General features: G+C 41.3%; 50 protein-coding genes, 1 rRNA gene and 2 pseudogenes. 7 read left to right on the top strand and 46 right to left on the bottom strand.

The genetic code is table 11. From position 1 onward, the window contains the following. The 29 genes from AYJ08_RS18935 to rpsU all read right to left on the bottom strand — a co-directional run. Positions 1-174, bottom strand: a 16S ribosomal RNA gene (locus AYJ08_RS18935); the annotation flags it as partial. Between the two features lie 698 nt (positions 175-872). Further along, entirely contained in the window at positions 873-1,706 is an 834-nt protein-coding gene (locus AYJ08_RS18930) for an alpha/beta hydrolase family protein (protein ID WP_064019005.1), read from the bottom strand. Positions 1,707-1,895: 189 nt separating this feature from the next. After that, positions 1,896-3,455, bottom strand: coding sequence for a S41 family peptidase (locus AYJ08_RS18925; RefSeq protein ID WP_064019004.1), 1,560 nt, complete (start codon positions 3,453-3,455; stop codon positions 1,896-1,898). Beyond that, a complete protein-coding gene (locus AYJ08_RS18920) occupies positions 3,445-5,508 on the bottom strand; it encodes an S-layer homology domain-containing protein (RefSeq protein ID WP_064019003.1) in 2,064 nt (687 codons plus the stop codon). The genes AYJ08_RS18925 and AYJ08_RS18920 overlap by 11 nt, the downstream gene beginning before the upstream one ends. Then, positions 5,480-5,983 carry a C4-type zinc ribbon domain-containing protein gene (locus AYJ08_RS18915; RefSeq protein WP_231929172.1) on the bottom strand — a complete coding sequence of 168 codons (504 nt, stop codon included), beginning with the start codon at positions 5,981-5,983 and terminating at the stop codon, positions 5,480-5,482. The genes AYJ08_RS18920 and AYJ08_RS18915 overlap by 29 nt, the downstream gene beginning before the upstream one ends. 29 nt (positions 5,984-6,012) lie before the next feature. Further along, positions 6,013-7,128 (bottom strand): Nif3-like dinuclear metal center hexameric protein, encoded by a 1,116-nt coding sequence (locus tag AYJ08_RS18910; RefSeq protein ID WP_064019001.1) that lies wholly within the window; start codon positions 7,126-7,128, stop codon positions 6,013-6,015. Then, a complete protein-coding gene (locus AYJ08_RS18905) occupies positions 7,095-7,835 on the bottom strand; it encodes a tRNA (adenine(22)-N(1))-methyltransferase (protein WP_064019000.1) in 741 nt (246 codons plus the stop codon). Before AYJ08_RS18905 ends, AYJ08_RS18910 begins: the two co-directional genes overlap by 34 nt. Before the next feature lie 260 nt (positions 7,836-8,095). Beyond that, positions 8,096-9,235, bottom strand: a complete 1,140-nt coding sequence (locus AYJ08_RS18900) for an acyl-CoA dehydrogenase family protein (RefSeq protein ID WP_031414099.1) — start codon at positions 9,233-9,235, stop codon at positions 8,096-8,098. Positions 9,236-9,449: 214 nt separating this feature from the next. Continuing rightward, positions 9,450-10,388, bottom strand: coding sequence for an MraY family glycosyltransferase (locus AYJ08_RS18895; RefSeq protein WP_064018999.1), 939 nt, complete (start codon positions 10,386-10,388; stop codon positions 9,450-9,452). Between the two features lie 144 nt (positions 10,389-10,532). Further along, a complete protein-coding gene (gene rpoD, locus AYJ08_RS18890) occupies positions 10,533-11,657 on the bottom strand; it encodes an RNA polymerase sigma factor RpoD (RefSeq protein WP_064018998.1) in 1,125 nt (374 codons plus the stop codon). Between the two features lie 36 nt (positions 11,658-11,693). Then, positions 11,694-13,538 carry a DNA primase gene (dnaG, locus tag AYJ08_RS18885; RefSeq protein WP_064018997.1) on the bottom strand — a complete coding sequence of 615 codons (1,845 nt, stop codon included), beginning with the start codon at positions 13,536-13,538 and terminating at the stop codon, positions 11,694-11,696. A gap of 90 nt (positions 13,539-13,628) precedes the next feature. Continuing rightward, positions 13,629-14,450: a pyruvate, water dikinase regulatory protein gene (locus AYJ08_RS18880; protein WP_156037982.1), complete on the bottom strand. Its 822-nt coding sequence runs from the start codon at positions 14,448-14,450 to the stop codon at positions 13,629-13,631. Between the two features lie 18 nt (positions 14,451-14,468). After that, entirely contained in the window at positions 14,469-15,101 is a 633-nt protein-coding gene (gene ccpN / locus AYJ08_RS18875) for a transcriptional regulator CcpN (protein ID WP_003338182.1), read from the bottom strand. A 218-nt stretch (positions 15,102-15,319) separates the two neighbouring features. Beyond that, entirely contained in the window at positions 15,320-16,093 is a 774-nt protein-coding gene (gene recO, locus AYJ08_RS18870) for a DNA repair protein RecO (protein WP_064018996.1), read from the bottom strand. Further along, on the bottom strand, positions 16,084-16,242 hold the full coding sequence (locus tag AYJ08_RS23150; RefSeq protein WP_081873168.1) for a YqzL family protein: 159 nt from the start codon (positions 16,240-16,242) through the stop codon (positions 16,084-16,086). The genes recO and AYJ08_RS23150 overlap by 10 nt, the downstream gene beginning before the upstream one ends. Before the next feature lie 108 nt (positions 16,243-16,350). Then, positions 16,351-17,268: a GTPase Era gene (gene era, locus AYJ08_RS18865; RefSeq protein ID WP_064018995.1), complete on the bottom strand. Its 918-nt coding sequence runs from the start codon at positions 17,266-17,268 to the stop codon at positions 16,351-16,353. Next, entirely contained in the window at positions 17,261-17,659 is a 399-nt protein-coding gene (locus AYJ08_RS18860; protein ID WP_003338187.1) for a cytidine deaminase, read from the bottom strand. Before AYJ08_RS18860 ends, era begins: the two co-directional genes overlap by 8 nt. A gap of 121 nt (positions 17,660-17,780) precedes the next feature. Further along, positions 17,781-18,155: a diacylglycerol kinase family protein gene (locus AYJ08_RS18855; RefSeq protein WP_003338189.1), complete on the bottom strand. Its 375-nt coding sequence runs from the start codon at positions 18,153-18,155 to the stop codon at positions 17,781-17,783. 11 nt (positions 18,156-18,166) lie between these two features. Beyond that, positions 18,167-18,646 carry an rRNA maturation RNase YbeY gene (gene ybeY / locus AYJ08_RS18850; RefSeq protein ID WP_003338190.1) on the bottom strand — a complete coding sequence of 160 codons (480 nt, stop codon included), beginning with the start codon at positions 18,644-18,646 and terminating at the stop codon, positions 18,167-18,169. Between the two features lie 73 nt (positions 18,647-18,719). Next, a complete protein-coding gene (locus AYJ08_RS18845) occupies positions 18,720-19,685 on the bottom strand; it encodes a PhoH family protein (protein ID WP_064018994.1) in 966 nt (321 codons plus the stop codon). Between the two features lie 30 nt (positions 19,686-19,715). Next, a complete protein-coding gene (gene yqfD / locus AYJ08_RS18840; protein ID WP_064018993.1) occupies positions 19,716-20,927 on the bottom strand; it encodes a sporulation protein YqfD in 1,212 nt (403 codons plus the stop codon). Between the two features lie 20 nt (positions 20,928-20,947). Continuing rightward, positions 20,948-21,232: a sporulation protein YqfC gene (gene yqfC / locus AYJ08_RS18835; RefSeq protein ID WP_003338194.1), complete on the bottom strand. Its 285-nt coding sequence runs from the start codon at positions 21,230-21,232 to the stop codon at positions 20,948-20,950. Positions 21,233-21,553: 321 nt separating this feature from the next. After that, on the bottom strand, positions 21,554-21,796 hold the full coding sequence (locus tag AYJ08_RS18830) for a CDGSH iron-sulfur domain-containing protein (protein WP_064018992.1): 243 nt from the start codon (positions 21,794-21,796) through the stop codon (positions 21,554-21,556). Positions 21,797-22,165: 369 nt separating this feature from the next. Next, positions 22,166-22,828, bottom strand: a complete 663-nt coding sequence (locus AYJ08_RS18825) for a spermine/spermidine synthase domain-containing protein (RefSeq protein WP_064018991.1) — start codon at positions 22,826-22,828, stop codon at positions 22,166-22,168. 312 nt (positions 22,829-23,140) lie between these two features. Beyond that, on the bottom strand, positions 23,141-23,785 hold the full coding sequence (locus tag AYJ08_RS18820) for a hypothetical protein (protein WP_064018990.1): 645 nt from the start codon (positions 23,783-23,785) through the stop codon (positions 23,141-23,143). An 11-nt stretch (positions 23,786-23,796) separates the two neighbouring features. Further along, positions 23,797-24,792 (bottom strand): flotillin-like protein FloA, encoded by a 996-nt coding sequence (floA, locus tag AYJ08_RS18815; RefSeq protein ID WP_003338198.1) that lies wholly within the window; start codon positions 24,790-24,792, stop codon positions 23,797-23,799. Positions 24,793-24,798: 6 nt separating this feature from the next. Further along, on the bottom strand, positions 24,799-26,148 hold the full coding sequence (locus AYJ08_RS18810; RefSeq protein WP_064018989.1) for an NfeD family protein: 1,350 nt from the start codon (positions 26,146-26,148) through the stop codon (positions 24,799-24,801). Between the two features lie 203 nt (positions 26,149-26,351). Then, positions 26,352-26,798 (bottom strand): GatB/YqeY domain-containing protein, encoded by a 447-nt coding sequence (locus AYJ08_RS18805; protein ID WP_064018988.1) that lies wholly within the window; start codon positions 26,796-26,798, stop codon positions 26,352-26,354. An 18-nt stretch (positions 26,799-26,816) separates the two neighbouring features. Continuing rightward, entirely contained in the window at positions 26,817-26,990 is a 174-nt protein-coding gene (rpsU, locus tag AYJ08_RS18800; RefSeq protein WP_003338202.1) for a 30S ribosomal protein S21, read from the bottom strand. 380 nt (positions 26,991-27,370) lie between these two features. Between rpsU and AYJ08_RS18795 the strand changes: the two genes are divergently transcribed. Then, positions 27,371-28,747, top strand: coding sequence for a UDP-N-acetylmuramoyl-tripeptide--D-alanyl-D-alanine ligase (locus tag AYJ08_RS18795; RefSeq protein WP_064018987.1), 1,377 nt, complete (start codon positions 27,371-27,373; stop codon positions 28,745-28,747). 704 nt (positions 28,748-29,451) lie between these two features. Next, a complete protein-coding gene (locus AYJ08_RS18790; RefSeq protein WP_064018986.1) occupies positions 29,452-30,108 on the top strand; it encodes a coiled-coil domain-containing protein in 657 nt (218 codons plus the stop codon). An 86-nt stretch (positions 30,109-30,194) separates the two neighbouring features. Here the strand turns inward: AYJ08_RS18790 and AYJ08_RS18785 are convergent, their stop codons facing one another. Further along, a complete protein-coding gene (locus AYJ08_RS18785) occupies positions 30,195-31,337 on the bottom strand; it encodes a D-alanine--D-alanine ligase (protein WP_064018985.1) in 1,143 nt (380 codons plus the stop codon). 648 nt (positions 31,338-31,985) lie between these two features. On the opposite strand from AYJ08_RS18785, the gene AYJ08_RS18780 reads away from it, so the two are divergent. Beyond that, entirely contained in the window at positions 31,986-32,588 is a 603-nt protein-coding gene (locus AYJ08_RS18780; RefSeq protein ID WP_064018984.1) for a dienelactone hydrolase family protein, read from the top strand. Between the two features lie 218 nt (positions 32,589-32,806). On the opposite strand, the gene AYJ08_RS18775 is transcribed toward AYJ08_RS18780, so the two are convergent. Further along, positions 32,807-34,165, bottom strand: coding sequence for a class I SAM-dependent rRNA methyltransferase (locus tag AYJ08_RS18775; RefSeq protein WP_064018983.1), 1,359 nt, complete (start codon positions 34,163-34,165; stop codon positions 32,807-32,809). An 86-nt stretch (positions 34,166-34,251) separates the two neighbouring features. Between AYJ08_RS18775 and AYJ08_RS18770 the strand changes: the two genes are divergently transcribed. Further along, entirely contained in the window at positions 34,252-35,184 is a 933-nt protein-coding gene (locus tag AYJ08_RS18770; protein ID WP_197490755.1) for a Na/Pi cotransporter family protein, read from the top strand. Positions 35,185-35,288: 104 nt separating this feature from the next. Here the strand turns inward: AYJ08_RS18770 and AYJ08_RS18765 are convergent. The 14 genes and pseudogenes from AYJ08_RS18765 to AYJ08_RS18700 form a co-directional block, all read right to left on the bottom strand. Continuing rightward, positions 35,289-35,757, bottom strand: a pseudogene (locus AYJ08_RS18765) (GNAT family N-acetyltransferase). 119 nt (positions 35,758-35,876) lie between these two features. Then, complete coding sequence (locus AYJ08_RS18760) at positions 35,877-36,548, bottom strand: LrgB family protein (RefSeq protein ID WP_064018981.1); 672 nt, start codon at positions 36,546-36,548, stop codon at positions 35,877-35,879. A 5-nt stretch (positions 36,549-36,553) separates the two neighbouring features. Further along, positions 36,554-36,934, bottom strand: coding sequence for a CidA/LrgA family protein (locus AYJ08_RS18755; protein WP_003338212.1), 381 nt, complete (start codon positions 36,932-36,934; stop codon positions 36,554-36,556). A gap of 275 nt (positions 36,935-37,209) precedes the next feature. After that, positions 37,210-37,641 carry an NUDIX hydrolase gene (locus AYJ08_RS18750; RefSeq protein ID WP_022585442.1) on the bottom strand — a complete coding sequence of 144 codons (432 nt, stop codon included), beginning with the start codon at positions 37,639-37,641 and terminating at the stop codon, positions 37,210-37,212. Further along, positions 37,638-38,999: a tRNA (N(6)-L-threonylcarbamoyladenosine(37)-C(2))-methylthiotransferase MtaB gene (gene mtaB / locus AYJ08_RS18745; RefSeq protein ID WP_064018980.1), complete on the bottom strand. Its 1,362-nt coding sequence runs from the start codon at positions 38,997-38,999 to the stop codon at positions 37,638-37,640. Before mtaB ends, AYJ08_RS18750 begins: the two co-directional genes overlap by 4 nt. Before the next feature lie 30 nt (positions 39,000-39,029). Next, positions 39,030-39,761: a 16S rRNA (uracil(1498)-N(3))-methyltransferase gene (locus AYJ08_RS18740; RefSeq protein ID WP_064018979.1), complete on the bottom strand. Its 732-nt coding sequence runs from the start codon at positions 39,759-39,761 to the stop codon at positions 39,030-39,032. 21 nt (positions 39,762-39,782) lie between these two features. Continuing rightward, the gene (gene prmA, locus AYJ08_RS18735; RefSeq protein ID WP_064018978.1) at positions 39,783-40,721 is read right to left on the bottom strand and encodes a 50S ribosomal protein L11 methyltransferase; all 939 of its coding nucleotides are present in this window, start codon (positions 40,719-40,721) and stop codon (positions 39,783-39,785) included. A gap of 44 nt (positions 40,722-40,765) precedes the next feature. Then, positions 40,766-41,887 carry a molecular chaperone DnaJ gene (gene dnaJ / locus AYJ08_RS18730; protein WP_064018977.1) on the bottom strand — a complete coding sequence of 374 codons (1,122 nt, stop codon included), beginning with the start codon at positions 41,885-41,887 and terminating at the stop codon, positions 40,766-40,768. 150 nt (positions 41,888-42,037) lie between these two features. After that, positions 42,038-43,879: a molecular chaperone DnaK gene (gene dnaK / locus AYJ08_RS18725; RefSeq protein ID WP_064018976.1), complete on the bottom strand. Its 1,842-nt coding sequence runs from the start codon at positions 43,877-43,879 to the stop codon at positions 42,038-42,040. A gap of 62 nt (positions 43,880-43,941) precedes the next feature. Next, positions 43,942-44,508: a nucleotide exchange factor GrpE gene (gene grpE / locus AYJ08_RS18720; RefSeq protein ID WP_064018975.1), complete on the bottom strand. Its 567-nt coding sequence runs from the start codon at positions 44,506-44,508 to the stop codon at positions 43,942-43,944. Positions 44,509-44,584: 76 nt separating this feature from the next. After that, positions 44,585-45,643 (bottom strand): heat-inducible transcriptional repressor HrcA, encoded by a 1,059-nt coding sequence (gene hrcA, locus AYJ08_RS18715; RefSeq protein WP_064018974.1) that lies wholly within the window; start codon positions 45,641-45,643, stop codon positions 44,585-44,587. A 275-nt stretch (positions 45,644-45,918) separates the two neighbouring features. Next, positions 45,919-47,064: a radical SAM family heme chaperone HemW gene (gene hemW, locus AYJ08_RS18710; RefSeq protein WP_064018973.1), complete on the bottom strand. Its 1,146-nt coding sequence runs from the start codon at positions 47,062-47,064 to the stop codon at positions 45,919-45,921. Between the two features lie 1,046 nt (positions 47,065-48,110). Then, a complete protein-coding gene (locus AYJ08_RS18705; protein WP_064019007.1) occupies positions 48,111-48,332 on the bottom strand; it encodes a DUF7667 family protein in 222 nt (73 codons plus the stop codon). A 92-nt stretch (positions 48,333-48,424) separates the two neighbouring features. Next, positions 48,425-48,622, bottom strand: coding sequence for a helix-turn-helix transcriptional regulator (locus tag AYJ08_RS18700; protein ID WP_082891031.1), 198 nt, complete (start codon positions 48,620-48,622; stop codon positions 48,425-48,427). Between the two features lie 246 nt (positions 48,623-48,868). Between AYJ08_RS18700 and AYJ08_RS18695 the strand changes: the two genes are divergently transcribed. Next, entirely contained in the window at positions 48,869-49,276 is a 408-nt protein-coding gene (locus AYJ08_RS18695) for a helix-turn-helix domain-containing protein (protein ID WP_064018972.1), read from the top strand. Between the two features lie 112 nt (positions 49,277-49,388). On the opposite strand, the pseudogene AYJ08_RS18690 reads toward AYJ08_RS18695, so the two are convergent. Next, positions 49,389-49,727, bottom strand: a pseudogene (locus tag AYJ08_RS18690) (YolD-like family protein). A 58-nt stretch (positions 49,728-49,785) separates the two neighbouring features. On the opposite strand from AYJ08_RS18690, the gene AYJ08_RS24605 reads away from it, so the two are divergent. Both AYJ08_RS24605 and AYJ08_RS18685 read left to right on the top strand, forming a co-directional pair. Next, a complete protein-coding gene (locus AYJ08_RS24605) occupies positions 49,786-50,163 on the top strand; it encodes a hypothetical protein (RefSeq protein WP_231929170.1) in 378 nt (125 codons plus the stop codon). Continuing rightward, positions 50,160-50,729, top strand: a complete 570-nt coding sequence (locus AYJ08_RS18685) for a hypothetical protein (RefSeq protein WP_231929168.1) — start codon at positions 50,160-50,162, stop codon at positions 50,727-50,729. The genes AYJ08_RS24605 and AYJ08_RS18685 overlap by 4 nt, the downstream gene beginning before the upstream one ends. Positions 50,730-51,091 lie beyond the last annotated feature (362 nt).

Below are 51,091 nucleotides of genomic sequence, written 5' to 3'. Positions count from 1 at the left end.
CAAAACCCTATCCGGTATTAGCATAAGTTTCCCTATGTTATCCCAGTCTTGCAGGCAGGTTGCCTACGTGTTACTCACCCGTCCGCCGCTAGGGTCCGAAAACCCTCGCTCGACTTGCATGTATTAGGCACGCCGCCAGCGTTCGTCCTGAGCCAGGATCAAACTCTCCATTAAAGTAGTTCTTGATCAAAGCTTCAGCGAACCTGTCGGTTCATTGATTTAAATATCGTACGTTAGATTCTATCTGGTTTTCAAGGAACAAAGTTTGTAATCATGCCACTCAATCTTTCAAGTAGCGGCAACGTTTAATAATGTACCACATAAAAAAAGTAAATGCAATACTTTTTTTAAATTTAACTAAAAAAATAGCAATTCTACTTATAGAAGCTAGAAAATGCTCATACCTTCACGTCGGATCAAACATTGGGGTATTGTTTATTATAGATATAGGGCATCTGTACCCCATCTATATGCTAAAAAACTCAAACTCGTTCCTGTTACCTTCCAAAATAAATCTTCAAGTTTTCCACAATTTCAACACTAATCCACATTCATATAAAATAGAAATAAGTTTAATGAGAATAAAAAATACCGCCTTCTAAGTCACCTTCTCAAAAAAGAAGCTATCGAGAACTCATCAGTCCCAAAATGCTTCACTTAATTATTTGCAATTTTCTCATTAATTTTATTTACTTTTTAAAAATCACTTAGAATTTTCACTAAAGTTTGCCCGAAACATTTTTCCTCGCAACCAACAAAGAAAAGCCCCTTTTTCAAAACGGGACTTTTTCCTCTATCTAAAAATATTAAGAAGAATGGAATGTGACAGCAGGGAGAAAACGCAGAAGCATAGCATCGATAAAAATTCTTTTCTATATGGAATAGCCTAGGGTGCGAGTAATGGCTCCCCCCGATTGTTTATAATATCGTTCACCAGAAAGCCATTCACGTGTACTACTAATTAACATCGTTCGACTGCAACCGTCAGAAAAAGTATGATCTGCTTCTAAAATAATCTCTTTGTCACTTTTACCTGTAGAACGTGAACGAAAGGCATAATAATAGTGAAAGCAATACTCGACTGGAATGTCAATATCTGCTGTGCCATGGGCAATAAAAACATCTCCCGTATATTTCTGTAGCTCTTTAAGAGGCACATAAGAATGCAGCGACTCAAAGAATGCAAGTGTCAATCCATAGCCCATGTAATCCACAGATGTATGCTGCCATGCTCTTTGATAGGTATCTACTCCAACAATCCGAACAATATCTTTATAAGGGTGAGCAACTGGAGACCATAGCATAAGCTTACGAATATTAGGTTCGCTTATAGCTGTATACAAAGCAACCGGACCACCTAAACTATGACCTAACAAAGAAATTCGTTGTGAATCAATTTCCGGAAAATGTGCTGCTTCTTGTAGAACATGCCTAGTTTGGGCAACTAATTGATCAAAACCTGAACGGCCATATTCGCCTGTACTTTCTCCACATCCCACATAATCAAAGCATAACACTGCATAGCCATCTTTAATCAATTGAGTAGCAGTTTCAACAAACAATCGATTGACACCAATACGCGAACCGATAAAACCATGACAAATGACAATCAGAGGAAATGTTTCTGCTTGATTTTCGAGTTCAGGTACATATAAGGTAGCCGCCAATGTTTCATCCTGCCATTTGATTTCAACATGTCTCTTCACGTGTCACACATCTCCTTTTTCCTCTCACCACTCTTACTCGCTTATCAAAAAGGAAAATTCGCTTTTTCCTTTGCCACTCAGCCTATCTAGATTGTTAGTTTAAGTTTAATTCACACTATTCCGACCTGTCAAGTATGAATTAGTCAATAAAATTGCCCGAAACTTTTCACTGTTTCGGGCATGTGGCTATTATTTCTGCTCACTGATAAAAATATATTCATCATTTTCTTTTTTCCAAGTAAGAGTAACAGTAGGATTGGTAACTGAGACTATAGGACGATACTCCGATGAAACAGCCGTTTTTTCCCGAAGCATACTTTGCATAAAGGTGCTACGGATATGTAAGCTATTCCCTATCTTTTTGAGTAAAGGAGAAGTTGTATAGAAACTGACTCCATTTACCACTACCTCGAAACCACTTTTTTGCCTTACCTCAATGCGTTTTTCTCCCAGCTCATATAACGCTCCCACCACTTGACTAATATCGTCTTCGATAACAATATCAGGTTCAAGGCCAACCTTGTTGACTTTACGATGAGCCGGTGTCTTGTATTCTTGCAATGTCACTTTTAATGCATCACCATCAACGAGAGGTAGGACTGTTTGAGCAATTCCTTTACCAAAAGTCTTGGTTCCAATCAATTTGGCTATTTTATGATCTTGTAGCGCTCCAGATAGCATTTCTGAAGCTGATGCTGTTTGTCCGTTTACTAACACCGTAACAGGATAAGGAGCTAGTCTGCCATTGCGCACCCAACTTTCCACTTCAACATCGTTGCGATTAGTCGTATACATCAATAAGCCATTTTCCATAAATAAACTGGCAATATCCTTCGCTGCACTAAGATATCCTCCACTGTTATCACGTAAATCAATGATCAAGCCTGTCAATTTCTTTTGATTTTCTAATTTATCTAATTGCTCTTTAAACTGATCACCTGCATCGCTTCCAAACGTATCCAGCTTAACATACCCTATCGCTGTGGATTTGGAGCCGAAAAGTTGACTTGTTGCTTCTGGTATAACCAGAGGTGAGCGCTTGATAGTGTAATCCTTCTTTTTTGCGGTCCCCGATTTAGAAAAAGTAAGAGTTGCACTCGTACCCTCTTCACCTTGCAGGATCCTATTCAACTCTTCTATACCCTGTACGGTTATTTTACTTCCATTCACTGCTTCCAGCTTGTCACCTGAATGAATTCCTGCCTTAGCTGCTGGAGAATTTTCAACTACCTTGCGAACAATAAAACCGTTATCAGTTTTGCGAAACGTAATGCCAAAGCCCACAAAGTTATTATTCACACTGTTCTGGAACTTATCCAATTCCGTTTCAGTAAATAAAGTCGTGTAAGGATCATTTACTTGGGCCAGCATTCCTTCAATCCCGTAGTAGCTTACAGTATACCAATCCAGCTTTTGCTGGGCTTGCCATTGCGTTATACGATCCACCATCTCGGTAACGGTATCATCCTTCTCGTCCACGACAACTTCAGCATGTTTCTCAGCTTTTATATATTGTTGAACACCTTGCAAGGCTCCTTGCACAAGTTTTTTTTCACTTGGTTTATCAAGGTGGTTTTCTTGCAAAATATAATACACCTGTTGTAGCTCCAGAAGCGGCATGTTGCTCGTACTGTTTATATCAAAAGATGAAGCTTGATTCAAGGACTGTGACATAGAAGCCATAGCCCCCGAGCCAGGCAACAAGAGCATGAGTGCAAGAGCCAGAATCCCCGTTTTTCTAAGTTTCATGTATAACAACAGCTCCTTTTGTCACCTCTTTTGGAATATCCAGACGCAAGCTCTCGGGAAATTCATATTCTTCATCGCCATCCAGCTTGAGGTATTCCCCATTATCATAGACCTCCGTAATTTTCCAAGATTGGCGTAATAATTGCTTCGTTTCAGAATCCAAATAGTACTTCACAACAAACGTAGGAGCATATAAAAGCTTTTTTTCTTGTAAATCAAGCGTTTCAGCATAGCGCTGAAGTTCATTTGGTTCATAAAATTCGGTAATAACCTCATATGCTCCGAAGCTTTGCTTTAAGTACCTAGCATGAAGCTTATTTAAACGGCTTAAAACAGGAAGATCAGTCACATACTCATGTAGATACGCTTTTTTCCCAATTAGGTTGCCAGTCTCTTTTTTGGTCCAGATACCCTTTTCATTATCCCAATCGTACTTGACTTGATTACGACGATCTGTATATCTTTCCATTTTATTTAAAACGGCTTGATCCGCTTTTTGGTAAATACCTTTTGTATGCGTGATCCCTCTTTGAGCATCCATCTCTTCAGTAGTTTTAAGCACCGTACCACCGTAATTCATTTCCGTCTTGACAATAATCCTTTGAGCTTCGTCTAGCTTGTTATAAGCATCGCTTAATAGAGTGGCATAAAGATTTTGTCTAGTGGAGGACAACAGATCTAATTCGTGAGCCGCTTGTTCATATAAAGCTTGAAGCTCACGATCTTGATCTGCTACTTTAATAGCACGTTTTAACAAATTTTCCGCATCAGAAATCCGATTTTCTTTCACCAAATAGTACAAGCCATTTTGTACGGCCAGCTTGATATCCGGTCTTTCCTCATAACGTTTACTTGCATTTCCATATTGATCTAAATGAATTTCAATAGCTGCCAAATATAGACCAAATACTTTCCATTCCTCTGAATTCTTAACCAGTTTTGATTCATAACGAAGTAATTTTTGATGCAATTCTTCAAATTCTTTACCTTGATTAGTCCGTAGCATTTGTAAGCCAACATCATAGATATTAGCAGTAAGAAGGCCTAGAATTTTTGGATCATGCTCCACTGTTTCTAAATAAGCGTCTAATGCAAGGAGGGCTTCTTGTGCATTATCTGCGGGTTCCTTATAGTAGTTCCAGCTTTTGTAGTAATGAACTCCCACCTGGTTAGGAAAATCAGATGGCAGCTCCTCCAGCTCCTTAAAGGTTTCCTCTTCTTCAAGATAATTTTTGATTGAATCCACGATATCTATGAATTTTTGCTCCGTTTCCGTTGGAGCATCATACGTCGCAAATAAAGGATACATCTCCTTCTGAACAGGTACAAGCGGGTACAGAGAACGCGTTTCATCAGCTAAAGGCAAGAGCATCTGGGATTGAATTGAAGCGCTCACCTTTTCCATCAAAATAGCAGCTTCTGCACGTGTTAATCTGCTTGAACCTCTTTTTTGCAATTCTAATTCCCATTCAGATTGCTTCGTGGCAAAGGATAGCACGGACAGCACTTTAGCTGCCTCTGCATTTGTAATAGGCTGGTTCGGATAAAATTTATCCCCTGGAAAAATCTTATGTAGAGTCCTAGCTCCTGCAATCCGATCGTGATAGACAAATACCCGCAGGATACCAGGATACATCCACGTCATGTAGTGAACATCCTTATAGGGTAAATACGGCTCGTCCATTCCTTGCCCCCGACCGAATTCATCATTGTCTTCCAGCAAGGTCAAGGGAAACAATTTATTTTGGTTTAGTTGCAAAAAACGGCTGGTCAATAAAAAGAACTCTGCCCGTGTCATAGCCTTATCAGGGAAAAATTGCTTAATCGCTTTCGATGAATCACTAAACAAACCTTCCTCATAGCCTTTCACAATAGCCTCTTTAGCGGGATGATTAGAAATATCAATGAAAGGCAATGGAGCCAAAAGATCATTCCCTATTTCTTCAGCTTGCACAGGTTCTAAAAAAACACAGGTAGCCATTGCAATAGCTACAGTAGCAGGAATTACTTTCCCCCATCTCCTACTACACAAGAATTCTTTCACACTCGTCACAATATACCAGCCCCTTCCCTCTCCGCCATTTATCAAAGTTGCTTGTTGACAATGGCATAAAACACCCCATACAAGACTTTTTTTTTACTTCAACCACTGGATTTTTTTTTGTTTCCAGCAGTCGGTCATATTCTTTTAGCCATTCTGGGTTTAATTTTGCTTGACGTTCTTCTGCTTCCAAACGAGAGAGCTGCAGGAATTGTTCTAAAGAGAAACGTTTTTCAATCAGCTCATTTCCGTTACGTTCCCACTCTTTTTTAAGCATCCAGAGCTCTTGCTCCTGTAGCATTCGTTCAATTTGTTGATCAGGGGTGTCAGTAGGCATGCCTTCTATTTGACTTTCAATAGCCCTGATGTGTTTCATTTGTTCCCTTTCTTGCTCTTTTACACCAGCCAATTCACGCTCGGCTCGCTTTATTTTTCCAAGTAATAGGTGCCATTCATAGAAATCACGAATCGAGGACAAGTTGCCCACTCCCTTAGTTATCCCGTAGCCCTTTTGCCTTAGAGGTATTGAAACGGGTCTGTATGAACCTCCGAGGCAATTACTTCGGTTTTATATTTCTGTTCCTGTAGCTTTTCTCGTATAAAACTAGCTAATCTTGGCTTCATGATCTTTTCGATGTTATGACCAGCATCAATTATTGATAGTCCTTCCACGAAAGCGTCCTGCGCTTCATGATAGCCGACATCTCCAGTTACCATTACATCTGCACCACGAAAAGCAGCTTTTAACAAATAAGAACCGCCGCTACCTCCCAGAACTGCCACCTTTTTAACGATGCGATCCTTAGGACCGACTATGCGAACTCCTTCTAAACCTAGCTTACTTTTGACAAATTGGGCATACTCCTCTAGCGTCATAGGTTCGGCCAGTTTCCCAATTCTCCCAAGCCCAAGCGTAAATGGTGGTAGGTCAAGAGGATAGATATCATATGCTACCTCATCGTAGGGGTGCGCCGCTTTCATAGCCTTAATCACAGAAGCTTGTTGACTGCTTTTTATAACCGTTTCAATTCGAACCTCATCTACATGCTCCACTTTTCCCTGTTCCCCAATGAAAGGAGTCGTGCCTTCAAGTGGTAAAAAAGTACCTGTCCCCTCAATCTGGAAGCTACAGTGACTGTATTGTCCAATATGACCAGCCCCTGCATTCACCATAGCCTGGAACACTTGTTCACGATGCGATTTGGGTACAAAGGTTACTAGCTTTTTCAGCTCATCCTGATAAGTTACATCTAGAATTTCGGTTTGTTGTAATTCCAGTTCTTCTGCAAGCCAATCATTCAAGCCTCCATTTGCGACATCTAGATTCGTATGCATGCTGTAGACAGCGATATCGTGAGCCAGCAACTTTGCTAACAAGCGGCCAGCCGGCAAATCAGTGCGCAAATGCTTTAAGGGGCGAAATATCACCGGATGGTGAGCAATTATAAGCGAAACCCCTTTTTGAATCGCCTCATCAACCACCTCTTCATTTACATCCAACGCTGTCATTACCTTCTGTACAGGCTTTTGCAGTGTGCCGACTTGCAATCCGATCTTATCCCATTCCATCGCTAGGGATTTTGGTGCTAGTCTCTCCACTAATTGTATGATGGTTTGTCCGTTTGCAAGCATGTCAAAACTCCTTTAATCCAAATAATTTTATCCTCGATTTCCGACAGTTTTTCCTGTGTTTCTGCACGAGTAGATGCCATCATGCGCTCTTTAATTTTTTCCCACTTTTCTAATTCAGACTTCCATTTTGTGAGCAAAATCGGTGATTGTTGCTGCAATAAAAAAGGCCCGATTTCCATTAGCTCTGCTTGACTCCATTTATCTGATTGATATGGCTTATCTGGATTGCCTGGTTCAGCTACAAGCACTTCGTAAATAATGCCATCTTCCTCTACAATATCTTCAGCTACTAATTGATAACCATGGTCATATAGCCATTTACGCAGTATATCTTCTCCAACATTTGGTTGAAGGATCAAACGCTGTACTTTTCCTAATTTATCAAGGCCGGCTTCCAAAATAGAAGCGATTAATTGTCCACCCATTCCGGCAATGCAAATGACCTCTGCCTCATTTGGAGCTAACACAGCTAAGCCATCTCCTTTGCGAACAGAAGCTCTATCTTTTGCTGTTAACGTCGCAATTTGACGAAGTGCTGCTTGATATGGTCCCTCATTTAATTCCCCTGCTATTACAAAGCGAGCCTGATTATTGACTAATAAATAGGAAGCCAGCAGGGCGTGGTCCGATCCAATATCAGCTACAAGCGCATCTTTGGGGCAATATGCTGCAATTGTTTGTAATCGTTTAGAAATAGTTAATGTCATGTTCCTATTACCTCCAGTTCATCCATTTTACCTCATCTTGCCAAAAAAACACATGAAGAAACTGGATGAGTAATATGGTAATTTTTAGCCCGATATCAGGAAGCAATTCCTAAATCAAATACGTAACCAGATATTAACAAATAACCTTTAAAAAGACTAGTATGACACAAGAATACTATTCCCAGATTGCTGTTTTTGCACCTAGATTTCCCATAATAAAAATCCCTCCATAATAAAAGCCGGAGAGATCTTTATATGTCTTATTTACTGATTTCACGTGCAATTACCATACGCAGAATTTCTGAAGTACCTTCACCGATTTCTAGTAGACGTGCATCTCGGAAATAACGTTCCACCTGATAATCCTTCATATAGCCGTATCCTCCGTGAATCTGAATAGCCTGATGAGTCGCAGACATTGCGATCTCCGAAGCATACAGCTTAGCCATCGCCGCCTCTTGGGTGAATTTGCGTCCTTGATCTTTAAGCCACGCTGCTTTGTAAACCAAAGTACGAGCTAATTCGATCTGGGTTGCCATATCCGCCAACTTCTGCTGAATCATTTGGAAATGCGACAAGCTAGAACCAAAGGCTTTCCTTTCTTTGGCATACTGTAAGGCGCGATTAAAAGCTGCCTGGGCTATTCCAACTGACATGGCACCAATACCAATGCGACCACCATCCAATGTGATTAAAAATTGTTTGAAGCCCTCTCCCTCTTTGCCTAAAATTGCCTCCTGGGGGACTACAACGTCTTCTAAGACTAACTCTGTAGTATTCGAAGCATGCAATCCTAGTTTTTCATAGCGATCCACTACCTTAAATCCCGGGGCATCTGTCGGGACTAAAAGAGCTGTGATTCCTTTCGTACCCTTCGTTTTATCGGTTACAGCAGTTAAAGCAAGAAACTTAGCATAGGAAGCATTCGTGATAAAGCATTTAGAACCGTTAATAACATATTGTCCATTCTGTAATACTGCCTGCGTTTTGGTACCACCTGCATCAGAGCCTGCCTGCGGTTCTGTTAACCCAAATGCTCCTATACTCTCCCCACTACAGATTTTTGTTAAATAGGCTTCTTTTTGTTGCTTTGTTCCAAATAAATGCAAGGGGGCTCCGCCTAAGGATATATGGGCTGAATACGTAATGCCTGTAGAAGCACAAGCACGACTAAGCTCCTCCGTGACTATAGCAAAGCTAATCGTATCCGCCCCAGCTCCACCAAACTCTTCAGGAAATGGCAGTCCCATCAATTCCAATTCCCCTAGTTGTTTCATAATCTCAATCGGAAACCGCTTTTCTTTATCGCGTTGCTCCGCCCCTGGTGCGACTACTTCATCCGCAAATTCCCGAATCATTTTCTGCAACATCTGCTGTTCTGATGTAAGATCAAAATGCATGTCAATCTCCCCTTTCTGTGCTAAATCATGTTCAAATCGCCACAGCATGTAAATAATCCACCTTGACTGACCGAGCGTTTGTTCAGAATTTACTTATTATTATATACAATTCAAAAGATATTTGGATAGTCTCCATAACAAAATAAAGAGACTCCGTGTTGACGAAGCCTCCATCCTTTGTAAAGCAAGTAATGATTCATTTGTACGTGACTATCTATCTTCGAAGCCATTCAAGCCAGTAGCGACGAGTAATGGTTAGCAATAATCCACTCAGTAAAACCTTAATACCCAATATAATTTGCATCATCTCACGTGACGCTTCAGGAACCCATAATGAACTAATCTCTGGACCAAAAAAGTACAGTAACCCACTTGCCACAAGTGTATAAGCAAGCTGCTGATGACGAGCATGGAACAAATACCCCAATCCAATCATCAGGAAAGATAAAGGTACCCAATACAATTCTATATTTGTCCAACTAAAAAATTCCCCCATGCGTGTCAGCATGGCTGTTCCATATAAAATACCTATGCCTATTAGTCCAGCTACTATAAACAGCGAATAACGAAATAATAAACCATGTAAAAAAGAATACCCGGCAACTAAAAGAAGCCACCATAAATATGTAACTTGACTTATTTTCCATTTTTCTCCAAAATAATAGAGACTAGCTATAGCGATGAGGATCGTAATAAGTAAGAAAAAATAGGATAATAACGGTATTTTTCGCTTAAATACAAAAGCTAGGATATATGCAAGTATCCAACTGAACACCAAAATGCTCATTTGCATTGGAATACTAAAAGCGTTAAAATAAAAAGCAAGTAAAAGCATGACAGCGATTACAAGTCCTATAAAAAATATTCCTCCCATTAGTTTTACGGAAAGGATTTGTGCTTCTTTACCGCTCCCTTGAATTTGAGTGCTTGCACTTTGTATAAAGGCTTGCTGATTATAAATCTTATCCATTCTCGCTTTTCTGTTGGGAAAAAAGAAGAAACGTTTTTTTGTGATGGGCTCCTCTTGATTTGGAGCGTGCTTGCCTTCTGTATAGAGATTTAACAGAAAAATGCAATAATGTTCTGGCAGTAAATGATTACGTCGCCAATTTTCAATCTCAGTAATAATGATTTTTCTACGTTGATCATCCAAGTAGACATCGCCTCCTTACTGCCATTTCTTTTTTGATTAATGAAATGGACTATTTTTGAAGTAACATCCCGTTCTTCCCAACAAAAAAGCCTACGCAGCGTGTGTGGCAAAACGTAGGCTTAGTGCTTACTATATCTTTATCGGCTATTCCAAAAAATCTTTTAAACGTTTACTACGAGAAGGATGTCTTAATTTACGTAGGGCTTTCGCCTCAATTTGACGAATACGCTCACGAGTTACCCCGAAAACTTTTCCTACTTCCTCAAGCGTTCTCGTACGACCGTCATCTAATCCGAAACGAAGACGCAGTACGTTTTCTTCACGATCTGTTAATGTATCTAACACATCTTCTAATTGTTCTTTCAACAGCTCATACGCAGCAGCATCAGAAGGAGCTAGCGCTTCCTGATCCTCAATAAAATCACCTAGATGGGAGTCATCTTCTTCTCCGATCGGTGTTTCTAATGATACAGGCTCCTGAGCAATTTTCATGATCTCACGTACTTTTTCAGGAGTTAGATCCATCTTTTCAGCAATCTCTTCAGGAGCAGGTTCACGTCCCAATTCCTGCAGTAATTGGCGAGAAACTCGGATTAGCTTATTAATCGTCTCAACCATATGCACTGGAATACGGATGGTTCTTGCTTGGTCAGCAATAGCACGAGTGATAGCTTGTCGAATCCACCAAGTTGCATAGGTACTAAACTTGTATCCTTTTTGGTAGTCAAACTTCTCAACGGCCTTAATAAGACCCATATTACCTTCCTGGATCAGGTCTAGGAATAGCATGCCACGACCCACATAGCGTTTTGCTATGCTTACAACGAGACGTAAGTTAGCTTCAGCCAATCGGCGTTTTGCTTCTTCATCGCCTTGTTCAATGCGTTGCGCAAGTTTAATCTCCTCTTCAGCGGAAAGTAGAGGAACACGCCCAATTTCTTTTAGGTACATACGCACAGGATCATTAATTTTGATTCCTGGCGGCACAGACAGGTCATCATATTCAAACCCTTCCTGCTCATCATCCTTGATCATCATAGCATCTGCTTCTTCGTCTTCTTCATTATCATTACTGACATCGATGCCTTGATCTCCTAGGAACTCGAAGAACTCATCCATCTGATCAGAATCCTGATCAAAGTTAGATAGACGATTTGTAATTTCTTTGAAAGTCAAGCTTCCCTTCTTCTTACCTAGTTCCACTAATTGTTCTTTCACCTGATCCACCGACAGGGTCTCCATGTCTGATGTCAAGTTTTGCTTGTTCATCTATTTTCCCTCCTTCCTCGGGAATGATGCTGATAACTACCCTTCCCTCAAAGCATTTTCCAATTCGGCGATCTTCATCCCTAGTAAAGCGGCTTCAATAATAAGCTTTTTACGCTGCTCCTCATCTATGGTGCTTCCCGCTTGCAAATTTAGTTGCTTTTGTTGTTCACGTAGCCTTTGTAGTTCCGCGCGAACAGGGTAATTGTTCACCTGCTTGATGTAGTCTTCAATTTCCTTATCAGATACATCGTCTCTGCATTCCATCATGGCTAATCCCGAGGCTAATTGCTTGCACTTCTCATCTTCAACATAGTGTATAAAGGCTCCAGGATCTGCCGGATGCCCCTCTGCATAATAAGCATACAAGTAAGCGGCTAGAGCACTGTGTTCGTCCACTTGGAAATCTGCGTTACATTCCTGTTGCACACGTAAAGCAATTTCCGGATCACGCAACATATAGTATAGCAACATTCGTTCTGCATTTTCGTGTGCAGGTGCTTTTGTAACCATAAATTTGCCATTATTTATACTATTATTCCATGGTGCTGTAACTTTATCCCTTTGATTCATTAATTTTTGTTGCTTGTACAGCTTTTTTGCTTCTGTCTTTACAGCCTCAAGGGATAGAGAATACTCTTCAGACAGTTTCCGTTCATACATATCCCGCTCGATCGCGTTCGGGAGTGTAACGATGAATTCCAGTGCCTGTCTTACATACTCAGCTTTATCCGCTTCGTCTTGTATTACGGTTTTACTCCGCAAATGTTTCAATTGAAAGGACGTCACCGGCATAGCTTGTAATAATACCTGCTGGGAAAATTGTTCAGCGCCATACTGCCGTATATAATCATCAGGGTCACTACCCTGGGGGAGTGGAGCAATTCGCACCGTACAACCAGCTTTTTGTAATTGGTCAATCGCTTTTGCCGTAGCCTCCTGTCCGGCAAAGTCGCCGTCGTAGCATAGGATTACCTGATCTGTATTTCTTCTGATCAGATGGGCTTGTTGCTCCGTAAAAGCGGTTCCTAGCGTAGCGATTCCGTTACTAATGCCAGCCTGCCACGCAGCAATTACATCTGCATATCCTTCAAAAAGGATTGCCTGGTTTCGTTTACGTATTTGGCTTCTTGCGCGATGCAAGTTAAATATAGTGCGACTTTTGTTAAATAGGAGCGTTTCTGGACTATTTAAATACTTGGGTTCCGAGCCGTCTATAGACCTTCCTCCAAATCCGATAACCTCTCCCTGTGAATCCTGAATCGGAAAGATAACTCTCTTGCGAAATTTGTCATACACTCTTCCACGCTCATTGGAGGATAACAATCCTGCTTCGACCATTAGCTCCAACGGAAAGTTACGCTTTACAAGGTTATCCTTAACGAAATCCCATGATTCTGGAGCAAACCCAATCATGTATTCGTCAATTGTCGTCCTGGCAAAGCCTCGATTCTCCAAATAGCGAAGGGCTTCCGATCCATAGGGAGTGGACGTTAAAACATAATGATATAGTTTCGCCACAAAACGGTAGGCTTCATACATTTTCGCCTTCGCGCTCTGCATCGGATTATCTTCGTGAGTGAGGGGAGCTGGCGGGGTTAATCCCACCCGGTCTGCAAGTTTTTGCAAGGCCTCGGGAAACGACAGCTGTTCGACTTGCATAACGAAAGAGAATACGTCACCCCCTGCATGACACCCGAAGCAATGATAAAACTGCCGCTCCGCGTTCACATTAAAGGAGGGGGTTTTTTCCGAATGAAACGGACACAAGCCTAGATAGGCGCGCCCCCTCTTCTTCAGTTGTACGTATTCTCCCACCACGTCTACGATGTCAACAGCTGCTCGAACCTGGTTGACGAACTCTTCGGGTGCAGATTGAGCCATAGCCATCCACCTTTTCACAGCAATGAAATTACTTTATTCGTCAAAGTTCGGCAAAATCCTTCTTCCAACTACTATTTTTTGTTCCTGAACTTATCGGCGTGCTTTAAGTTTATTACGTCGAATAATGTCAAGGATAATATTAGCTGTTTCTTCAACCGCTTTGATAGAAACATCAATCACGGGACAACCTACGCGCTCCATGATTTTTCTTGAGTATTCCAATTCTGTTTCAATTCGATCCATTGTTGCATAATTCGCTTGGGCAGTTAGACCTAATGCTTTTAACCGCTCGGTACGAATCCCGTTTAATTGATCTGAATTTATGGTAAGTCCAATACATTTTTCCGCCGGCAGTAAGAACAATTCCTCTGGCGGCTCAACCTCTGGAACCAAGGGTACATTTGCTACCTTCAAGCGTTTGTTAGCTAAGTACATGGACAATGGGGTTTTTGACGTACGCGATACCCCAATTAGTACAACATCTGCCCGAAGTAAACCACGAGGGTCTCTGCCATCATCGTATTTTACAGCGAACTCGATGGCTTCCACTTTTCGGAAATAATCTTCATCCAATTTACGCACTAATCCAGGCTTTCCGGATTGTTTTGTCTGGAGTAGATCTTCCATAATGGTCAGCAATGGACCCATTACATCCACAATGGGTACCTGATGTTTGTTGGCCTGTTCCAAAATATACGTTTTTAGTTCAGGAACAACGAGAGTAAACACCACCAGAGCTTTTGATTCTTTGGCGGAGAGGATAACTTCATCAATGGACTCTTTATCCTCCATGTACGGATACTTGTGAATATCTACCGTTTTACCGCTAAATTGACTTGCTACTGCCCTTACGACAAATTCTGCTGTTTCTCCAATTGAATCCGATACGACATAAATTAATTGGGTATTCATTTCCAATCCAACTTCCCCCTACACATTGGTCTCTTTGCCAAGCTCCACAAAAGCTCTAGAAATTGTTGTTTTGGTAATCCTGCCCAACAATTCAAAGGTTTTTGGATCTTCTTCGTTGGGGCGTACGACCGGCAGTGAATCAATTTGGAATTCAATCAATTTTTGCGCGGTATCCAGAAGGGTTTCTTCTGGAGTGCACGTGACGATGTTGGGCATTCTTGTCATGATAATGCTGACAGGAATGCTCTCCAATCCCTTGTTACCTAATGAAGCCCGAAGTAAATCCTTTCGGGACACTACACCAGCTAACAAACCTTTTTGATTGACAACAAACAATGTGCCTACATCCTCTAAGAATAATGTCACAATTGCATCATACACCGACGCTGATTCAGCCACGACGATAGGCACTGCTTTATAATCATTTACTATTAGCTTGTGCAATCGTTCTGCAATTACCGACGATGTAGGACGACCTGCATAAAAATAACCAACCCTCGGTCTGGCATCTAAATAACCCGACATAGTAAGGATGGATAAATCAGGTCGAAGAGTAGCCCTTGTAAGATTCAGGTGTTCGGCAATATTCTCACCTGTAATTGGACCTTCATCTTTTACAATTTGCAAAATTTGTTCTTGGCGTTTGGTCAATTCGATGACGGATCACCACCGATTCATAAATTACTATCCCTAGTATTACTCTATAAAGAGATAGATTCCTGCAAAAGAATCGTAAAAAGCTTTTTTTCTGCTACCGGAATGTACTGGAAGTAGAAAAAAGCCTCCACAAGAGGAGGCAGGGAGCTATGTCCCGATAAGCCGTTGTATATGTATTTATATGATCACAATTGATCATGATAGCCAAAAAACTATGCCTTGTCAAATCCATCTGAAAACTCTAGACGTTCCATTTGTTCTAGAAAGTTTCGGCTTTTAAGACGGAGGTCAATATGCTGATCTAAATATCGATGCAGTAAAAGCCTTAGTTGGTTTCTTGTAGATGTTTTTATTTCAATCTCACCTAAACGCTCGAGAGGGAATAATAAAAACAGCCGTAATAATTTCCAGGTGGCTGGTAAAATATGAAATGAATAAGGATCAGTATGTGTACATCTCTGACATAAAAGACCGCCTTGCGTGATACTAAATGTATAAGGCTCGCCTTCTGCACCACAGGAAATGCAGCTTTCAACATGCGGACGAATTCCTGCGAGAACCAGCATTTTACTTTCAAAAATACGGCAAAGAATCTCCGCATCCTTGCCTTCATCTAAATACTGAAGGGTATGGACTAATAATTGGAACAGGTAAGGATTGGGCTCACGCTCCTCTGTCAAGCGATCTAGCATTTCTGCCATATAAGCAGAGTAGGCAGTCAGCATTAAATCCTGACGGAGATCCTTAAAAGAGTGAAGAATGTCCCCTTGTGTGAGCTCCGGCATTCCTGTCCCTGTTCCTTTTTTACATAGATAGTATCCATGTGTAAACAATTGAGATACGGCGGCCAGGCGACTTCGAGGTTTTTTTGCCCCCTTTGCCATTACCCCGACCTTACCGTATTCTCTAGTGTAAAGCGTAACCACTTTACTACTTTCTCCGTAATCAACACTACGGATGACAATACCTTCCCACTTTACAAGCATACCTGAGAATCACCCTGTTCCAATAGGGCTTGATCCAGTGATCCTGCATCACTCGCATCGTTTTGTGCTTCATGATGTTCCTTATAAAGAAGGTAAGCGTGGATATCACCGGTTGAAGCAAAATAACTCCAAGAAAAGTTGCGAAGCATGTTGCATCATCCTTTCCTTTTTTCGGCCACCACTTTCTTTATATAGAATCCACCGTAGCCCCCATTTCTATGCCTTGGAAAAATTGTCACGTATAGTAAGGAAAAAGTTTATTTCTCTTCATAAAAACCAAAATTACGAAGCATCCTTTCCTGATTACGCCAATCTTTCTTTACTTTGACCCATACTTCTAAAAAGATTTTCTCTCCTAATAAACGCTCCATGTCCATCCGTGCACGTTTGGAAATTTCTTTTAGCATGTCCCCTCTTTTGCCGATCAAAATTCCTTTTTGGGAATCACGCTCCACGTAGATGGCAGCATAAATGTATAATGTTTTGCCATTTTCTCCACGCTTCATCTCTTCCACCGTTACAGCAATGGAATGAGGAATTTCTTCACGTGTCAGATGAAGAACCTTTTCACGAATCAGCTCCGCTACGATAAAGCGCTCTGGATGATCCGTTACTTGATCTGCTGGATAATACATCGGCCCCTCCGGCATCTCCAGCAAAATGGATTGCAGCAGGGCATCAGTATTGTTACCCTGCAAAGCAGAAATAGGAACAATTTGTTTAAAATCATGATGCTTTCGATATTCATCAATTAAAGGAAGCAATTCTTCTGGATGAATTTGATCAATTTTGTTTATAACCAAGAAGACAGGAGTATTTACCTTTTTCAAACGCTCAAGAATATAATCTTCTCCTGCCCCGCGTTTCTCTGTAGCATCAATGACAAACAGTACCAAGTCTACCTCATTAAGTGTATTTTCGGCAGCCGCTACCATATAATCGCCCAATTTGGACTTGGCTTTATGAATGCCCGGTGTATCAATAAAAATTAATTGACCTTTGTCAGAGGTATACACAGCACGAATCTGATTTCGTGTCGTTTGCGGTTTATTGGACATGATGGCAACCTTTTGTCCAACAACCTGATTTAATAATGTGGATTTCCCTACATTGGGACGGCCAATAATTGAGACAAATCCTGATTTAAACGTTTCTTTCTTTTTTTGATTATCCAAGAAGATCCTCCTTTGTAAAAGCACCTGGCAATAGTTCACTCACTGTAGTAACCGTAACATCTCCATTCAGATTGGACAAGATTACCTTCATATCAGGCGGGCACATTTCTGCCATTACCTGACGGCATGCTCCACATGGCGGTACTGGCTTCGGAGTATCCGCTACCACAGCGATGGCTTGATAGGTCTTATCCCCCTCGGAATATGCTTTAAACAAAGCTGTTCTTTCTGCGCAGTTGCACAGGGGATAAGCGGCATTTTCAATATTGCATCCTAGATATACTTTACCCGTTTCGGACAACAATGCAGCACCCACCGGGAATTTAGAATAAGGTACGTAAGCTGTTTCTCTTGCTGTTTTTGCTTGTTCAATCAGTTGTTGTTGGTTCATACAATTCTTCCTCTCCTGTGTCTAAATAAAAATGAAGATGCCAAGAGACCAGACGAGGCCGTTCCCATTTTGGAAGGTTCGTCTAGCTGTTTCCTTGACCGTGAATAGCGTCTCTTTTGTCCTAGCGAGTAAAGAAATAGGCATACAAAGGTGGGCCAAGAATGAGGATTCCAATCACGATGGCAAACATAGCGGATACAAAGACAGCTCCAGCAGCAACATCCTTCGCTATTTTTGCCTGTGGATGGTACTCCTTTGTCACCAGATCAACGCAAGCTTCAATGGCGGTATTAAGTAATTCAAGCGCCCAAACAATCGCAATAACCAATAGTAACAGGCTCAGCTCCAGGCGAGTAATTTGTAGCCAAATGGATAAAATAACCACACCGAGTGCAACTGCTACGTGTATCTGCATGTTTCGTTGGGTGCGTACAGCATGGTTAATTCCCTGTAAAGCATAACCAAAGCTGCGCCATAAACGAAGCCATTCCTTCACGTTGACCGCTCCTATCTCGTCAATCCGACTTCTTGCAGAATATTTTCTTGACGGGTAAACATGTCTTTTTCTTCTTCAGGTGTCCCATGGTCATAGCCAATCAGATGCAAAAATCCATGCACCGCTAGAAAACCAAGCTCACGTTCAAAAGAATGTCCATAATCCTGTGCTTGTTCTTTTGTTCGCGGGATGGAGATGATAATATCGCCTAGCATATTTGGATAGTCATCAAATTCACTTTCTTCCACAAAGATCTCCATGTCACCCTCGCCCTCTTCATTCAGTGCAAACGATAGCACGTCAGTAGGACGGTCCACCCCACGATAATCGCGATTCAGCTCATGGATGCGTTCATTGTTTACAAGTGTGATAACCACTTCACCCTTAATTTCTTCAAATTGCGCCGCTTTTTGCAAGCAATTTTCAATAAGCTGTTGGTGCTCTTGCGTAATTTCTTCGTCTTGCTCATTTACAATCTCAATCGTCAGCAATGTTCTTCCCTCTTTTTCTTCTGAAACTTTTCCTCATTTATAATCACATAAAGAGACTCCAAGAGGAGCCAGCCTAGATCTGCTGCTCCTCTTTGGAATACGCTGTAATGATTTTTTGAACCAAGCTATGACGCACAACATCCGTATCCTGAAATTCAATAAAAGCAATGTCAGAAATAATGGAAAGAATGCGCTCTGCTTCTCGCAGCCCAGACTTTTTGCCTTTTGGCAGGTCAATTTGGGTCACATCCCCCGTGATGACCATTTTGGAGCCAAAACCCAAGCGCGTCAAGAACATTTTCATTTGTTCTGGTGTAGTATTTTGTGCTTCATCCAGAATAATAAAGCTGTCTTCTAATGTACGCCCTCTCATATAAGCAAGCGGGGCTACCTCGATGATACCTCGTTCCATCATTTTACTAACCTGTTCGGTTCCTAACATATCATACAAAGCATCATAGAGCGGCCGTAGGTACGGGTCTACCTTTTCTTGCAAATCGCCTGGTAAAAAACCAAGGCTTTCGCCTGCTTCCACCGCTGGACGCGTGAGAACAATTCGTTTGACTCGACCGTTTTTAAGAGCCTGTACGGCCATTACAACCGCTAGATATGTTTTACCAGTACCAGCAGGACCAATCCCAAACACGATATCATTTCGTTTAATAGCAGACAAATAATGGCGTTGCCCTAAGGTTTTAGCGCGGACTAGTTTACCGCGGTGAGAACGTGCTACCTCTTCTTCATAAAGATGCAGAAGCTCTTGCTCTTCTCCTTTTTCTGTTAGCTGCATCGCATAGTATACATCACGTTCCGATAATGTAATCCCCCTGCGGATCAGCTGCAATAAAGTATCAAATAGCGTAGCCAGCTTGTCGACTTCTGCCTTTTCCCCACTGATGACGAATGCGCCGGTGCGGGTTCCTATCTGAGCTGTTGTTTTTTCTTCGATCTTTTTTAAATAGGAATCATGAGGTCCAAACAAAAGCAATGCTTCCTGTGCATCTGCAAACTGGATCACTACTTCTTCTTGTACTTGCAACCTTTGTCCATCTCCTTGCCATCAGTTATTTTAGTTTGGTGTGCCTTCTAGTGCGGGCGGCGTAGCAACAATCGGTTGGTCCATCGCTATATTTTCGATGACGGAAAAATAGATACTTACATAAACTTTACCATTCTCTTGTTTTACGTGCAAAACTTTTTCTTCCTTTATCTTCGCATCTTCTCCGGCGCGTTTCAAGATATCTGCTTTTGCAAAATGTTTAGCTACCTCTAAAGCGTCCTGATCGCTCATTCGAATAACCTTAGGCTCCAGCTCACGATCAATTTCTGTCTTCCAGCCAAACGGCAATTGATAGTCAAAAAAAGCCGCTTGAAAACGTTTCTCTGTTTTACGAGAATGCTTGTACGACTTGATTTCAAACGGCCAAAGACGTACTGCCGATGATCCAAAAATCAAAAAGTGCTGCTTCTGCTTTTCACCTGTATAAAGAAGTTGGTTCTGGATTAAGGGGACGGTCACATCAGAACGATACCAGACCTCTCCTGTCACTTGCCCCCGGGCAGCAACGATCGATTGGCGCTCCTCATTACCAATAATACCTGAAATTAAAATCTGGTCTTTATCAACATACTGATTCGCTTTAACCATAGTCTTACCTGTTTCAGCAAAAATACTGTGAATGACCGCTTTTTTCTTTGCCACAACGTGTTTAGGTTCATGCGCAACACTCTTTTCCGGATCAACCTTTTCAACGACCTGAATAATGGCCTTCGTACCATTTAACTCAACCCCTACCCATGAGGCTTCTGGAATATACCCCAAAATACGGCGCTGTAATTCTTGGGGATCTCCCATTTTTAATTTCCACGCACCTGCTCTTAACCCTACCTTCTCGGCAGCCTGTGTTACCTGATACGGCGAAATATTATGCGTTCCTTGCACCTCGACTTGCCATACAAACGTAGAGAGCATGTACAATCCGAGTAAAAAAATAAGAATACCTGCAACAAATCCCATCCTCATTCGCATTCGTAACAACAAAAACGGTAAGCCTTGTCGACTTGTCACATGCACCCGGCAGCCTGTCTCCTTTAAGAAGGGACGAAGCCGATAGAAATCGGCAATCATCATCTCACACTGTCCTAACTCAGGACCTAAGCGCTTGATATTCCACATTAAAATGTTTTCGCGGACGGCTAGGTTGATAAGACGTTCAAACCGTTTGCCGCGAATCGTTACTGTTATATGACCCTCGTACCATTCTTTTACTACGTTTCGCATCTGTATCCCCCTCAAACTCGTCACGTATTTTGAATGAATGTTATCTTGCCGATTCTCCCCTCCAACAACACTTCTTCCTTCAAAATAGCACGAATCACCAGTTGTTCCCCTATGACAAGCAATTGTCCGTTTGTAAGTAATAAACGCAGCTCGTTCTCACTAAATTGCAGGACACCTCGGTGGTTTTCTATATACATTTGCAAATGACCAATCATCGTAATTCTCGGGACTTCAAGTACCACGTCCTGAGGTAAATCCAACACGCCCACAGCCATTCGGCGCAGTCGGCGGCTCCATTTCTTCATATGTAAGCCCCCTTTTTCCTTGCATATGCATTAGACATGCGTAAGTGGAGTCTGTTTACTGGGATAGCCGTGTGCTTGCAAAACAAAATCCGTTCTTTTATACCTATGCAGGGGGTAGGGCTTATCATGCTGGGAATTTGAAAAAGGGAAGGTGATTTTCATACGTTAAAAAACGGCAAAAATCTCCTGATGGACTACGGTTACAGATAGTGGTTTGAAGGGCATGCTCTAGAAGAATTTACATCGCTAGAAAAGAGAAAATCCTCCTTTTCTACATAAAAAAACCGCATGTCTACGTACAACATACGGGTCTTGCATCATTTACTTTTCGTTTTGTCCATGTGCCCCATCACAATAAGGTAATTTTTCCGATTTTCCACAGCCGCAGATCCTTACCGTCTTGGCTTCCTTAAATTTAACAATATACGGGGTTTTTCCTGTTCCTTGTCCATTATGAGAGCCATCACAGTAAGGTGCATCTTCTGTGAGGCCGCACATACAGTAAAATGTAACGCCTGGTTCTTCCTTCACAACAATCGGTCCTTTTTTATCATAGAGGGCCATAATGTTTTCTCTCCTTTGTTCACTTAGCCTATCTAGTGGTAGGTAGTATTACTGTTAGTATAGCACGTCCTCAGTTATTACGTTTTAGATGTAGACCAACCTTTATGAAGGAAAAATCCAAGCGTAGAATAGCCCCTCTTGTCATGGATTACAAAACATAGCCAGGACTCGTATGGGCTAATAAATAGATCTATTGAAGATGACTCTGATTCATCCTTACGTATGTTTTATGCTTTAGTAAAGTCACACGATTAGATACAATGCTAAGGGTTATCCCCAAGCATTTCACATTCTGTTACCTATAAGGTTGCAAGCTTTAAGGGATTTAATTAACTATTTTGTCATCACTATCTTATGTAATCCTCTAAATCATTTCGGTACTTTTGCGATATAAACAACATCTGGCTCGCCCCGTTCCACTTCTACTTTATATTCCTCTACTTCATGAAAATACTCAAATAATCGCAGAACAAAAGCATCAGAAGAATTAGCACTCCAAAATGCAATAACACCCTCTGGGTTCATCAAACCAAGTAAGGTGTTAAGTCCTGATTCCTTATAAAGTGAATGGTTCGCTTCTGTCACGGTCCAATCGGGCCCATTGTCAATATCAAGACAGATAACATCAAATTTTTCGTCAGCTTCCTGAATCCATTGGAGAAGATCAGCTTTAACAACACGGGTTCGAGAGTCAGTGAGTGGATGATTAGAATATTCGCCAAAATATCGGTTATTCCATTCAATGATCTTTTCCTCTATTTCTAAAACAACTACCTCTTCTACTCTGTTATTTTTTAAAGCTTCCGAAAGGGAAAATCCTACACCTAATCCCCCAATCATTACTTTTCGGGGATGATGAACGCTGTCAAGTGATGCCTTAACCAACAGACGTTCGGATTCTCCATTATAAGTTGCCATTAAAAAAGTACCATTACTAATAATCTCATAATTGTTATTCCGATACTGAAGCTGAATGTCACCGCGTGGTGTGGAGCATCGTTCTAAGATTGTAATATCTGATTGCAAGATCATATCCTCCTTATTGAAAAGATAGACTCCCTCAATCCTTTTGACGGGTCGTAGCTGTTGAAGCACTTGAAGAGCATACAAGCGTTAGCTATGTCGCAGGTAGAATTCGCTGGACACCTGCATCTTCTATTCAATAGTAACAAAAATCCGACATAGGAATCTTGCCCTTATCTTTTTATGTGGAAAATGTACATGGAAGCAATTATTTTATGCATTAGCTGAGATGTGCTTGATAGCGCTGAAAAAAAAGAACCTCAAGGCAACAGTTCAAGTCATGCCCGAGGTTCTTTTATTAGAGAAAAAATTATTAAACTGCTACCGGTATTTACCCATTCTATAGCCGCCAAAGGCTGATGTAGGATGAGGATCTTTACTGCGCGGCTTTCCTAAAATAATCGCCCATCTCATACCGTCTAATGCTGTTCCAGCTAGTTTAACCGAATGTCTTTTAGAGGTAGCTCCCGCTTGCTCCTGTGATGTAGGAATGGTTGATCCATGCAATTCAACGTTCAATAACTTACTGTTTTTATGCTCGATAGGTGCTAACACCATTTGAGCGGCATTGGGTTCATACTGCTCTTCTAACATTGATCGACCTTCTTCGAGCTCCTTCTCCAATTCGGTTCTTCCATCCCGTGTCGAGTCGTTCACTGAATGTCCGGAGCTTGCAGGTTGCCCCTCAATATAAGTCCCCTGCCATTCTGCTGGCATTGAGGGTGAACTAGTCGAGTCAGTATTGTATGGGACTGAATTTTGCGTTTGAGACGTTGAAGGAAATTCAAATACGCCTGGTTTTGCTTCCTGTCTTGGGTTCCGTTTTACTACCTGACGTTGATAGGGTGGTAGCATTCCTCCCGGCTCCCTCTTCGTAGGTTGCATCGGATACGCCTTAGGTGTCTTGTTATGATCAAATTTTTTACCCGTTAATAAATAAAAGATCAGCTCGATGAGAGTTTCCATTGCCTCATCACCTATTTCTTATCTATGTCGTTTTTCTTCGTACCTTCAGGGTCACCAAATGATTCTCTCATTGCGGTATCTGCCATGATGTTCTGCATGTTGTAATAATCCATAACACCTAGCTTGCCTGAACGCAATGCTTCAGCCAAAGCAAGTGGTACTTCCGCTTCAGACTCCACTACTTTAGCTTTCATCTCTTCAACGCGCGCTTTCATCTCTTGCTCCGTTGCCACAGCCATAGCTCGACGTTCTTCTGCTTTTGCCTGCGCGATACGTTTGTCAGCTTCTGCTTGGTCTGTTTGTAATTGGGCGCCAATATTTTTACCTACATCTACGTCCGCAATATCGATCGACAGAATTTCAAAGGCTGTACCTGCATCTAGTCCTTTGTTTAACACTGTTTGTGAAATAAGATCTGGGTTTTCTAATACATCTTTATGTTTGTTGGACGAACCGATAGTTGTGACAATCCCTTCGCCAACACGAGCGATAATTGTCTCTTCACCAGCACCACCAACTAAACGATCAATATTCGCACGTACTGTTACTTTCGCCTTCGCACGCACCTCAATCCCATCCATCGCTACTGCGGCAATAATTGGGGTCTCAATCACTTTCGGATTTACGCTCATTTGTACTGCTTCCAACACATCGCGACCAGCTAGGTCAATCGCCGCTGCTCGTTCGAAGCCTAGTGGAATATCTGCACGTTGAGCTGCTACCAAGGCATCTACGACTCTATCAACATTACCACCCGCTAGAAAGTGACTCTCTAATTGATTCGTATTAAGGTCAAGTCCCGCCTTACGTGCCTTAATTAACGGATTGACGATACGGGCCGGTGTTACACGACGCAAACGCATTGCTACCAATGTTAGAATACTCACGTTCACACCTGAAGCTAAAGCAGAAATCCATAGCATTACCGGTACAAATGAAAAGAAAACAGACAATACAATGATGACAACTGCGATCATAAACACGAAAGATATCATGCTTGTGTCCATCTAAATCTACCCCTTACTTTCATTTTTCCAATCTTGCACGACAATCCGTGCTCCTTCTACTTGAACCACTTTAATTTCGCTGCCAGCCGCAATGTATCCACCTGCACTTACAGCATCAATACGTTGTTCCCCAATCAAGATCACTCCAGCAGGGCGCAAATTGGTTAATGCTACACCAGTTTTCCCAAGTAGATCATTTTGATTTTTAGGAGCGACATACCCTGTATCCCTATGCTGCTCCTCTTTTAGAACAAACTTACTCCAGGTTCCTCTTAATCCGAAATATTTAGCCAGTATAAACGCTACAATAAGCGTAATAATCGCCGCAATTCCCAGAGATGTAAGCCCTTGTTTTGTATCGTAAGCAGCTAATACTAGACCTGTGGACATGCTCGCAAACCCAAGGAAGCCTACGATGCCACCCGGTAAAAAGATTTCTAGAATCATCAAAATGACCCCAATAATAAACAGGCCAATATCCAGCCAATTAGCAAAACCTGCCACAAAATGCCCGAAGAAATAGAGTGTAAAGGACAAAATACCAATAGTGCCCGCAACTCCAAACCCCGGAGCAAACAACTCAATAATGACTCCCAGCATTCCAATTAATAAGAGACAGCTTAGAACAACCGGATTGGTTACAAACCTTGCGACCTTCTCGGTAGGAGTAGGAGAAATGTGTACAATCTCACTCTCATTTACCCCTACATATTGAAACAATTCTGCTTTACTACGAACAATTTTATCAGCATAGCCTAGTTTCTGTGCTTCCTCAGCACCAAGGGATAAAACTTCTCCCTTCTTTTTTAATCCAGCAAAATCCTGATCAATATAGACCATCGCTTTTGCTACGGAAGCATCTCTGCCGTTTAATTTAGCTGCTTCCTCCATCATTTGAGCCCAACCAGAAGTAATTTTCACCGGAGCCGCATTACCTTGTACATCAATCGGTGCAGCAGCCCCGATACTACTTCCTGGTTCCATTACAATCTCATTTGCATTCAAAGCAATGTAAGTTCCTGCTGAAAAAGCCTGATTGTTAATATATGCAACGACTTTCATAGGCGCACTCCTAATCAATGCACCAATATTACCAGCCGAAACCACATCTCCACCTGGAGTATTAATGTCAAGAATAACGACATCAGCGCGTTGTTCATTGGCTTGTTGAAAAGCACGTCGCAAAAAGCTTTCAAGACCGCGCTCAATATCTTGCTCAACAGGCACATAAAAAACGCGTTTACCTGCTGCTTCTACAGGCTGAGACCAAGCTGTCCAAGCCAATATCCCTCCAGCAAACATCATAAGAGCAAGCATACAGGTAAACATGCGAGTAAAGGCTAGATGCTGTCTCAAGGTGTAAATTCCTCCTTTCCTATCATGTTTTGTAACATCTTATGTTGGTATACGAGGAGATAGGAAGGAAGTTTCATTAAGTTGCATAAATCGCTTATAAGCAAAGAAAAGCCCTGTCAATGAGAAATTTCTCTCTTTGACAAGGCTGCTTATTTTGCTGTACCGCAAAAAATCCAGCCTGCGTGAGACTGGATTTCATTTGCTTATGAAGGTAATTCTTCAGAGACGATTTGTTGGACAAGGTTGCCGTCAGCTTTGCCTTTTACTTTAGGCATAATGGCTCCCATGACTTTGCCCATCTCTTTCTTGGATGTAGCGCCAACAGCAACTACAGCCTCGCGAACGATTTGACGAATCTCATCCTCGCTTAATTGAGCGGGCATATAAGCCAATATAATATCCAACTCGTCACGTGTCTTTGTCGCTAAATCCTCGCGACCGGCTTTCTCAAACTCATGGAGGGAGTCACGGCGTTGCTTTAACTCACGGGTCAAGATAGTCAGCACTTCATCGTCGGACAGATCTCGACCCAACTTAATCTCTTCGTTTTTAATGGTGGCTTTGACCATGCGAATAACGGAGAGCTTTAAGACCGATTTGTCCTTCATAGCTTGCTTCATATCGTGATTGAGTTGCTCCATTACACTCATGATGAGCCCTCCCGTTAATTAGAACTTACGTTTACGAGCCGCTTCGGATTTTTTCTTACGAGCAATGCTAGGCTTTTCAAAGTGGCGACGCTTACGAAGCTCAGCCAACACTCCAGCTTTAGCATTTTCACGCTTAAAACGACGAAGCGCGCTCTCCAAAGATTCATTTTTTCTAACGCGTACTTCTGCCATCTATTTTCCCTCCCTCCGCTTGAAACCGTGGGACAACTGTTCATTATTCTACAGACTGTCAGACTACATTATAAATCAGGAAAGGGCGGTAGGTCAACCTTTTTCCAACCCTCAACCCAAAAACTTGCTTGAGTATCTTTTACAAAGATTCTTCAAGCAAGGCATACTATTATCATACCTTATAGAAACAGCTATCGCAATAGACGCATACTCCTATTTCCATCTTATCCACTTTTCATGTTCTTGCTATTGCGGCAATTCGTCCACCGTGTTAGCATGACGTGGGATGCCTTCTATATAGGCTATTTTTTATCCATATCGGTTATACCCATCGTTATCTGTGGACACTGCAGAAATGATGACAAGGAGAGAATAAAACTATGCTACCCACTACTTTAAATACCATTACTAAAATGGCACAAGGAATACTCGTACAAGGGAATCCGGAAGCCAATGTTACCAGCGCTCACTTTGACAGCCGTCAATTACAACCCGACAGTTTATTTGTACCACTGGTAGAAACACGCGATGGACATGATTTTATCAAGCAGGCACAGGAAGCTGGAGCCATCGCCACACTCGTATCCGACTTGTCAAAAGTTCCGGCTACTCTTCCTAAAGATTTCGGTCTGATTCTTGTAAATGACACTTTGACAGCATTCCAAAAAATAGCAAGTGCTTATCGAAATCAGTTTTCTATTCCATTCATTGCAGTTACAGGCAGTACAGGAAAGACAACTACGAAAGATATGATTTCTCATCTTTTAGCTAGTACACGTCCTATTTGCAGTACGTATAAAAACTTTAACAATCATATCGGTCTTCCCTTTTCCATCCTACATGTAGACAATAGTCATGAAGCCGCAGTTCTAGAGCTCGGCATGAGTCATGCTGGGGAGATTGATTTATTAGCTTCTATTACAAGACCAACCTATAGCGTGATTACAAGTATTGGCGAAGCGCATATGGAATATTTTGGATCGCTAGAAAAAATTGCTCTAGCAAAAGCAGAACTATTGCCGCATACTGCACCAGCAGGACGTGTTTATTTGAATGGAGATAACGAATACCTCCAGAAAGTGAAACACTTATCTGATAGCCCGATTTGCTCTTATTCCGTGAAAGGCCCTGCTGATCTATGGGCATCGGATTTGCTTACAGATGATAAAGGTACACACTTCACTGTACACTTTGAAGATCAGCAAACCATGCGTGTATTTATGCCGCTATTTGGGACCTATAATGTATCTAATGCCTTACCAGCTATCGGAATTGCCCGCGAACAAGGAATGAGCCTTGAGGAGATTCAACAAGCAATGGCTACCCTAAGCATTTCAGGTATGCGGTTTGAAATTCATACATCTCAAAATGGTATGATTATCGTCAACGATGCCTACAATGCCAATCCCTTATCCATGAAGGCGTCTATTGAAAACTTTGCAGATCTTTTTCAAGACCGAACCAAAGTACTAATAATAGCTGATCTATTGGAATTAGGCTCAGATAGCCAAGCATTACACGCTGAAGTAGGAGAATACGTATCAAAGTGGGATGACCGCTTTACTTGTATGGTAACTATTGGAGAGGATTCACGATTTATGGGAGAGCACTATGAGGGAGAAAGCCATCATTTTAGCTCCAAGGAAGAAGCGATCGTCTACCTCCGTTCTTTATTAAAACCACATTCTGCCGTTTTACTAAAAGCTTCCCGAGGCATGAAGCTAGAAACACTGCTACCTTCCTTACTGGAGATTTAAGCTTTTTAAGCCCTAATTATCCTACATGTTGTTCGAATTAGTTGAGTAAAGCATTTCTTTTAGCGTCTAATTTATTGCTGGAAGAGATGCTTTTTATTTTTAATCCTTGTTAGCTAATCATTTTCTGAAACTTCCCTTCAAAACAAACGTTATATTTAGTGAGGAAGAAAAATTTCTCAACCCTCAGTAAAGATGATCGGAGGTACATAATTTGTTTGATATTATTATATTTATCATGCTACTCTTAATGATTGTCCCCCTCTTGCTAAAACTCAGCCACTCCCATTCACAATCGCGTTCACAATCTACAGATCATCATTCGTTTTCAACTAGCTCTTCTACATTTTTGTCTCACAATGATACTCAACCAGGTTGTGGTGATGTATCAACTAGTTGGGACAGCTGTGGTGACTCCGGAAGTAGTGATTCTGGAGGTTGCGGATCAGATTAAATGAAGGGAGGATTGCAATAAATTTCGTGAATCACACTTGCTGGGATAAAGTATCTCAAACATAAGAGTGATCCATACAGCCTTCTTGGGTTAAAGAGGGCTTTTTTTACATCCTTTAAAAAGATGGTAAATAGAAAGCTTTATCGACCGAAACATCTAAAAAAATAGGAAAATCACGCTTTTTGCTCGTTTTTTTTTTGCAGCCACCCCTTAACATATCGTATGTTAGAATCAAACTCAGGGGGGGATGGACATGGAATTTCACATATCAGTAATGGAGGCTTTACAAGGAATTAATGCTAAACTCGACAGCATGAACCATGATATTAAGGCTACTCAGTTAGAAACTAAGGAGATAAAAGAAGAGGTAAGTGGGATTAATTCAAAAGTGAGTAGTATCGAAGCAGAGTTAAACATTGTAAAACAAGATTCAAGTCTTATTAAAAGAGATATAGACTGGTTAAAATCTGAGTCATATAGTATCAAAAAAGACATAGATGCGCTCAAATCCGAATCTAGTGGTATCAAAAAAGATTTAGATGCGATCAAATCTGAATCATATGGTATTAAAAAAGAATTGGATGCGATTAAATCTGAATCTAGTGGCATCAAAAAAGATCTAGATGCGATCAAATCTGAATCTAGTGGTATCAAAAAAGATCTAGATGTGATTAAGGCTGAATCATATGGTATCAAAAAAGAATTAAACGAAATCAAATCTGAATCTAGTGGCATTAAGAGTGATTTGAGTACTATTAAGAAAGAGCTTCATGATGTAAAAGCTGTCCAAACTGATCATACACACCTACTGCAACGAATTGAAGAAAACCAAACACAAGATATCCTAGCTATCCTAAAAACGATCAACAAAAAGATAGATAGCAAAAAATTTGGACATTATGCTACTTAATATAATATGTAATTAGACCAAATTAGCAGCATCGTTATTACTAAGGACGTAAAGAAAAAGCCTTCCCAAACGAGAAGGCTCCCACTCTATTCTAGCTCTTCAGCTGCTACAATATTCCTTTGTTTTTCTTCATAACGCTCTAACCCTAGTTGAACAAGTCGATCGATTAGTTCAGCATACGGAATGCCTGCTTCTGCAAATAACATTGGATACATGCTAAATGGGGTAAAGCCTGGCATCGTATTAACCTCATTAATTACTACACGGTCATTCTCCTCATCATAGAAGAAATCAACACGTGATAAACCGGAGCCATCCAATGCCTGAAATGCCGTTTTTGCCATCTCAGCAATACGATCGGCTACTTGCTGTGGTAGATCAGCTGGGATTTTGAGATCAGTGCCTCCACCTTTATATTTCGCTTCATAATCATAAAATTCTTTGGCTGCAATAACTTCCCCAATGACGGAGGTGTGTAATTCTTCATTCCCTAATACACCAATTTCTACTTCACGGGCTTTAATGAACTCTTCAACAATAATACGACGATCAAATTTGCAAGCAAGTTCCAAAGCTCTACGCAAATCGTCTCGGTCTTTAGCTTTAGTAATTCCAACGCTAGAACCCATGTTGGCTGGCTTTACAAAACAAGGATAGCCTAGCTTTTGTTCAATCTGGTTCATAACGCTAGCTACATCACGCTCAATTTGAGAACGTAAGAAGCCCATGTATTGAACTTGATCAAGACCTGCTTGAGCAAAAACATTTTTCATCATCAATTTGTCCATTCCCACTGCAGATGCCATAACTCCTGTACCCACATAAGGAATACCTGCTAATTCTAATAAACCCTGTACGGTACCATCCTCACCATTTGGTCCATGAATCACTGGAAAAATAACATCTACTTCCTGATGAATGGACATCACATTAGCTGGCTTACCCACCAGTGATTGGTTACCCACATGAGTTATTTGCCCTTGTTTTTCTTGATCATTACTACTAGGAGATACTCCCCCATCTAAGCGTAACACATTCACACTTTCAAGGACTTGATCTGCGATGGGGCCTCCTTTTAACCATGTCCCATCCATTTGTACATAGATCGGTTGTACTTCATATTTATTTTTATCTACTGCCTTCATAATAGAAAGGGCCGTTAAGAGCGATACCTCATGCTCAGATGTCTTTCCTCCGTAAATAATGCCCAATCGGATTTTGTTTCCCATGTATATGCCCCTTTCCCTTCTGTTCGACACGGCTGATTCGCTTAATTCTTATTCATATGCTCACAGCCTAAAAAGTGCTTTTGCCACATATTTTCCTTTCTCAGCATACAAAATGTTACTGTGGCTGACAAGAGTGAATGGGGTTAATTCTAAGAAGACTCACAAATCTTTACTAACTAAGATAGCTACTAACCTTGCTACTACTCATCTATAAATCTAGCACTCACCAGTAAAAAGAGAGTTGAACTGAGTACACTACCATCATGTTATCTGCATAAATTAAGGTGAATTATATTAACTTGGTTCTAAGGTGTTACTGCGCGTTAACAGAAAAGTGAAAATACAGCTCTGAGTCCTTATAGCTAAGTCTACTACAATTCTTCAGAAGCAAAGAGGAATAGCAAATGAGAATAGTCAACAAAATGTATGTAAATAAGATGCCTGCACAGGTCATCATCGAATTTCGTGCCATTTTACATCGTTTTCAATAAAAATACAACGTTCCAGCCAAACAACTGTAGCAAAGATCCAGTAAATACCGTGAGAAATTATACATAAAAAACCTATAAGTAAATCTTGTTGTCAGAATAATATTACGTTTGATATGATGAACAAAATTATTCGGATGAGAAAGAAGGCTATGTCCTGATGTATTTCTTGCGTAGCGGCGAAAAAAGATTACTGGTAATTCTACCTGAGATATATGGGCTTAATCAGCACATGCTAGAGGTTTGCCGACAGTATGCCAATCAATCATGGGATGTGTTCGGCTTCTCCTGGTACAAAGAAATACCTTTTTTCCTACAAAAAGAAGAAGAGCAGGCTTATCAACGTTTTATGTCTATTGGCTTTGAACAAGCCACTAGGCAAGTAGCTGAAGTGCTACAATATCAACGTCCTTTATACCAACACATTGTTGTGATGGGCTTCAGTGTTGGCGCAACAGTCGCTTGGTTACTAGCAGGGTACACAGGCCTATGCGATGGTAGCGTTGGTTACTACGGTTCCCGTATCCGTCACTATACGAACATCACTCCCAAAGTCCCTGTTCTTCTTCTTTACGGACAGTCTGAGCCTGCATTTGATCTCTCTGCTTTATTGCAAACACTAGCCAGAACCCCGGAGGTTATCTTAAAACAGTATCCAGCCCTTCATGGTTTTAGCAATCCATATTCCAATCACTATCAGCCGGTTGCTGCATCGTTGGCAGGTGAGGATGTACAACAATTCTTAGATAATCTAACAAGCTAAAATAGAAAGAGTTTCAAGTACTTGCTACGAAGCCTCAATGAAATATCCTGAATAGACAAGAGACAAGAGAAAAACAAAAATGACAATTGATCACCTATACACCCCCTTTATTTCCAACTTCCAGAGGTAAGTATAAGTAAAAAAGCACCCTTTTCACTTTCATTTAATAGTGAGAGGATGCTTCTTGTTTTCTTTACAAAAGCCGTGAGTTACTTCTCTTATTTACGGTCTCTTACTTCAAAAATCGCAAATTTTAAATAGTGCCCTTCATCCGCTCCACTAATTTGCGGATGGTCTTTGCCAGCGCCACGCCATTCTATTAAACGTAAAATCTTTTTCGCATCATATGCTGCTTGCTGAATGGTTTCCAGAAATAAATCTGGTGACATATGATACGAGCATGATGCTGTTACTAAGTATCCCCCTGGACGTACTAGTTTCATGCCGTGTAGATTAATATCCTTGTAACCACGGCAAGCACCCTTTACCGCACCACGAGATTTTGCGAAGGCTGGAGGATCTAGGATGACAACATCCCAGTTCTTACCCGCTTCCACATTTTCGCGTAGATAATCAAAGGCATTTGCCACCACAAAATCAACTCGATGTAAATATCCATTAAGTCCTACATTGCGCTTTGCTGTTTCGATAGCATGCTCCGAGATATCGAGTGCTGTTACCTTCTTCGCACCGTGCTTACAAGCATTTAGAGTAAAGGAACCCGTATGTGTAAAGCATTCCAATACTTCTGCTCCATCCCAGAATGGATTCTTCATTACTTTACCGCGTCGATCTACTGGGCGCTGGATTGGTTGACCTGCTTCATCCAGCTTTGGTAACACATCGCGTTTTTTACCTTTTTTGTCGTAAATAGGCTCATCATCTTCGCCTATTGGTAAAACCTTGATGCCATGTTTTTCTCCCCAACCGGTCATTAACGGAGCAATCGCTGCTCGGTTTTCACGCTGATCGTAGAAAAAACCTGTTTTCTGCCCTTCCACAATATCCACGACATATTTCAAACCGTTTTCCTCGATCTCAATCTCTGCCGGGCATTCTCCATACAAAACGCCTTTTCCTTGTTCCAATCCTTCCAGCTCTCGCACAGGCACATCATTGCGCAAATAAATGCCGGCTGGCTCAAATACTTCTATCAAAGCCATTTTAATCATATCGAGACGGATATCCATCCCCAGCGATAGAACTTGCATAACCAGAACATCGTTATAACGGTCAACAATCAGACCCGGTAAAAAATCTGCCTCTCCATATATGACGCGACAAGCTCTAGGATTGTCTACAAAGCGTTCACGTGTTTCTTTTGCCTCGCGGAACCGACGGACAAAAAAGTCATAATCAACCTCTTCTTTTGGATTATAGCTCATTACACGCACGATCATCTGGGAATCAGGGTTAATATAGCCTTTTGCTAAAAAATGTCCTTGATGATTACAAATTTCTACGATATCCCCAGCTAGAAAATCTCCCTGAATCTCCAATACTTCGGATTGAAACACCCAAGGATGACCTGCTTCCAAACGCTTTTTACGATTTCGTTGCAATAATACTTTCGTCACTTCTCTATATCCTCCTAGTCATGCTTGTCTCTGTACAAGCATAGCGTATTTATAAGGTACCTTTCATGGGGGGAATTGAATTGTCCATGTTATATCACATCTTGTTGCCGTTTTTCATGGGACTCAGTTTCTTTTTGCTTGGACTGTACGCTATGAGAATTGGCTTTAATCAATTAGCAGGACAGCGAATGGAACTGATTATAACACGTTTTACCCGTTCAATAACACATAGTTTTTTTTCTGGTCTTTTTTCTACCTTTGTTTTGCAAAGCTCCACGGCTGTTACGGTCTTAACAATCGGGCTGACGCAAGCAGGTATTATCGGCTTCTCACAGACTATTGGAATCATTTTAGGTACCAATGTAGGTTCTACCATTACTACAGAATTAATTGCTCTGCATCTCGAGGATTTTGCCGTTCCTATGCTATTGATTGGAGTGGCTATGTGGTTGCAGCCCAAGCGTAGATCAAAAGCAATAGGACTAATTATTGGGGGATTTGGCCTCATATTTCTAGGCATTGATACGATGCAAGTCATTGCCAAGCCTTTAGAAAACTCACAAACGTTCCGAACCTTATTTCTTGAAAGCAAGCACTCCCTTTGGATTGGTCTTTTGACTGGGACAGTCTTTTCAGCCTTAGTTCACAGCAGCGCTGCTACAACAGCCATTACCATGACATTAATAACCTACGGAGTCTTTTCCATGGACACAGCCATTTCCATCGTGTTAGGTGGTAACATCGGTACCTGTATCACCGCCATCATTGCTAGCATTGGCACAAATACCGCTTCTAAGCAAGTTGCTTGGTGCCACACGCTTTTTAATGTAGTCGGGGGACTTGTATTCCTGCCATTTGTTTCAATGCTAGCTTATTTAGCAGGATTATTGACAACGAATCCTTCTATGCAAATTGCCCATGCGCAAACGATTTTTAACTTATTATGCTCCGTAATTGCTCTCCCCTTCGCTTCTAGCATAGCCAAAGGAATTCAGTGGTTAATCCCAGAACACAAATAAGCTTTATCTTCACATCTCCTTTTCGCAAGCAAAATCACAATAAAAAAAAGGTAAGTACGTATGGGTTTTTCCGCATAGTTACTTACCTTTTTTCACATATTTGATTAGGTTAATTGCTTCACAAATAAAACACGATGCTCATTTTTTCCATCATAGTCAGTAAAAACAAAGATGCCATCTACTTCCGAATCCCCTTGTTCAATTTCAAATCCCATTTTCTGATGATAGGCTATGGAAGCCTTGTTGACAGGCAACGTTACGCAACACACAACATGGCGATTACTTTCTAGCACCTTTTGAAAAAATTGCTTATACAAGCGTTTCCCCAGTTGATTTTTCCGATACTCACAGATGTATACCTACAAAGTGAATATAAGCTTCGTCTGTATGGATTTGAGACAAAAAACCAATTAAGAAGCCTATCAATTCGCCATTCTTTTCAGCAATGAAGCTAGTATGAGTAAAATGCTCAAAAAATAATTTAGGGAGCACGTCCGCCATCTGTCTCCCACCCCATCACTCATTAATAAGCGGTGATACGATTGTATAATTTGAAGGATTAACGTGACGAATAACCGTTAAACACCTCGCAAGAAGAAGATTTAGTGGTATGTAAAAATATGCATAGGTAGTTCTAGTGCCATTATAAGCAAAGTTCTGCTGCACGATAGGTGTCAAAAATAACACGATAGTTAAGAAAGCAGCATCTGAATCGGGATAAAATAAATAGATGTAATAATTCCCGCTAAGATCATTGCCAAGCTAGACGCCGCAGCTTTTCGTTGACTCTGATTCATCATACCTGCTGTGCCGACTGCATGAGCGCTGGTTCCCACTGCTAATCCAATGGCCCAATCATCTGAGATGCGTCCCACACGTATGACAAGCCGATATAGCAAGCTTCCGACAATACCTGTTACGGCTGTAAATAAGGCCGCTAATGCAGGTATTCCTCCGATTGTATTGGTTAATTCGACCGAGATAGGAGTCGTGACCGATTTAGAAATCATGCTACGAATCAGGGTTTGATCTCCTCCCATTATCCAAATCATGAACCATGATGAAGAAATCGCAACAATGCATCCGCTAGCGACACCAGCTAAAATAGCTTTCCACAGCTCTAATACCTGTTTAAATTGTTTTGCCAATGGGATGGCTAACGCTACTGTTGCCGGCCCTAAAAAGAAAGAAATGTACGAGCCTCCTCTATCATAGAGTTTCCAATCACTATTGATAAGCCACCACACTAACCACACTAAAATGGACGCTGCAATCATTGGCTGCACAAACGGATATTTTTTTGATACCATTTTAGCCACCATATAACCAGCTAGTGTTAGGAGAATCGCGATAACCTCCCACATAATCCTCAGTCCCCCCGTTCACTTTGCTGTAGAAGTACATCCTCTTTTCGTTTTTCCCAGTCACGCCATTTTTGGACCACAATTCCGGTTACCATCATGACAGCTACAGGACCTGCCACTAATGCCACAAGGATGGCAAGCGGTTTTTGCTCCAAATAATGAAAATAAGGCGTAACTCCAACGATAATAGGGACAAAAAACAAGAGCATGTTTTTGAGTAAAAAATCTGCCGCCCCTTCCACTAATCGCAATGGTACCAACTTTGTTACCAAACTCGTTGTCAAAAGTATAAGCCCAATGAGACTGCCTGGAAGAGGAATATACAGGTAATTATGAAAGATAACACCTATACCGTAAAAGGCAAACAGGATGATCCATCCGTACATTCCTACCACTCCCTTTTCTATTTGTCGTTCTTTATCATAACGCTGTTGAGCTGCGGAACAAACCCTTTTTTAACACTATACGCAATTGTTCATTTTTGTAAGGGGTTTCTTAGATGCTCTACGCTGGTGTTTGACTTTCTTTTACTGTTCCCCCTAATGACAAGGTCCACAATCGCCTATATCTTCCTGTCCACATAAACATACAAGGTTCATCCTGCCACTAAATGCGACTGGACAACAAAAGCCCAACCATTTCTGGTCGAGCTCTCATTGTTCTATATAACCTGTATTCCCAAGGTTTCCAAAGCTTTTCGCAACACACTGCGGTTGTTCTCATAACCGGCTTGTTCGTGTAGTTCCCAAGCAGCCTCTGGCTTGAGCCATTGCACTGCATCGATTTCTTCTACCTGAACCGTTACTTGATCCGTCAACGCTTTGACTAAATAATAGTGTACTTCTTTTTCAATCAAAATTTGCTGAATCGGATGCTGGTAGGTGTAGTGAACAACCTCTAGCAATGGGCCTAGTTCCCCTTGTATGCCCGTTTCCTCTTCAATTTCTCGAATAGCAGTCTGCATCAAGGTCTCGCCTGGCTCTTGCTTGCCTTTCGCTACCGTTACCTTGCCAAAACGATCCTTGATCATCAATAAGCTAATCTCTCCATCTCGTTTTCGATAGACGACACCGCCTGCAGAGATTTCCTTCATACTGCTTTTCCTTTGCTGTCCATTTCGATAGGTAGGGATTCTATTACTCGAACGAACGTTCCTTTGCAATATTCAGCATCAACCTCATCGAGACGAACCTTGCAAATTTTCCCAATCATATCCTCTGTACCCTCAAACACCACGTTCAAGTAATTATCGGAATAGCCCATTAGCTTGCCGCTCGTTGGGTCTTCCTTATACGGACGCTCTGGAATGATCTCTAGAACATCACCGATAAACGGCTGTGCATATTCTACAGATAGCTGTTGATTTAATTCAATAAGCTTCGCTACACGTTCCTTCTTCACTTCTTCATCCACCTGATCTTCCATCCGTGCAGCAGGGGTTCCTGTGCGCATAGAATACGGGAAGACATGCAGCTCTGCAAAGCCTAGCTCTTTAATAAAGCTATAGCCCGCTACAAATTGCTCTTCGGTCTCACCCGGGAAACCAACAATCACATCCGTTGTGATAGCAACTCCAGGTAATGCCTTGCGAACTTTACGAATACGCTCCATAAATTCTGCCGTAGTATACTTGCGACGCATGCGTTTTAATACAGCATCATTGCCTGCTTGCAGTGGTACGTGCAGATGGCGGCAAATTTTCTCGGAGCGGTCAATTACTGCCACGACCTCATCCGTAATTTGACTCGCTTCAATAGAACTAATGCGAATACGTTTTAAGCCTTCCACCTTTTCCAATTCAACTAGTAATTTTGCCAGATTGTAATCCTCTAAATCCTCTCCATATCCACCTGTGTGAATACCAGTCAGAACGATCTCAAGATATCCTTCCGCTACTAGTTTTTTGGCTTGTTCAATCACGCTTTCGGGCTTACGGGAACGCATGAGACCACGTGCCCACGGAATAATACAGAAAGTACAGAAATTGTTACAGCCTTCTTGAATTTTAAGGGAAGCACGCGTACGATCGGAAAAATTCGGTACGTCAAGCTCTTCAAAATCACGTGTTTTCATGATATTTCCTACCGCGTTAATCGGTGTGCGTTCTCCGCGAATCTGTGCAACATACTCCAATAAACGATCGCGGCCTTGTGTACCTACCACGATGTCAACACCTGGAATTTCAGCGATCTCTTTTGGTGAGGTTTGTGCATAGCACCCTGTGACAGCAACAATCGCCTCAGGGTTACGACGGATAGCACGTCGAATTACTTGACGGCTTTTTTTGTCACCAGTATTGGTAACTGTGCAGGTATTAATAATGTATACATCGGCTACATCCTGCTCAAAGTCTACCCGTTCATAGCCATTCTGCTTGAACAGGTTCCAAATCGCTTCTGTTTCATAACTGTTTACTTTACAGCCCAATGTATGGAAAGCAACCTTATTCATTGCTCTCCTCCTTTCACTGTTACGTATGACTTATTCAAATTGATAGGAAACGGCAGCTAGCAAATACTGACTAGCTGTTTCCGTGCGTAAAATACGGGGACCAAGCGAAACAGAATGGATACCATTTTCTTCTGCATACTGAATTTCACTTTCAGAAAATCCACCTTCTGGTCCAATCATGACGAAAAGCGAGTCGCCAACAGACAAGTTTGACAGCACCTCGCCCAATCGTTTTGTATCTTCTTTTTCATATGCAATAACAGCAGTGGTATAGCTTTTCGCATGTTCAACCACCTGCTTAAAGGAAAGCGGAGTTAACACCTCAGGTAAATAGGCCCGATGTGATTGCTCAGCAGCTTCTTTTACAATTTTTGACCAACGCTCTAGCTTTTTAGCTTCTTTCTTTGCATCTAGCTTAACGATGGTACGCTCTGATTGAAACGGTACAAAGGAAGTCGCTCCAAGCTCCGTTCCCTTTTGTAAAATCCACTCTAGTTTGTCCCCTTTTGGCAACCCCTGACCAATCGTTACCGATACGGGTAATTCTGTTTGTTTCGTGATATGCTCCACGATCTCAGCGCGCACTTCTTTGGGCTCCAAGGCAGAAAGACGGGCTTTAACCACCCGTCCTCTCCCATCGCTAACCAAAATATGATCGCCAATCTCTGTGCGCATAACCTTCACAATGTGGTGAACATCGTCTCCGGTAATAACCACTTGATTGTCAAAAAATTGTTGGCTATCTATAAAATAACGTTGCATCTGATCATTAACCCCATTATTCTAACGTTTTTTCGCGATAATTGCTACCCAGTCTTCCATGTAAACTGTTTCTATAACTTCCAAATTCGAGGCAGCTAATGCCTCTTTTACATCATTTTCACGCGCTCCAATAATCCCTGAAGCAATAAACGTACCGCCAGGCAATAATACACGATGAACATCATCCGTGAAACGAATAATTACTTCGGCTAAGATATTGGCAACCACGACTTCAACTTTTTCATTGATCCCATCGAGCAGATTGTTCTGTTTCACCAAAACCTTGTCAGCTACTTTGTTAATGCTACAGTTCTCTTGAGCAGAACGAACAGCAATCTCATCTAAATCCATGGCCGTCAAGGAAGATGCACCTAACTTAGCAGCAGCAATACTTAAAATCCCTGTGCCTGTTCCCACATCATAAACGCGATCCCCTTTTTTCAGGTAGCGTTCAATCGCACGAATGCACAGCACAGTGGTAGGATGTGTACCTGTACCAAAAGCCATGCCAGGGTCCATTTCGATAATAAGCTCCCCTTCTCGCTTTGGTTTGTACTCCTCCCAGATCGGTGTGATCGTGATGTGTTCTGAAATGGCAACTGGCTTGTAGTATTTTTTCCAAGCAGATGCCCAATCATCTTCATGAACCTCGGTCATAGTTACGGTTCCTTTACCGACATCCAATCCGAAGGTCAGAAGTTCATTTACCTGTGTTTTAATTTCTTCAACGGTTTCGCCCAAATAGCTATTCACAGGAAAATAAGCTTTTACAATCACACCATCAGTTGGAAAGTCATCTGGTGAGAGGTGGTAGATTTCACCAAAAGGCGTGCTCCACTCACGGGATAAAATTTCGGGATCTTCAATGACAACGCCACCTGCTCCCGCTTCATACAAAATACTAGAGACAGCCTCAACCGCCTCTGCCGTGGTGTGAATACTAACTTCTGACCAATTCATGCTCTACCATCCCCCATCTAGCTTTCCACAACATATTATTCGCCTTATTCGCCACGTAATTTACGCTTGATTTTATCGAAGAAATTCTCTTCTGGTTGTTCATGCAGGGGTGCACCGTCTTCTAGTCCCCCAAGTTCACGTAACAGCTCTTTTTGACGATCGGTTAATTTCGTAGGTGTCACTACTTTAACCTTCACGTGCTGATCGCCCCGTCCATTTCCACGTAAGTGTGGCACACCTTTTCCACGCAGGCGGAAGAAAGTGTTGGTTTGTGTTCCTGCTGGGATTTTCAGCTTCACACGTCCATCTACTGTAGGCACCTCAATTTCATCACCTAGAGCTGCTTGAGCAAAATTAATTGGCATCTCACAATAGATGTCGTTGCCATCGCGTTCAAAGAAATCATGTTTACGTACACGGAACATAACATAAACATCACCCGCTGGTCCACCATTCACACCAGCTTCACCTTCGCCAGTAATGCGCATTTGCTGTCCATCATCCACCCCAGCAGGGATGTTAATGTGGATCGTGCGTTTGACTTTATTGCGACCAGTGCCTCTGCACGTTGTACATCTTTCCTTGATCTGCTTTCCTTTACCATGACAAACAGAGCAAACACGGCGATTCACAACGCGCCCAAATGGAGTGTTTGCCTGAACCTCCTCCTGTCCAGATCCATTACATCTTGAGCAGGTTTCTACCTTTGTACCAGGTTTGGCTCCACTGCCGTGACACGTATCGCATTCTACTTCACGTTGAATCTCAATGTCTCTTTCTTTGCCAAATACAGCATCCAGGAAGTCAATGTTGATCGCATACTCCAAGTCAGCCCCACGGCGCGGTGCATTTGGATTAGCACGACGTCCACCGCCACCAAAGAACATGTCAAAGATATCACCAAAGCCGCCCATACCAGAAGCATCAAAGCCTCCGCCAAAGCCTTGGTTCGGGTCCTGATGTCCAAAGCGATCGTATTGTGCACGTTTTTGGTCATCGGAGAGTACATCATATGCATCTTTTACTTCTTTAAATTTCTGTTCAGCATCTGCCTCTTTATTAACGTCCGGATGATACTGTCTTGCCAACTTGCGATATGCCTTTTTTATATCATCTGCACTGGCGTCTTTTCCAAGTCCCAGCACCTCATAATAATCTCGTTTCATACTTGTCTATCACTCCCGTATCCAAGACAATCAAAGATAATCTTAGCATGTATACTTGCAAGCTTCAATAGAATCCCCATTCCATAAAGGAAAAGAGTCAAAGTCAACATTGTGTGACTTTGACTCCTCTTACAATCATTGTATCTATTCTTATTGTTTCTTTTCTTCGTCAACTACTTCATAGTCAGCATCTACCACGTTGTCTTTTCCTGCTTGAGCTGCACCTTCACCGTCAGCATTTTGAGCCGCTTGTTGTGCTTGTGCTGCTTGCTCATACAATTTAACAGACAATTGTTGAACGATTCCAGAAAGCTCTTCCTTCGCAGCTTTAATCTCGTCGAAGTTACCGCCTTCTAGAGCTTTTTTCGTTTTATCCTTCGCTTCGTTAGCTTTGTCGATCTCAGCTTGCTCTACTTTACCTTCAAGGTCTTTTAGTGTTTTCTCAGTAGTAAATACTAACTGATCTGCTTCGTTGCGAATTTCTACTTCTTCTTTGCGTTTCTTATCTGCTTCGGAATTTAGTTCCGCTTCTTTTACCATGCGGTCGATTTCCTCGTCAGAAAGACCGGAGCTAGAAGTGATTGTGATTGCTTGTTCTTTACCTGTTCCCAAATCTTTAGCTCGAACGTTTACGATACCGTTAGCATCAATGTCGAAGCTAACCTCTACTTGTGGAACACCGCGTGGTGCTGGTGGGATATCAGTCAATTGGAAACGGCCCAACGTTTTGTTGTCTGCTGCCATTTGACGCTCCCCTTGCAGAACATGGATATCAACCGCTGTTTGGTTGTCCGCTGCTGTAGAGAACACTTGAGATTTACTTGTTGGGATCGTTGTGTTGCGATCGATCAACTTCGTGAATACTCCACCCAATGTTTCAATACCAAGTGAAAGTGGTGTTACGTCAAGAAGCACTACGTCTTTAACATCACCAGTTAACACGCCCGCTTGAACAGCAGCACCAAGGGCTACTACTTCATCTGGGTTAACACCTTTATGAGGTTCTTGGCCAATGAACTTCTTGATTGCTTCTTGTACCGCTGGGATACGAGTAGAACCACCAACAAGAAGAACACGGTCAATTTGGTTTGGAGAAAGACCAGCATCGGATAGAGCTTGACGAGTAGGACCCATCGTACGCTCTACCAAACCAGCAGAGATCTCTTCAAATTTCGCACGGGACAAACTAATCTCCATATGCTTAGGACCAGAAGCATCTGCTGTGATAAACGGTAAAGAGATCGTAGTAGTAACAACGCCGGACAAATCTTTTTTCGCTTTCTCAGCCGCATCTTTCAAACGCTGCATAGCCATGCGATCTTGAGATAGGTCAATGCCGTTTTCTTTCTTAAATTCAGCTACCAAATAATCCATGATCACTTGGTCAAAGTCGTCCCCACCTAGTTTGTTATCTCCAGAAGTAGCTTTAACTTCAAAGAAACCTTCAGACAACTCAAGGATAGATACGTCGAATGTACCGCCGCCCAAGTCATAAACTAGGATTGTTTGGTCTTCATTTTTCTCTAAACCATAAGCAAGTGCCGCCGCTGTAGGCTCGTTGACAATACGCAAAACTTCCAAACCGGCAATGCGTCCTGCATCTTTAGTAGCTTGGCGTTGGCTGTCATTGAAATAAGCAGGAACTGTGATAACTGCTTGAGTCACCGGTTGTCCTAGGTAAGCTTCTGCATCTGCTTTAAGCTTTTGCAGAATCATTGCGGAAACCTCTTGAGGTGTATAATCTTTACCTTCTAATGTTTCTTTATGATCTGTACCCATCCAACGTTTGATGGAGATAACCGTATTATCAGCGTTTGTAATTGCTTGGCGTTTTGCTGTTTCACCAACAATGCGCTCTCCGTTTTTGAAAGCAACTACAGAAGGTGTTGTACGGTTTCCTTCAGCATTGGCAATAACGATAGGCTCGTTACCTTCCATAACCGCTACACAAGAGTTAGTTGTACCAAGGTCAATACCAATTACACGACTCATAAATCTTTTCCTCCTCGATTATCTACAAAATGTGAATGATTTTTGGGCTAAAACATCTTCATTTACGCGTTTACTTTAACCATTGCAGGACGGATAACACGGTCCTTGAATTGATAACCCTTTTGTAATTCTTCTACGACAACATTTGCTTCGTAATTAGAATCTTCCACTTGCATCACAGCCTGATGTACATGTGGATCAAACGCATGACCAACTGATTCAATAGCTTGTAGGCCTTCTTGCTCGAATACCTGAATTACTTGGCGGTACACCATTTGCACCCCTTGTAGAATACTTTCAGCAGTAGCAGTATTAGGATCAACAGCAAGAGCGCGTTCAAAGTTATCAAGCGCTGGCAGTAAGGATTCCACTACCTTTTGAGAGGCATATTTTTGTAAATCCTCTTGCTCTTTACGTGAGCGACGACGCATATTATCCATATCTGCCAGGTTGCGTAGCAAACGGTTTTCTTGCTCTTGCAATTGAGCCTGAAGACGCTCCACTTCCATTGCTAGGTCAGATGTTTCACCTGTTTCTGCCGCCTCAGTTTCAGCTTGCTCATTTTGCTTGGCTTGGTCTTGAGCCATTTCTTCTTGCTCAAGTTCAACCTTTGCTTTCTCTTCGCTCAATCTGATTACCTCCTCTTGTGTGACTAATAATCTTAATCTATGTAAGCGAGCAACTGTAACCAGCCCGCCTTGTGCGTCATGAATCCTCTTGCTCCTCTGAAGATTGTCCTTCTATTTGTGCAGTTAACATCCGTGACAATCCCAAAGCAATGAAATCCAGGACAGCAATCACTTTACCATACTCCATACGCGTAGGTCCAAGTATACCAATAGTACCTACAGGCTTACCGTTAAAGGAATAATTGGTCGTAACGATGCTACAATTCTTCATGGCGTCAAGATGATTTTCATGACCAATGCGTATCTGCAATCCCTTCTCATTGGTTTCAAACAGATGCGTCATTTGGTCACTGCGTTCAAACAGCTCTAAAATCTCTTTGACTTTTTCTACATCCTGAAACTCTGGCTGCTCCATGAACTTAGTAGTTCCTCGCAGCAACAAACGATCAGATGAATCACTTTCAATAGCATTACTAATCATAGTTAGCATCTCTTCATAATGATCCACATGACGCTTCAACTCATCAGATACTTCTTGATACAAGCGTTGGCGCAATTGCCATAATGGTGTATCTTGCAATCTTGTGTTTAAAACATTAACCAATTTCTCCATATCGCTCGGTGATAGTCCCGTCGGCAAATCAATACGCTTATTTTCTACACGCCCTGTTTGAGTTACAATAATCGCTACAGCTTGTGTGTCACTCAAAGGGATAATTTGCAGATGTTTCAAGCGATGTTCAAAGATTTCTGGTCCAAGAACAACTGCCGTGTAGTTAGTCAATTGGGATAAGACCGATGCTGTCTGTTCCACGGCATTTTCAAAATGCAAGATCCGATCAGCAAACATTTGCTTCCAAGTGCTTACATCTACATTATTCTTCAACAAATTAGGCTCCACTATGTGGTCCACGTAGAAGCGATAGCCTTTCGTGGAAGGAACACGTCCTGCAGAGGTATGCGGCTGCTCCAAATAACCCAAATCCTCCAAATCAGACATTTCGTTGCGGATCGTAGCCGAACTGAAGGTGATTTCAGGCCGTTTGGAAATGGTTCTGGAGCCAACGGGTTCTGCCGAATGAATGTAATTTTCAATAATAGCTTGCAAAATAAGCTTTTGTCGCTCCGTTAACATACCTAAACGCCCTCCTTCTAACATGTTTGGCTATGTCGATTGGCAACTTCTGGTTTGGTTTTGTTAGCACTCAGATCAAGCGAGTGCTAACGGATACTATTAACTTATCAAGTGACAGATGATTTGTCAACTTCTCTCCTATGAAAAATGCAAAAAAATAGGAGAAAAAAAGCACTTTTTTCGGGTTTCTCCGCATAAAAGTGCTTTCTGATGTCATTTTCTAAAATTTGATACCTTGTCTCTTCTCTTCCTACTTCATTCACATGATATTCCATCTACACGCGTAAAAAAGCAGCAAACACTTCGTTGCCAAGTGGTAAGCCCTTTGGTGTTAGACGTACATGCTGGTCTACGATTTCTATCATTCCCTTTTGGAGTTCCTGCTGTAATGTTTCTCCGAATTCTTCTTGGACGGTTCGACCAAAGCGATTAACAAACCTCTCCATATCTACTCCTTCACGCAAACGTAAGCCCAGAATCATTTGCTCCTCCATTGCTTCCTTCTGCGTTACCTCAAATTCCTCTACACGCGGAGAGCCTTCCATTGCCATTCGTGTGTAAACAGCTAGCGGACCGGCATTAACATGTCTAGTTCCATTTATATATCCATGTGCTCCAGCCCCAATACCATAATAATCCTGGTTTAACCAATAAGTCTTATTATGCTTGCTCTGTTTACCCGGCTTGGCAAAATTACTAATCTCGTACATGGACATCCCGTTTTTCTCAAGTGTTTCTATTAAAAGAAGATACATCTCTAGCTCTGTGTCCTCTGTCGGTAGTGGTAATTGATCTTTTTGATACAGAGTATGAAATAAGGTATTCTCCTCTACCTTTAAACCGTAGGAGGATAAGTGCGTGATTGGCAGCTCCATCGCTTTTTGCAAGCTTTGAGCAAACATCCACATGGTCTGATCCGGCAGACCAAACATTAAATCAATTGAGATGTTGTCAAACCCAGCTTGAATCGCATTATTCACACTTTGATAAACCTCATCTACATCATGAATACGGCCAATCCGTTTTAATAAATCACTTTGGAATGATTGGACACCAAAACTAATTCGATTTACTCCAGATGATCTCATCAGCTTTAATTTCTCAAGATCAGTAGTACCTGGATTTGCTTCCATGGTCCATTCCAGATCAGCACTATAATAAGGAGCAAGATATTCATTTACCATATGCAAAAATAGCGCCATTTGCTCCTGATCTAAATACGTTGGAGTTCCTCCGCCAACAAAGATTGTCTCTATCTGCTCAGGAGGATTTTGCTGGAACGTTAACGTCATTTCCCGGCGTAAAGCTTCTAAGTAATCCCAGACCAACTGAGGATTATTGGTAACAAAAGAATTAAAATCACAATAGTAACATTTATTAGTACAAAAAGGGATGTGGATATATACAGCATTTGGGGACATCTCTACCCCTCCTTGTTTACGAAATTGGGCCTAACAAAGCGAAGACCTGACAGCCAGAATGGTGTCAGGCCACGACTCTAAGATATCAACTATGCATAGAACAGCCTTCATGCTTTTCGTTGCCATAGAGCATTTACCTGTATCAAAACTGTATTCTGTTTAACCTACAAACATTGATAAAGCAATGTTTTAGGGTTGCTAGAACATCATAATGTATTCTTATCTATCACGTCAACTCGCCGTCGTCCTCTAAGTATGGTGGGGATCACAGCAGGGAGATGTAAGAAAATCTATTCAACAAAGGCGCTTATTATAATAGAAACAATATAATAAATAAAGTCTATGATAATAAGGGCCGTGTAATATTTGGATGCTTGCTAATTTCCCCACCATACGCAGAGATGTTCTTGTTTCCCCTTCTTGGTCTGCAACTTAGCCGTAACCCCTTTTTATGATTGATATAGAAAAAGCGCCCCTCCCAGATGAGAAAGGCGCTTTTATATTCTGCTTTTAAAGCTAGGTAACTAGAAGTGGACTCATTCAGGTGACTTACGAATAGATAAAATATCCCCCATCCGCCTACCAATTCAGAGCTAGACGATGGGGGCAATGAGTCACTGTTCGTAACAAAAGTCTTATTTATTCAACTATTACTTGTCATCCATACGTAAAACAGCCATAAATGCTTCATGTAGTTATTGAGCAACGAGCTGTGTTTTAGTTGTTTTCTATTACATCCTGCAACTATTGATATAACAAGGTTTTATAAGCTTTGAAATATCATAGTGTATTCTAGTGCATCATGTTATATCGATGTTCTCCCAGCAATTACGGTGGCAAAAGGGTGGCTGTGTTTTTAATGAACGAATCAATGGAATCCTTCCATCTCGACTATTCTTTCGCGAAAGTAAAACCAAAAACCGCATAAAATACACTTTTATACCGTTTGGTGCAACGCTTTTTAACACGAAAATCATTATTTAAACGAAAAAACAGTATCAAAAGTGGTATCACGTCACTTCAAAATGATAGAGGGGCTTTTCATTTCACCCCTCTACCTTCTCTATCCTTGAGCATAGCTCATGCTGCCAGTCCGTGTCGTTCGTCATACTGGCGATAAAAGATAAGTTTTTGAGTTTTGCAATCTCCCAAGCTATTTGAGCGTTTGCACTCAGACAATGACTCATTTCTATCATTTCCGAGTCGGTAAGCTCCCTTGTCTTATTGATGAACCAAAGCTCTGCCATCCGTTGATGGACGATCCACATCTGCACCAGCTCCTTAATCTTGATGGTACAGTGCATTCCCATCGTCACTAAATATTTCCTGTCCACATTAAATTTATTTTGTGAATGGGCTCTCAGTCAAATATCCATATATCCTCAATTTTCATCTCTAAGGCTTGAGCTATATCTGATGCTGTCTCTAGTTTAGGGATTGTCCCATTCACAATATTGCTTAAAGTAGAATTTGCAACAGGGTATTTCATTTTCATTTTTAATTCCTGTTGTGTTAAATTACGTTCGGCCAAAATCACTTTCAACCGACTTTTTATCAACTATCCTCGCCTCGCTTCCGCTATTACGTTATTACGTTATTACGTTATTACGTTATTACGTTATTACGTGTCGGCTTTATCAATGCTTAGACGAGTAAATGGAGGTTTTAACGAAAAAAGACCCCGCTTGGTCGATACTGGCGGGATTTGTTGATGTAAACCACTAGTTTACATGCATTGTTACCAATGGTTTCTTTACTAATTATTTCTTTATATGCAATGATGATACAAAAAAGGATGAATGAAATGAGTTTAGGTCAGCAATTGAAAAGGTTCCGTGAATTAAAGTCTCTTTCACAAGAAGATATAGCTCAAAAAATTGGTGTGACTAGACAAGCTGTCTATAAATGGGAAAATGACAAAAGCTATCCTGACATTGATAATTTGATTTTACTTAGCGAGTTATACAATGTAACACTAGATGAGTTAATAAAAGGAAACGAGAGCTTCAAAAAAAAGATAATCATCGCCGATAACAAAGATACTGGTTTGTACGTAGGATTTGTTATTATGTTTATAGGGTTGTTTATTAATGCTGGATCAATTTCAGCATTAATAACAATATTAGGAGTTCTGACAATGGTTTTTTATGATGACTTTAATAAAATAATAAAATCCATTTTTAGTTGGTGGGATAGCCGGAAACTTAGTTAAGGCTACTCGACAATAACATAAACACCCCATCATAAATCTTATTCGATGGGGTGTTGACTGTATCCCTGTTCCCACAGGAAATACATTCTATGTAATTGTAAAGATGCACTGCTTAGACTTCCACACTCACTACATCTTCTACAGGTATCCACCAGAAATCCTCATCATTCTTTAGCTTAATCTGTTTAAATTAAGAATCAAACTTATCTACCCATCCCCAAGCGGATTCTATCACGCCTCGGCCCCCTTTTGTTTCTTTCCACCAACTAATTGTTAAGGCATAGTCATACTGTCGTGAGTCAGATATCCTATAACAAAACTTGGCTAACTCGTCCTCTTCAATGATCGGTTTCTCGATGAGCTTCTTATCCTCGTGATACTGACGTAACATTTCTGCATGCTCCGGCAAAATAAATTTCGTTACAAGTGGGTCAAGAATTTTGCTAGCCATCAAAACATCTCCTCGAATACGAATATATGTTCCTACTTTATTTTATGATGAGGAAAATATGCAATGGATAGAAATGGTATTTAAAGTTCGAGCAGCAAAACGAGTTCTACATGATTTCTCAATATTTGACATTTTTTTCATATATAATTATTCTGTTCTTAAATATAAGAAAAGGAGAAATATTATGAAGAGATTACTGTTTTCTGCTCTTACTGTTTTTCTATCTTTAAGTTTATGTTTTAGCGCTTATGCCGAAACAACTCAAACAGAATTGAAAGAAAGTGAACGAGAAGCCCTTATTTCAAACATTGGTTTGGATGAAGAGGAACTGGAAGATATGCCTCCTCATATCTTGCAAGCATTGATTGATCAAGGTGCTAAAAAATTGGTTCGAAAACGGTTACTCATAAATTTGATGAAGGTCAATCTGAGATGAATAAATCATTGGCCAAAAAGAAGGATGAAGAAGATGATTTTAGCGAAATAGAGTTAAAGGCAAAAGCTTTTGAAGTCAAAAGTGATAGAAGTGGTTATCGAAAATACTATTTATATGGTTATTTCGAGTGGTCAGAACCCCCGATTTGGACGTTAACTGATAAAATGTCAATCGGATACCCCGTAACATCCAAATTCTTTATGCCTATGACCTCAAGAGGTAAACCAGATGATCATGAAAATCGCTATTGTACTAAACCAGCTTTTAAAAAGAAATGGGAATGCGAAGATTCCTCAAAAGCATCTGATTGGGATCCGGGTATTGGTGTAGCAGCAGAGTATGACTTACAAATGGGTAATAGACAACTACACTCTGGATACATTTCTCAATATGTTTACGCTGATAAACATGAAAGAGGTACGATTAATATTAAGTTCCAATACGGGCATGCAATTATAGGCGGTTCTATATCAGTTTCTTATAAGCCCGTGGGACTTTCCATTCAACCCGAAAAAACTACCCAAGTGGCAGATTTTGGTATAGAATTTAAATATCCAGAACTTTAATTTATCCAACCCTATTGCGAGTTTTTTCCGCTAATGTTAGACACTATAAATTATTGATCTGAAGGAGAGAAGCTTCTGTGATATTACGCGTTATACTATACTGGTTACTCACGATGGCAATAATGTTTTTAGTGTTTTTAGTTATCGGAAGTACCAAAGGTTCTTTTATTGAGAATATGGTGATATTACTTGCAATCGCTCAATCATTCACTATTGCTTTATTAGTGGCTCTTTTGCGAAAAAATAATAAATGAAAACACCACAACCTAATAATCGAAAAAACCCTCTAACGGTTTAAATGATATGCTCCCCTTGTGGTAGACAGTTGAAATAATATAACTGCTTCCTTACAAGGAGGAGCA

The sequence above is a fragment of the Brevibacillus sp. SKDU10 genome, from assembly GCF_001645205.1.
Classification (GTDB): domain Bacteria; phylum Bacillota; class Bacilli; order Brevibacillales; family Brevibacillaceae; genus Brevibacillus_B; species Brevibacillus_B halotolerans.
This window is presented reverse-complemented; position numbering and strand designations above follow the sequence as displayed.

Excerpts from the sequence above, each read along its gene's own strand:
- AYJ08_RS18925 (WP_064019004.1), bottom strand. The coding sequence starts at position 3,455 with ATGAAACTTAGAAAAACGGGGATTCTGGCTCTTGCACTCATGCTCTTG.
- AYJ08_RS18910 (WP_064019001.1), bottom strand. The coding sequence starts at position 7,128 with ATGCTTGCAAACGGACAAACCATCATACAATTAGTGGAGAGACTAGCA.
- AYJ08_RS18905 (WP_064019000.1), bottom strand. The coding sequence starts at position 7,835 with ATGACATTAACTATTTCTAAACGATTACAAACAATTGCAGCATATTGC.
- AYJ08_RS18900 (WP_031414099.1), bottom strand. The coding sequence starts at position 9,235 with ATGCATTTTGATCTTACATCAGAACAGCAGATGTTGCAGAAAATGATT.
- rpoD (WP_064018998.1), bottom strand. The coding sequence starts at position 11,657 with ATGAACAAGCAAAACTTGACATCAGACATGGAGACCCTGTCGGTGGAT.
- dnaG (WP_064018997.1), bottom strand. The coding sequence starts at position 13,538 with ATGGCTCAATCTGCACCCGAAGAGTTCGTCAACCAGGTTCGAGCAGCT.
- AYJ08_RS18880 (WP_156037982.1), bottom strand. The coding sequence starts at position 14,450 with ATGAATACCCAATTAATTTATGTCGTATCGGATTCAATTGGAGAAACA.
- recO (WP_064018996.1), bottom strand. The coding sequence starts at position 16,093 with ATGCTTGTAAAGTGGGAAGGTATTGTCATCCGTAGTGTTGATTACGGA.
- AYJ08_RS23150 (WP_081873168.1), bottom strand. The coding sequence starts at position 16,242 with ATGCTTCGCAACTTTTCTTGGAGTTATTTTGCTTCAACCGGTGATATC.
- AYJ08_RS18860 (WP_003338187.1), bottom strand. The coding sequence starts at position 17,659 with ATGAACCAACAACAACTGATTGAACAAGCAAAAACAGCAAGAGAAACA.
- yqfD (WP_064018993.1), bottom strand. The coding sequence starts at position 20,927 with ATGCGAAACGTAGTAAAAGAATGGTACGAGGGTCATATAACAGTAACG.
- yqfC (WP_003338194.1), bottom strand. The coding sequence starts at position 21,232 with ATGAAGAAATGGAGCCGCCGACTGCGCCGAATGGCTGTGGGCGTGTTG.
- AYJ08_RS18830 (WP_064018992.1), bottom strand. The coding sequence starts at position 21,796 with ATGGCCCTCTATGATAAAAAAGGACCGATTGTTGTGAAGGAAGAACCA.
- AYJ08_RS18825 (WP_064018991.1), bottom strand. The coding sequence starts at position 22,828 with ATGATCTTGCAATCAGATATTACAATCTTAGAACGATGCTCCACACCA.
- AYJ08_RS18820 (WP_064018990.1), bottom strand. The coding sequence starts at position 23,785 with ATGGAAACTCTCATCGAGCTGATCTTTTATTTATTAACGGGTAAAAAA.
- floA (WP_003338198.1), bottom strand. The coding sequence starts at position 24,792 with ATGGACACAAGCATGATATCTTTCGTGTTTATGATCGCAGTTGTCATC.
- AYJ08_RS18805 (WP_064018988.1), bottom strand. The coding sequence starts at position 26,798 with ATGAGTGTAATGGAGCAACTCAATCACGATATGAAGCAAGCTATGAAG.
- rpsU (WP_003338202.1), bottom strand. The coding sequence starts at position 26,990 with ATGGCAGAAGTACGCGTTAGAAAAAATGAATCTTTGGAGAGCGCGCTT.
- AYJ08_RS18795 (WP_064018987.1), top strand. The coding sequence starts at position 27,371 with ATGCTACCCACTACTTTAAATACCATTACTAAAATGGCACAAGGAATA.
- AYJ08_RS18790 (WP_064018986.1), top strand. The coding sequence starts at position 29,452 with ATGGAATTTCACATATCAGTAATGGAGGCTTTACAAGGAATTAATGCT.
- AYJ08_RS18785 (WP_064018985.1), bottom strand. The coding sequence starts at position 31,337 with ATGGGAAACAAAATCCGATTGGGCATTATTTACGGAGGAAAGACATCT.
- AYJ08_RS18780 (WP_064018984.1), top strand. The coding sequence starts at position 31,986 with ATGTATTTCTTGCGTAGCGGCGAAAAAAGATTACTGGTAATTCTACCT.
- AYJ08_RS18770 (WP_197490755.1), top strand. The coding sequence starts at position 34,252 with ATGTTATATCACATCTTGTTGCCGTTTTTCATGGGACTCAGTTTCTTT.
- AYJ08_RS18760 (WP_064018981.1), bottom strand. The coding sequence starts at position 36,548 with ATGTGGGAGGTTATCGCGATTCTCCTAACACTAGCTGGTTATATGGTG.
- AYJ08_RS18755 (WP_003338212.1), bottom strand. The coding sequence starts at position 36,934 with ATGTACGGATGGATCATCCTGTTTGCCTTTTACGGTATAGGTGTTATC.
- AYJ08_RS18750 (WP_022585442.1), bottom strand. The coding sequence starts at position 37,641 with ATGAAGGAAATCTCTGCAGGCGGTGTCGTCTATCGAAAACGAGATGGA.
- mtaB (WP_064018980.1), bottom strand. The coding sequence starts at position 38,999 with ATGAATAAGGTTGCTTTCCATACATTGGGCTGTAAAGTAAACAGTTAT.
- AYJ08_RS18740 (WP_064018979.1), bottom strand. The coding sequence starts at position 39,761 with ATGCAACGTTATTTTATAGATAGCCAACAATTTTTTGACAATCAAGTG.
- prmA (WP_064018978.1), bottom strand. The coding sequence starts at position 40,721 with ATGAATTGGTCAGAAGTTAGTATTCACACCACGGCAGAGGCGGTTGAG.
- dnaJ (WP_064018977.1), bottom strand. The coding sequence starts at position 41,887 with ATGAAACGAGATTATTATGAGGTGCTGGGACTTGGAAAAGACGCCAGT.
- dnaK (WP_064018976.1), bottom strand. The coding sequence starts at position 43,879 with ATGAGTCGTGTAATTGGTATTGACCTTGGTACAACTAACTCTTGTGTA.
- hrcA (WP_064018974.1), bottom strand. The coding sequence starts at position 45,643 with ATGTTAACGGAGCGACAAAAGCTTATTTTGCAAGCTATTATTGAAAAT.
- hemW (WP_064018973.1), bottom strand. The coding sequence starts at position 47,064 with ATGTCCCCAAATGCTGTATATATCCACATCCCTTTTTGTACTAATAAA.
- AYJ08_RS18705 (WP_064019007.1), bottom strand. The coding sequence starts at position 48,332 with ATGTGGATCGTCCATCAACGGATGGCAGAGCTTTGGTTCATCAATAAG.
- AYJ08_RS18695 (WP_064018972.1), top strand. The coding sequence starts at position 48,869 with ATGAGTTTAGGTCAGCAATTGAAAAGGTTCCGTGAATTAAAGTCTCTT.
- AYJ08_RS24605 (WP_231929170.1), top strand. The coding sequence starts at position 49,786 with ATGCAATGGATAGAAATGGTATTTAAAGTTCGAGCAGCAAAACGAGTT.
- AYJ08_RS18685 (WP_231929168.1), top strand. The coding sequence starts at position 50,160 with ATGAATAAATCATTGGCCAAAAAGAAGGATGAAGAAGATGATTTTAGC.